The 57,303-nt window shown below is 46.5% G+C and carries 57 protein-coding genes and 1 riboswitch (1 of these 58 only partly in view); of the genes, 32 read left to right on the top strand and 25 right to left on the bottom strand.

Going from position 1 to position 57,303, the window contains the following annotated elements; genetic code table 11:
• Positions 1-214 carry the 5' portion of a hypothetical protein gene (locus RSC70_RS16590; RefSeq protein ID WP_332543026.1) on the bottom strand. Its footprint begins 77 nt before the window's first position, so only the first 214 of its 291 coding nucleotides appear in the window; the start codon lies at positions 212-214; its stop codon lies beyond the left edge, outside the window.
• Positions 215-486: 272 nt separating this feature from the next.
• On the opposite strand from RSC70_RS16590, the gene RSC70_RS16585 reads away from it, so the two are divergent.
• The 4 genes from RSC70_RS16585 (at position 487) to RSC70_RS16570 (ending at position 4,133) form a co-directional block, all read left to right on the top strand.
• Positions 487-1,479, top strand: a complete 993-nt coding sequence (locus RSC70_RS16585; RefSeq protein WP_332543025.1) for an MBL fold metallo-hydrolase — start codon at positions 487-489, stop codon at positions 1,477-1,479.
• A 131-nt stretch (positions 1,480-1,610) separates the two neighbouring features.
• Positions 1,611-2,561, top strand: a complete 951-nt coding sequence (rluB, locus tag RSC70_RS16580; RefSeq protein ID WP_282814183.1) for a 23S rRNA pseudouridine(2605) synthase RluB — start codon at positions 1,611-1,613, stop codon at positions 2,559-2,561.
• 187 nt (positions 2,562-2,748) lie between these two features.
• A complete protein-coding gene (gene cobS, locus RSC70_RS16575; RefSeq protein ID WP_234619319.1) occupies positions 2,749-3,486 on the top strand; it encodes an adenosylcobinamide-GDP ribazoletransferase in 738 nt (245 codons plus the stop codon).
• 44 nt (positions 3,487-3,530) lie between these two features.
• A complete protein-coding gene (locus RSC70_RS16570) occupies positions 3,531-4,133 on the top strand; it encodes an adenosylcobalamin/alpha-ribazole phosphatase (RefSeq protein WP_234619320.1) in 603 nt (200 codons plus the stop codon).
• Positions 4,134-4,176: 43 nt separating this feature from the next.
• On the opposite strand, the gene cobO is transcribed toward RSC70_RS16570, so the two are convergent.
• Both cobO and RSC70_RS16560 read right to left on the bottom strand, forming a co-directional pair.
• Positions 4,177-4,767, bottom strand: a complete 591-nt coding sequence (cobO, locus tag RSC70_RS16565) for a cob(I)yrinic acid a,c-diamide adenosyltransferase (protein WP_130999148.1) — start codon at positions 4,765-4,767, stop codon at positions 4,177-4,179.
• A gap of 69 nt (positions 4,768-4,836) precedes the next feature.
• On the bottom strand, positions 4,837-5,598 hold the full coding sequence (locus RSC70_RS16560; RefSeq protein WP_332543024.1) for a YciK family oxidoreductase: 762 nt from the start codon (positions 5,596-5,598) through the stop codon (positions 4,837-4,839).
• A gap of 291 nt (positions 5,599-5,889) precedes the next feature.
• On the opposite strand from RSC70_RS16560, the gene sohB reads away from it, so the two are divergent.
• A complete protein-coding gene (sohB, locus tag RSC70_RS16555; RefSeq protein WP_332543023.1) occupies positions 5,890-6,936 on the top strand; it encodes a protease SohB in 1,047 nt (348 codons plus the stop codon).
• A gap of 90 nt (positions 6,937-7,026) precedes the next feature.
• On the opposite strand, the gene RSC70_RS16550 is transcribed toward sohB, so the two are convergent.
• Positions 7,027-7,278 carry a YciN family protein gene (locus RSC70_RS16550; protein ID WP_004094879.1) on the bottom strand — a complete coding sequence of 84 codons (252 nt, stop codon included), beginning with the start codon at positions 7,276-7,278 and terminating at the stop codon, positions 7,027-7,029.
• 434 nt (positions 7,279-7,712) lie between these two features.
• On the opposite strand from RSC70_RS16550, the gene topA reads away from it, so the two are divergent.
• Both topA and cysB read left to right on the top strand, forming a co-directional pair.
• On the top strand, positions 7,713-10,310 hold the full coding sequence (gene topA, locus RSC70_RS16545) for a type I DNA topoisomerase (RefSeq protein WP_025796836.1): 2,598 nt from the start codon (positions 7,713-7,715) through the stop codon (positions 10,308-10,310).
• Between the two features lie 431 nt (positions 10,311-10,741).
• Positions 10,742-11,716: an HTH-type transcriptional regulator CysB gene (cysB, locus tag RSC70_RS16540; RefSeq protein ID WP_025796834.1), complete on the top strand. Its 975-nt coding sequence runs from the start codon at positions 10,742-10,744 to the stop codon at positions 11,714-11,716.
• 71 nt (positions 11,717-11,787) lie between these two features.
• On the opposite strand, the gene pagP is transcribed toward cysB, so the two are convergent.
• Entirely contained in the window at positions 11,788-12,393 is a 606-nt protein-coding gene (pagP, locus tag RSC70_RS16535) for a lipid IV(A) palmitoyltransferase PagP (RefSeq protein ID WP_103009767.1), read from the bottom strand.
• Between the two features lie 758 nt (positions 12,394-13,151).
• On the opposite strand from pagP, the gene RSC70_RS16530 reads away from it, so the two are divergent.
• Both RSC70_RS16530 and cspE (RSC70_RS16525) read left to right on the top strand, forming a co-directional pair.
• Positions 13,152-13,268, top strand: coding sequence for a DUF2627 domain-containing protein (locus tag RSC70_RS16530; RefSeq protein ID WP_071842629.1), 117 nt, complete (start codon positions 13,152-13,154; stop codon positions 13,266-13,268).
• A gap of 41 nt (positions 13,269-13,309) precedes the next feature.
• On the top strand, positions 13,310-13,519 hold the full coding sequence (cspE, locus tag RSC70_RS16525; protein WP_004094893.1) for a transcription antiterminator/RNA stability regulator CspE: 210 nt from the start codon (positions 13,310-13,312) through the stop codon (positions 13,517-13,519).
• Between the two features lie 68 nt (positions 13,520-13,587).
• Here the strand turns inward: cspE (RSC70_RS16525) and pgeF are convergent, their stop codons facing one another.
• Complete coding sequence (pgeF, locus tag RSC70_RS16520; protein WP_332543022.1) at positions 13,588-14,295, bottom strand: peptidoglycan editing factor PgeF; 708 nt, start codon at positions 14,293-14,295, stop codon at positions 13,588-13,590.
• 172 nt (positions 14,296-14,467) lie between these two features.
• Between pgeF and rlmA the strand changes: the two genes are divergently transcribed.
• On the top strand, positions 14,468-15,280 hold the full coding sequence (gene rlmA, locus RSC70_RS16515) for a 23S rRNA (guanine(745)-N(1))-methyltransferase (protein WP_304184410.1): 813 nt from the start codon (positions 14,468-14,470) through the stop codon (positions 15,278-15,280).
• A gap of 64 nt (positions 15,281-15,344) precedes the next feature.
• Here rlmA and mntP read toward each other — a convergent pair whose 3' ends face one another.
• From mntP to manX, 5 genes are all read right to left on the bottom strand, one after another.
• A complete protein-coding gene (gene mntP / locus RSC70_RS16510) occupies positions 15,345-15,917 on the bottom strand; it encodes a manganese efflux pump MntP (RefSeq protein WP_282807120.1) in 573 nt (190 codons plus the stop codon).
• 7 nt (positions 15,918-15,924) lie between these two features.
• Positions 15,925-16,141, bottom strand: a riboswitch (yybP-ykoY riboswitch).
• A gap of 180 nt (positions 16,142-16,321) precedes the next feature.
• The gene (locus RSC70_RS16505) at positions 16,322-16,780 is read right to left on the bottom strand and encodes a DUF986 family protein (RefSeq protein ID WP_332543021.1); all 459 of its coding nucleotides are present in this window, start codon (positions 16,778-16,780) and stop codon (positions 16,322-16,324) included.
• Between the two features lie 63 nt (positions 16,781-16,843).
• A complete protein-coding gene (locus tag RSC70_RS16500; RefSeq protein WP_025796822.1) occupies positions 16,844-17,707 on the bottom strand; it encodes a PTS mannose transporter subunit IID in 864 nt (287 codons plus the stop codon).
• Positions 17,708-17,722: 15 nt separating this feature from the next.
• Positions 17,723-18,520, bottom strand: a complete 798-nt coding sequence (locus tag RSC70_RS16495; RefSeq protein WP_008813635.1) for a PTS mannose/fructose/sorbose transporter subunit IIC — start codon at positions 18,518-18,520, stop codon at positions 17,723-17,725.
• 65 nt (positions 18,521-18,585) lie between these two features.
• The gene (gene manX / locus RSC70_RS16490; RefSeq protein WP_025796819.1) at positions 18,586-19,545 is read right to left on the bottom strand and encodes a PTS mannose transporter subunit IIAB; all 960 of its coding nucleotides are present in this window, start codon (positions 19,543-19,545) and stop codon (positions 18,586-18,588) included.
• A gap of 692 nt (positions 19,546-20,237) precedes the next feature.
• Here manX and RSC70_RS16485 point away from each other — a divergent pair.
• On the top strand, positions 20,238-21,797 hold the full coding sequence (locus RSC70_RS16485; RefSeq protein ID WP_063587039.1) for a TerC family protein: 1,560 nt from the start codon (positions 20,238-20,240) through the stop codon (positions 21,795-21,797).
• A gap of 75 nt (positions 21,798-21,872) precedes the next feature.
• Here RSC70_RS16485 and RSC70_RS16480 read toward each other — a convergent pair whose 3' ends face one another.
• The 6 genes from RSC70_RS16480 to celB all read right to left on the bottom strand — a co-directional run bounded on the left by RSC70_RS16480 (position 21,873) and on the right by celB (position 28,156).
• Positions 21,873-23,441 carry an EAL domain-containing protein gene (locus RSC70_RS16480; protein WP_332543020.1) on the bottom strand — a complete coding sequence of 523 codons (1,569 nt, stop codon included), beginning with the start codon at positions 23,439-23,441 and terminating at the stop codon, positions 21,873-21,875.
• A gap of 332 nt (positions 23,442-23,773) precedes the next feature.
• Positions 23,774-24,085: a PTS lactose/cellobiose transporter subunit IIA gene (locus tag RSC70_RS16475; protein WP_025796815.1), complete on the bottom strand. Its 312-nt coding sequence runs from the start codon at positions 24,083-24,085 to the stop codon at positions 23,774-23,776.
• 2 nt (positions 24,086-24,087) lie between these two features.
• Entirely contained in the window at positions 24,088-24,399 is a 312-nt protein-coding gene (locus tag RSC70_RS16470; protein WP_332543019.1) for a PTS sugar transporter subunit IIB, read from the bottom strand.
• Between the two features lies 1 nt (position 24,400).
• Positions 24,401-25,882, bottom strand: a complete 1,482-nt coding sequence (locus RSC70_RS16465) for a leucyl aminopeptidase family protein (protein ID WP_332543018.1) — start codon at positions 25,880-25,882, stop codon at positions 24,401-24,403.
• Positions 25,875-26,840, bottom strand: a complete 966-nt coding sequence (locus tag RSC70_RS16460; protein WP_332543017.1) for a N(4)-(beta-N-acetylglucosaminyl)-L-asparaginase — start codon at positions 26,838-26,840, stop codon at positions 25,875-25,877. The genes RSC70_RS16465 and RSC70_RS16460 overlap by 8 nt, the downstream gene beginning before the upstream one ends.
• Positions 26,841-26,875: 35 nt before the next feature.
• Complete coding sequence (gene celB / locus RSC70_RS16455) at positions 26,876-28,156, bottom strand: PTS cellobiose transporter subunit IIC (RefSeq protein WP_040044860.1); 1,281 nt, start codon at positions 28,154-28,156, stop codon at positions 26,876-26,878.
• Positions 28,157-28,324: 168 nt separating this feature from the next.
• Between celB and RSC70_RS16450 the strand changes: the two genes are divergently transcribed.
• On the top strand, positions 28,325-29,197 hold the full coding sequence (locus tag RSC70_RS16450; protein ID WP_332543016.1) for a hypothetical protein: 873 nt from the start codon (positions 28,325-28,327) through the stop codon (positions 29,195-29,197).
• A 123-nt stretch (positions 29,198-29,320) separates the two neighbouring features.
• Here the strand turns inward: RSC70_RS16450 and sdaA are convergent, their stop codons facing one another.
• The 3 genes from sdaA to pabB form a co-directional block, all read right to left on the bottom strand.
• The gene (gene sdaA, locus RSC70_RS16445) at positions 29,321-30,685 is read right to left on the bottom strand and encodes an L-serine ammonia-lyase (RefSeq protein ID WP_332543015.1); all 1,365 of its coding nucleotides are present in this window, start codon (positions 30,683-30,685) and stop codon (positions 29,321-29,323) included.
• A gap of 659 nt (positions 30,686-31,344) precedes the next feature.
• Positions 31,345-31,917 carry a CoA pyrophosphatase gene (locus RSC70_RS16440; RefSeq protein ID WP_282814193.1) on the bottom strand — a complete coding sequence of 191 codons (573 nt, stop codon included), beginning with the start codon at positions 31,915-31,917 and terminating at the stop codon, positions 31,345-31,347.
• The gene (pabB, locus tag RSC70_RS16435) at positions 31,914-33,308 is read right to left on the bottom strand and encodes an aminodeoxychorismate synthase component 1 (protein WP_332543014.1); all 1,395 of its coding nucleotides are present in this window, start codon (positions 33,306-33,308) and stop codon (positions 31,914-31,916) included. Before pabB ends, RSC70_RS16440 begins: the two co-directional genes overlap by 4 nt.
• A gap of 188 nt (positions 33,309-33,496) precedes the next feature.
• Here pabB and RSC70_RS16430 point away from each other — a divergent pair, with 188 nt between their 5' ends.
• Entirely contained in the window at positions 33,497-33,703 is a 207-nt protein-coding gene (locus tag RSC70_RS16430; protein ID WP_046457022.1) for a YoaH family protein, read from the top strand.
• A 42-nt stretch (positions 33,704-33,745) separates the two neighbouring features.
• On the opposite strand, the gene purT is transcribed toward RSC70_RS16430, so the two are convergent.
• Positions 33,746-34,924, bottom strand: coding sequence for a formate-dependent phosphoribosylglycinamide formyltransferase (gene purT / locus RSC70_RS16425; protein WP_332543013.1), 1,179 nt, complete (start codon positions 34,922-34,924; stop codon positions 33,746-33,748).
• 433 nt (positions 34,925-35,357) lie between these two features.
• On the opposite strand from purT, the gene cfa reads away from it, so the two are divergent.
• From cfa to RSC70_RS16380, 9 genes are all read left to right on the top strand, one after another.
• Entirely contained in the window at positions 35,358-36,509 is a 1,152-nt protein-coding gene (cfa, locus tag RSC70_RS16420; RefSeq protein WP_332543012.1) for a cyclopropane fatty acyl phospholipid synthase, read from the top strand.
• A 565-nt stretch (positions 36,510-37,074) separates the two neighbouring features.
• Positions 37,075-37,284, top strand: coding sequence for a transcription antiterminator/RNA stability regulator CspE (cspE, locus tag RSC70_RS16415; protein WP_004094959.1), 210 nt, complete (start codon positions 37,075-37,077; stop codon positions 37,282-37,284).
• 82 nt (positions 37,285-37,366) lie between these two features.
• Positions 37,367-37,876, top strand: coding sequence for a GNAT family N-acetyltransferase (locus RSC70_RS16410; protein WP_332543011.1), 510 nt, complete (start codon positions 37,367-37,369; stop codon positions 37,874-37,876).
• A 98-nt stretch (positions 37,877-37,974) separates the two neighbouring features.
• Positions 37,975-38,280, top strand: a complete 306-nt coding sequence (locus tag RSC70_RS16405; RefSeq protein ID WP_025796792.1) for a YebG family protein — start codon at positions 37,975-37,977, stop codon at positions 38,278-38,280.
• A 39-nt stretch (positions 38,281-38,319) separates the two neighbouring features.
• Positions 38,320-38,628: a N(4)-acetylcytidine aminohydrolase gene (gene yqfB / locus RSC70_RS16400; protein WP_040044868.1), complete on the top strand. Its 309-nt coding sequence runs from the start codon at positions 38,320-38,322 to the stop codon at positions 38,626-38,628.
• Between the two features lie 102 nt (positions 38,629-38,730).
• Entirely contained in the window at positions 38,731-39,090 is a 360-nt protein-coding gene (yebF, locus tag RSC70_RS16395; RefSeq protein ID WP_040044869.1) for a protein YebF, read from the top strand.
• A gap of 623 nt (positions 39,091-39,713) precedes the next feature.
• Entirely contained in the window at positions 39,714-40,601 is an 888-nt protein-coding gene (locus tag RSC70_RS16390; protein ID WP_332543010.1) for an EAL domain-containing protein, read from the top strand.
• Between the two features lie 79 nt (positions 40,602-40,680).
• On the top strand, positions 40,681-42,729 hold the full coding sequence (locus RSC70_RS16385) for a S9 family peptidase (RefSeq protein ID WP_332543009.1): 2,049 nt from the start codon (positions 40,681-40,683) through the stop codon (positions 42,727-42,729).
• 86 nt (positions 42,730-42,815) lie between these two features.
• Positions 42,816-43,619: an alpha/beta fold hydrolase gene (locus RSC70_RS16380; protein ID WP_115102579.1), complete on the top strand. Its 804-nt coding sequence runs from the start codon at positions 42,816-42,818 to the stop codon at positions 43,617-43,619.
• Positions 43,620-43,693: 74 nt separating this feature from the next.
• On the opposite strand, the gene ompC is transcribed toward RSC70_RS16380, so the two are convergent.
• Positions 43,694-44,806: a porin OmpC gene (ompC, locus tag RSC70_RS16375; RefSeq protein ID WP_332543008.1), complete on the bottom strand. Its 1,113-nt coding sequence runs from the start codon at positions 44,804-44,806 to the stop codon at positions 43,694-43,696.
• Between the two features lie 1,506 nt (positions 44,807-46,312).
• Here ompC and copC point away from each other — a divergent pair.
• Genes copC through RSC70_RS16360 form a run of 3 tightly spaced genes read left to right on the top strand, consistent with a single transcriptional unit; the run spans position 46,313 to position 47,977 of the window.
• Positions 46,313-46,690: a copper homeostasis periplasmic binding protein CopC gene (copC, locus tag RSC70_RS16370; RefSeq protein ID WP_063587052.1), complete on the top strand. Its 378-nt coding sequence runs from the start codon at positions 46,313-46,315 to the stop codon at positions 46,688-46,690.
• An 8-nt stretch (positions 46,691-46,698) separates the two neighbouring features.
• Complete coding sequence (copD, locus tag RSC70_RS16365; RefSeq protein ID WP_304184360.1) at positions 46,699-47,577, top strand: copper homeostasis membrane protein CopD; 879 nt, start codon at positions 46,699-46,701, stop codon at positions 47,575-47,577.
• A gap of 46 nt (positions 47,578-47,623) precedes the next feature.
• A complete protein-coding gene (locus RSC70_RS16360) occupies positions 47,624-47,977 on the top strand; it encodes a YebY family protein (RefSeq protein ID WP_332543007.1) in 354 nt (117 codons plus the stop codon).
• A gap of 107 nt (positions 47,978-48,084) precedes the next feature.
• Here the strand turns inward: RSC70_RS16360 and RSC70_RS16355 are convergent, their stop codons facing one another.
• Complete coding sequence (locus tag RSC70_RS16355) at positions 48,085-48,327, bottom strand: DUF4060 family protein (RefSeq protein WP_008813610.1); 243 nt, start codon at positions 48,325-48,327, stop codon at positions 48,085-48,087.
• 307 nt (positions 48,328-48,634) lie between these two features.
• Between RSC70_RS16355 and pfkB the strand changes: the two genes are divergently transcribed.
• The 3 genes from pfkB (at position 48,635) to RSC70_RS16340 (ending at position 50,977) form a co-directional block, all read left to right on the top strand.
• Positions 48,635-49,591: a 6-phosphofructokinase II gene (gene pfkB / locus RSC70_RS16350; protein WP_332543006.1), complete on the top strand. Its 957-nt coding sequence runs from the start codon at positions 48,635-48,637 to the stop codon at positions 49,589-49,591.
• Between the two features lie 547 nt (positions 49,592-50,138).
• Positions 50,139-50,444, top strand: coding sequence for a type 1 fimbrial protein (locus tag RSC70_RS16345; protein ID WP_040044878.1), 306 nt, complete (start codon positions 50,139-50,141; stop codon positions 50,442-50,444).
• A 188-nt stretch (positions 50,445-50,632) separates the two neighbouring features.
• Positions 50,633-50,977: an RNA helicase gene (locus RSC70_RS16340; RefSeq protein ID WP_025796763.1), complete on the top strand. Its 345-nt coding sequence runs from the start codon at positions 50,633-50,635 to the stop codon at positions 50,975-50,977.
• 266 nt (positions 50,978-51,243) lie between these two features.
• On the opposite strand, the gene RSC70_RS16335 is transcribed toward RSC70_RS16340, so the two are convergent.
• A complete protein-coding gene (locus RSC70_RS16335) occupies positions 51,244-51,639 on the bottom strand; it encodes a YidB family protein (RefSeq protein WP_332543005.1) in 396 nt (131 codons plus the stop codon).
• A 251-nt stretch (positions 51,640-51,890) separates the two neighbouring features.
• On the opposite strand from RSC70_RS16335, the gene osmE reads away from it, so the two are divergent.
• The 4 genes from osmE to RSC70_RS16315 all read left to right on the top strand — a co-directional run bounded on the left by osmE (position 51,891) and on the right by RSC70_RS16315 (position 55,229).
• On the top strand, positions 51,891-52,229 hold the full coding sequence (osmE, locus tag RSC70_RS16330; protein WP_046449249.1) for an osmotically-inducible lipoprotein OsmE: 339 nt from the start codon (positions 51,891-51,893) through the stop codon (positions 52,227-52,229).
• Positions 52,230-52,507: 278 nt separating this feature from the next.
• On the top strand, positions 52,508-53,704 hold the full coding sequence (locus RSC70_RS16325) for an MFS transporter (protein ID WP_282807105.1): 1,197 nt from the start codon (positions 52,508-52,510) through the stop codon (positions 53,702-53,704).
• Between the two features lie 466 nt (positions 53,705-54,170).
• Entirely contained in the window at positions 54,171-54,608 is a 438-nt protein-coding gene (gene lysM / locus RSC70_RS16320; RefSeq protein WP_025801085.1) for a peptidoglycan-binding protein LysM, read from the top strand.
• Positions 54,609-54,761: 153 nt separating this feature from the next.
• On the top strand, positions 54,762-55,229 hold the full coding sequence (locus RSC70_RS16315) for a hypothetical protein (protein ID WP_046449283.1): 468 nt from the start codon (positions 54,762-54,764) through the stop codon (positions 55,227-55,229).
• Between the two features lie 73 nt (positions 55,230-55,302).
• On the opposite strand, the gene RSC70_RS16310 is transcribed toward RSC70_RS16315, so the two are convergent.
• Positions 55,303-56,451, bottom strand: coding sequence for a porin (locus tag RSC70_RS16310; RefSeq protein WP_332543029.1), 1,149 nt, complete (start codon positions 56,449-56,451; stop codon positions 55,303-55,305).
• Positions 56,452-57,303: the final 852 nt, after the last annotated feature.

The following is a 57,303-nucleotide window of genomic DNA, read 5'->3' as shown; positions in this document are numbered from 1 at the left end:
CGACGCTCAGAACCACAAGGTTAAAGAGCACGAATCCTGCCATCAGCATGGCGACCATCATTACCGCCGATACGATAAGCGTCATCTGGCGCATTTTACCGCTGATCCCCATCTGGCGAGACTTCAGCGATAGGTACATTTTCCAATATTGCATTTGGCCCTGTAGAGCGCTGCGCATACGTTGAGTGCGAGTGTGTGACTGATTATTTTTCATATTTAATTAACTCCTGATGACTCGCTAACGGGCCAATTTTGTGATCCACCCGTCGTTTGTTTCTTGAAAATGAGACTAAAGAGAATTCTTTTAAAACCCTAGCACCTTTAGCCTACTTTACGTGGCTGACAAAAGCTGACATCGAGAATAGGCTGTAGTTATTAAGTTATTCTTAACGCGGCACCCATGTGGTGATTTTGTTTAGGTAACTATCAGGAAATATGGTGCTATTTTGACTATATTCAAGTGACGTTGTCACGCATGAGGGCTGAATGAAGAAAAATCCTTATTATGATCCTAATAAAACCCACCACACACCAGAGGGTTTTACCAATCCTGAGCCCAATGAACATCGTCCTGGTGATTTAAAACGTTGGCAAAACGAACGCAAAAAGAATCGACTGCCGCTAAAGCCTGAGCAGGGTTATCGCGGGTTTGTTGAGCGCTGGTGGCAGCAGGTTGATCTGGAACAGCCACAGGATGGCGTATGGTGGCTGGGTCACGCTGCGATGTTGGTGAAAATGGGGAGTAAAAACGTCCTGATTGATCCCGTGCTTTCTCAACGTGCTTCGCCGCTGAACTTCTACGGGCCAGAGCGAAAAACTCCGCCGCCTATCTACGTTGAACACCTGCCTAATATTGACGTGATTTTGATCTCACATAATCATTACGACCATCTTGATAAACAGACTATCGATGCGCTGTTGAAGCGTTTTCCCTCGTTGATTTGCATGGTGCCGCTGGGGCTGAAACGATGGTTTATCCGCTGTGGTGCGATACATGTTCACGAACTGGATTGGTGGGAACAACGTGCGGTTGGCGATGTGCAGATCCATTTTGTGCCCGCACGACACTGGAGTATGAGAACGCCTTGGGATCGCAATCACAGTCTGTGGGGCGGGTGGGTCCTCTCGCATTTAACCGATAGCTTTTATTTCTCTGGCGACAGTGGTTATACGCCACGGCTCAAAGAGATTGGCGAACGATTAGGACCATTTTCGTTGGCTGCGTTGCCGCTGGGCGCCTATGAACCGCGCTGGTTTATGCATTCTCAGCATATGGACCCCGCGGATTCGGTTCGCTTATTTCAGGAACTAGGTTGTCAGCGAGCTTTCGGTATGCATTGGGGCGTATTTGAGTTAGCCGACGAAGCTTTGGATGCTCCTCCTCGTTGTTTACGCGAAGAAATTCAGCGGCAAGGCGTTGATGTGAATCGCTATACCGCCGAGAAGATTGGCGCTTTTATTCCTTTTCCTCGCGGATAAAAAAGCATAGCGTTCGGACATTTTCACGTTTTCGTGTATAATGCCGCGTTAAAATTCAATTAATTGTTTGAATTTCAGAGACATCCACAATACCCCACGACGCCTGTGAAGGCGACATTAGAGGTTGCTCAATGAGCGAAAAGTTACAGAAAGTTCTTGCCAATGCTGGTCATGGTTCACGCCGTGAAATTGAAGCCATGATTAAAGAAGGCCGAGTCAGCGTTGATGGTAAATTAGCAACGCTAGGTGACCGTGTTGAGGTTACTCCGGCTATGAAAATTCGTGTTGATGGACGCGTTGTGTCTATCCGCGAATCAACCGAATCTGTTTGTCGCGTTTTGGCGTATTACAAGCCAGAAGGCGAGCTATGTACCCGTCGCGATCCTGAAGGTCGCCCAACGGTATTTGATCGTTTGCCGAAACTGCGCGGTTCTCGTTGGATCGCCGTAGGCCGTTTGGATATCAACACGTCTGGTTTACTGTTGTTCACCACCGATGGCGAACTGGCAAACCGTTTGATGCACCCAAGCCGTGAAGTTGAGCGTGAATATGCAGTACGTGTATTCGGTCAGGTTGATGATGAAAAAATTCGTCAATTAAGCCGTGGCGTGCAGTTGGAAGATGGCCCTGCATCATTTAAAACCATCAGTTTCCAAGGCGGTGAAGGGATTAACCAGTGGTACAACGTGACCTTAACCGAAGGGCGCAACCGTGAGGTTCGTCGTTTGTGGGAAGCCGTTGGCGTGCAGGTGAGCCGTTTGATCCGTGTGCGTTATGGCGATTTGCCTTTGCCAAAAGGCCTGCCTCGCGGCGGCTGGGCAGAGCTTCCACTTAACGATATCAACTATCTGCGCGAATTGGTTGAGCTGAATGCGGAAACCGTTAGCAAGCTGCCGGTTGAGCGTGAACGTCGTCGTATGAAAGCGAATCAGATCCGCCGTGCGGTTAAACGTCATGGTCAGGGTGGCAGTGCAGCAGCAGCCCCGAACCGTCGTTCTGGTTCAGCCAATAAAGGCACGTCTTCTACGCGTAGCGCAGCGGGTAATAAAGCGGCTACCAGTAAAGGAAACAAGCGCGGCTAATCACAGCGCGTTGTTGCTAAGCAAAACTGCCAAGCAAATATCAAACCGTAGCGTTAATCCGCTGCGGTTTTTTTATATCTGCGATCTGGCGCTAGCGCCAGATGAGCGTCTGGTATTAATATAGAAGGCAATCAGAGAGTTAATTCTCGTGCTCTTGCTTACCGACGACATGGACTGACCCGTAACAATGAAACTATTCCTCGCCACATTGCAGTTTATGACCCGCATTCCCGTACCTGCCCGCTGGACAGATAATCTCGACATGAATGATTACGCCAAAGGCGTGGTCTATTTCCCGTTTGTTGGCCTGATCGTTGGCTTACTGAGCGCGCTGGCGTTTGCCGTGGTATTGCCGGTTTATGGCCCATTATTGGCGGCGATTGCCGCGGTGCTGGCGACCACATTGGTTACGGGCGCATTTCATTTAGACGGTTTAGCCGACACCTGTGATGGGATTTTCTCGGCGCGTCCACGTGAGCGTATTCTCGAAATCATGCGCGATAGTCGTATTGGCTCGAACGGAGCTCTGGCGCTGATTTTTGTGATTTTGGCGCGGGTGGCGATTATCTATCAGCTGACGCAGACCGGACATAACGTTTACACCTTGCTGGTTGCGGCTCCAGCGCTGAGCCGAGCATTGCTGCCTGTTCTGATGTATCAGCAAAAATATGCGCGTGAAAATGGCATGGGAAACTTGTATATCGGAAAAATCGGCGGCCAGCATTACGCGATTGCGCTGATCATTGGTCTATTAATGACGCTAGGGTTTGCCAGCTGGCATGGCGGATTAGCGGCGATCATTACTTATCTGTTTGCGCTGCTATACCGCGGTTTCATCAATAAACGTATTGGCGGGCAAACCGGTGATACCATCGGCGCGGGCAACGAACTATTCGGCCTTATCTTCCTGTTTGCAGTTATTTAAATCGATTGTTGAGAGCACAGGCAATCTGATCCCAAGGAGCACTGATGGAGTTATATTTGGTACGCCACGGTCAGACTCAGGCCAATCTCGACGGTGTGTATTGTGGCAGCAGCGATCTTGCCCTCACGACGCTGGGCGAGCAGCAGGCTGATGCGGTTGCGGCGCAGCTGGCGGGAGTTTCGTTCGACGTGGTGTATACCAGCGGCTTGCAACGCACCCATCAAACCGCGCAGAGAATACTCGGTGCTGATGCTGAATTTGTCCAACTTACCGGATTGGACGAGATGGCATTTGGCGAGTGGGAACTTCGTCACCACAAAGAATTACAGCAACAGGATGCTGAGCACTACGCTGCTTGGTGTGCCGATTGGCAGCGAACCGTTCCGCCGGGTGGGGAGGGGTTTCGTGATTTCTCTGCAAGGGTACGGTTGGCATTGGCTGATATTCAGCAAAAGCATGCGGGACAGCGTGTGTTGATCGTTGCACATCAAGGCGTTATCTCGATTATCTGCACACAGCTTCTCAAACTTGAAGATCGTGCCATGTGGCATTTTCGCATCGAGCAGGGAGCGCATAGCAGAATTGATTACCGCGAGGGATTCAGCGTTATTCACTGTTTAAACAATAGTGGTAAAGCGGTTGTCTAATTAACACGCCGAAGCCAGCAATGGCGGCCTCGGCGTTTAGTCATTACCAATCGATACCTTTCTGTGCTTTGATACCGGCTTCAAACGCGTGTTTCACCGGGCGAACTTCGCTTACGGTATCCGCCAGTTCTTCCAGCTCACGATGACAGCCCCTACCGGTAATAATCACGGATTGATGCGCAGGACGCTGTTTCAACGCCGTCAGCACCTCTTCAAGCTCGATGTAGCCGTAACTCACCATGTAGGTCAGCTCATCCATGACCACGAGATCTAAACTTTCATCTTTCAGCATGCGCTTGCCGTGGTGCCAAACAGCAAGCGCGGCGGCGGTGTCCGTCTCTTTATTCTGTGTTTCCCACGTAAAACCGGTTGCCATCACCTGAAATTCAACGCCGTGCGGCTCAAGCAGATTCCGTTCACCGTTTTCCCACGTGCCTTTGATGAATTGAATCACGCCCGCGCGATGTCCATGACCTACAGCGCGCGCCACGGTGCCAAACGCCGCCGTACTTTTACCTTTACCGTTGCCGGTAAAAATCATCACGATGCCGCGAGTTTCTTGCGCGGCGGCAATACGGGCATCCACTTTTTCTTTAATACGTTGTTGGCGCTGCTGGTGGCGTTCTTCAGACATGCTTTCTCCTAACCTATTAATTTATTGTTATGCGTCGGTATAAACAGCGACACCAACATGATGCGACGTTTATTCTGCGGGGCCCGCTTTTCTCCCCGGCTGAGCATCAAAACTCATTCCCGTTTTCCGGCGGCTGTCTTCACCCATCAAATAGAGATAGAGCGGCATGATATCGGCAGGCGTTTTGAGCTTCTGTGGATCTTCATGTGGAAAAGCTGATGCGCGCATTCCGGTGCGTGTTCCGCCTGGATTAATGCAGTTTACCCGCAAATTGGTGTTCTTATATTCGTCAGCTAAAACCTGCATCATGCCTTCGGTAGCGAATTTGGAAATGGCATAAGAACCCCAGCCCGCACGCCCGGTTTTGCCTACGCTAGAACTGGTAAAAATCAGGGATGCTGAGGGCGCTTTCAGCAGCAAAGGTAGCAGCGCCTGCGATAACAGCAGCGAGGCGTTGACGTTAACCTGCATCACATCACAAAACTCTTGATAGTCTTGTTCCGCTAAAGGATTGATCGTGCCGAGTAAACCGGCGTTGTTTAATACGCCATCGAGATAGGGATAGGCTGACGCTAATTCTGCGCCGAGTTTCTGATAGTCGGCTGGCTTTGCCGTTAAGAGATCGAATTGAACGATGGCCGCAGGCAACAGACCAAGCAGGCGTATTTGTTCCTGCACAGCTTGAAGTTTACTCAGCGTTCTACCGAGAAGAATCAGCTGCGCGCCGTGGCGAGCGTAGGTGAGTGCCGCTTCGCGGCCAATTCCGTCTCCTGCGCCGGTCACAAGAATAATGCGGTTTTGCAAAAGCTCAGGCTGTGGTTGATAGTGCATGCTGTATTTCCTCACGCCGTTTTAGCATCAAGGCTTTGAGGCTGGGTCGGCAAGTTATGACTAAATTGTTTATTTGCTGTAACTCATCGTCGCCGATCTTGACCTATTGCACGGTTGCTGGTCAATGGTATTGTTCCTAGAGCGGACATTATGTGCTGAATTTACAGGGACTTTACGTATCAGCCCCTTGAAAATGACGCGTCCGCCAGTATGTTACATACTGGCGGACGCGTTACAGTGGAATAACGCTAATATAAGTAGTATCAGAAAATCTTAAACAAGGCGGTGAATGTGGAATGGTTATCCTTGTATGGCCTATTTTTGGCGAAGGTGATGACCTTTGTGATCGCAATAGGGGCACTGATTGTATTGTTTGTCAGCCTGCGACATAAAAAGGGAGCGAGCCGCGGAGAGTTACAGCTAACGGACTTAGGCGAGCAGTATCGTGATATGCAGCGCAGCATGCAGGAAGCGCGTATGGACGATAGCGCGTTAAAGGCGTGGTATAAGCAGCAGAAAAAACAGGATAAAGAGAAAGCAAAACAGCGCAAAGCCGAGGTCAAACAGGGTATTGCTGCGAAAGAAAAACCCTGTCTGTATGTTCTCGATTTCAAAGGCAGTATGGACGCCCATGAGGTGAGTTCATTACGCGAAGAAATCAGCGCCGTGCTGGCTGCCGCTAAGCAGGGGGATGAAGTTCTCTTGCGTTTGGAAAGCCCCGGCGGCGTAGTGCATGGCTACGGCTTAGCCGCTTCCCAGCTACAGCGTTTACGTCAGGCGGGCGTGCGATTAACCGTTGCGGTGGATAAAGTCGCCGCCAGCGGTGGCTATATGATGGCTTGTGTCGCTGATCGCATTGTCGCAGCGCCTTTTGCTATTATTGGCTCAATTGGCGTTGTGGCTCAGATCCCTAACTTCAACCGTTGGTTGAAGAAGAATGATATCGACGTGGAACTGCATACTGCCGGAGAGTTCAAGCGCACACTAACGCTGTTGGGTGAGAATACCGAGCAGGGGCGTGAGAAATTCCGCGAAGAGTTGAATGAAACTCATGAGCTGTTCAAAGAGTTTGTCAGCCAGCAGCGTCCGTCACTGGATATTAATTCCGTCGCAACCGGCGAACACTGGTATGGGATCCAAGCGAAAGAGAAATGTTTGGTCGACTCGGTTGGCACCAGCGACGATCTATTAATTACTGAAATGGAAAATCATGACGTGATTGGAGTGCGCTATACCCGTCGCAAACGCATGATGGATCGCTTCACCAATAGCGCGGCGAACAGCGCCGATCGCCTGATGTTACGTTGGTGGCAACGTAGCCAGCGTTACGATATATAAGATAACATTGTTAATATTGAGTAACGTTAATGAAATTAAAATGCCCCTTTAAAGGGGCATTTTTTTAACGATTCAATTCAGAATGATGAATTAATCTTCTAAATGATATTTTTCAGATAATACATGAGCGAGATGTTTAAACATATTAAACACGGCGGTAGTTTTGCGGGTTGGAATTCCGTCTTCGTCGAGGAAAAACTCGCCACGGAATACTAACACGTCGCCTTTTTGCTCGACTTCGGTCGCTTCCATACCCTGCATATAATCTTCGTGCTCTTTAATGATTTGATTTGCTTCCGCCAGCAGAGCTTCACGTTTGATTGGGGTTGTTTCACCGAACATTTTTCGTTCTCCAACAAATGACGTTGTCTATTAATAACACTGCCTAATATAGTACTGCGTACGCTAGGGGTATCGCAAATTATCGCGTTATTTTGATCTAAGTTTTGGCCGATAATTGGTAAAAATCTCCATTCCGTGCTAATTAAGTTGCGTGATGTTCTCAATCCGGTAGAGTGATGGGTTTTCTGACCTTTGGCGGAACGAAAGATTGGCGTTTTGAATAAAAGTTCCGCATGTCATAAGGTTGCGAGTGCGTCGCTTCTGTTTTTGGTGCCGCAAATTGCAGTTGTGTTGAGCAGTTAGAAGCGATTTATCAAAAAATGGCTTGATCTCAGCGCGGTCTGCCGCAATATAAAAAAGAATTTTTCAATCGCTATGATAATGGCGAACAAAGGCTTCTGGAGACAGAAGGATTCATTCAGGTAAAGGTAATTATGGGTAAAGCTCTCGTAATAGTTGAGTCCCCGGCAAAAGCTAAAACGATAAATAAGTATCTGGGTAATGACTACGTGGTTAAGTCCAGCGTCGGTCATATCCGCGATTTGCCGACCAGTGGTTCAGCCAGTAAAAAGGGCGCAGCCTCCGCTGAAGATAAAGCGAAGCCTAAAGTCAAAAAGAATGAGCGTGAAGCGCTGGTTAATCGAATGGGCGTTGATCCTTATCACGGCTGGAAAGCGCAATACGAAATACTGCCAGGTAAAGAAAAGGTTGTTGCCGAGTTAAAAACATTAGCTGAAAAAGCTGACCACATTTATCTCGCAACCGACCTTGACCGCGAAGGGGAAGCCATCGCGTGGCATTTACGTGAGGTGATTGGCGGCGACGAAAGTCGTTATAGCCGCGTGGTGTTTAACGAAATCACTAAGAACGCGATTCAGCAGGCATTTAATAAACCCGGCGAATTAAATATCGACCGCGTTAACGCACAACAGGCGCGCCGTTTTATGGACCGCGTTGTGGGTTACATGGTGTCTCCGCTGCTGTGGAAGAAAATTGCCCGTGGGCTATCTGCCGGTCGTGTTCAGTCGGTTGCTGTACGTTTGGTTGTCGATCGTGAACGTGAGATCAAAGCGTTTGTTCCTGAAGAATATTGGGAATTACGTGCCGATCTGAACGACAAGAATGCAGTGGCTCTGCAAATGCAGGTTACGCATCATAAAGACAAGCCTTTCAAACCGGTAAATGGCGACCAAACGCAGACCGCCGTTAAGGCGCTGGAGAATGCGCATTACACGGTTTTAGATCGTGAAGATAAGCCAACCAGCAGCAAGCCTTCTGCGCCATTTATTACTTCCACGTTGCAGCAGGCGGCAAGCACGCGTCTTGGCTTTGGCGTGAAGAAAACCATGATGATGGCTCAACGTCTGTATGAAGCTGGTCATATCACCTATATGCGTACTGACTCCACTAACCTGAGTCAGGATGCGGTGAGCATGGTGCGTGAGTATATCGGTGAAAACTTCGGCGAGCAGTATATGCCGAAAGAGCCGAATACCTATGCTAGCAAAGACAACTCACAGGAAGCGCATGAAGCGATTCGTCCTTCTGATGTGAACGTGTTGTCTGAACAGTTAAAAGACATGGAAGCAGACGCTCAGAAGCTGTATCAGCTGATCTGGCGCCAGTTTGTTTCTTGCCAAATGACGCCGGCAAAATACGATTCAACCACGATTTCCGTGAAAGCGGGTGATTATACGTTGAAAGCGAAAGGCCGTACTTTACGCTTTGATGGTTGGACTAAAGTTCTGCCTCAGCTGCGTAAAGGTGACGAAGATCGTACATTGCCATTTGTCGAAATTGGTAGTGAACTGACGTTACAGCAGCTCTTACCTAGCCAACACTTCACCAAACCACCGGCTCGATTTAGCGAGGCATCGTTGGTTAAAGAGTTGGAGAAACGGGGTATCGGTCGTCCTTCTACCTATGCGGCAATCATTTCAACCATTCAGGATCGTGGCTATGTGCGTGTGGACAACCGCCGTTTCTACGCTGAAAAAATGGGTGAAATTGTCACTGACCGCTTGGAAGAAAATTTCCGTGAGCTGATGAATTATGACTTCACCGCGCACATGGAAAATGGTCTCGATCAGGTTGCGAACGCCAAAGAAGACTGGAAAAACGTGCTTGATGGTTTCTTCCAGGACTTCAGCAAACAGCTTTCGGTCGCTGAAAAAGATCCAGAAGAAGGCGGTATGCGTCCGAACCAAATGGTTCTGACTAGCATTGCTTGCCCAACCTGTGAACGTCAGATGGGTATTCGTACCGCAAGCACCGGCGTTTTCTTGGGTTGTTCTGGCTATGCGCTACCGCCAAAAGAGCGTTGCAAAACCACGATCAATCTGGTGCCAGAAGCCGAAGTGCTGAATGTGTTGGAAGGCGATGATGCTGAAACCAACGCATTGCGCGCTAAGCGCCGTTGTGCCAAGTGTGGCACGGCGATGGACAGTTACCTGATCGACAATCAGCGCAAGCTGCACGTGTGTGGTAACAACCCAGCTTGTGACGGCTACGAGATCGAAGAGGGTGAGTTCCGCATCAAGGGCTATGATGGCCCGATCGTTGAGTGCGAAAAATGTGGTTCTGAAATGCACCTGAAAATGGGGCGTTTCGGTAAGTACATGGCATGTACCAACGAAGAGTGCAAGAACACCCGTAAGATCCTGCGTAACGGCGACGTAGCGCCACCGAAAGAAGATCCGGTGCCGCTGCCTGAATTGCCGTGTGAGAAGTCAGACGCTTACTTCGTGCTGCGCGATGGTGCTGCGGGTGTGTTCTTGGCGGCCAATACTTTCCCTAAATCGCGTGAAACGCGTGCGCCTCTGGTTGAAGAGTTGGCTCGTTTCAAAGATCGCCTGCCTGAAAAGCTGAGCTATTTGGCTGATGCACCGCAGAAAGATCCTGAAGGTAACAAGACGATGGTGCGTTTCAGTCGTAAGACTAAACAGCAATATGTCTCTTCAGAAAAAGACGGCAAAGCGACAGGTTGGACCGCATTCTTCGTTGACGGAAAATGGGTTGAAACTAAGAAATAATCTAACGCTTTTACGCTAAAAAGTGGTTAAAACCGGTCAGAATTACTGACCGGTTTTTTTATGCAAAAAGCAAAATCAGTGGTATGAAAAACTGTATGTAAAATTGCATAACTATTCATATTTGTATCAAGGCAATTACCGTAATTTTTATCTTAAAGCCTAAATGCGAATGCTATCGAGACTTTGATTAATTCCATAAATAATTCGTTATGATCTTGTTACCAGAGCTATACAGATCGGCTCAAAATGATATAGTGGTTATATAAAAGCAATTTAAATGATTGTTGAGTTATTAACATTGCGGTCAATGTAGGGCAAAACGGGTTTAAATCGGCACAGAAAGCCCAAGGCTTGAGTGTAAGCCTATTGCCAAGGGGTGCTCCTATCCAGACTGCCATCGCGTTAAGTTTCAACCTAGGATGGTATTAGCTATGAAATTGCAGCAGCTTCGTTACATTGTGGAAGTAGTGAACCACAATTTAAATGTGTCATCGACCGCAGAAGGCCTGTACACCTCTCAGCCGGGTATTAGTAAGCAAGTGCGAATGCTCGAGGATGAATTAGGTATCCAGATCTTTTCCCGCAGTGGAAAACATCTGACGCAGGTAACGCCAGCAGGGCAGGAAATTATCCGCATTGCACGTGAAGTTTTATCCAAGGTTGATGCCATTAAAGCTGTTGCAGGAGAACATACCTATCCAGACAAAGGATCGCTGTATGTGGCTACGACGCATACACAGGCGCGTTATGCTTTGCCTCCGGTAATTAAAGGTTTTATCGAGCGTTATCCACGTGTGTCTCTGCATATGCATCAAGGCTCTCCAACTCAGATTGCGGAAGCCGTCTCTAAAGGGAACGCAGATTTTGCTATCGCGACCGAAGCCCTGCATCTTTATGATGATTTGATCATGTTGCCTTGTTACCACTGGAATCGAGCCGTGGTTGTGAAGCCCGATCACCCATTGGCGGGGAAAACCTCAATCACTATTGAAGAGCTGGCGGAATATCCCATTGTTACCTATACCTTCGGTTTTACGGGACGCTCAGAGTTGGATACGGCCTTTAATCGCGCGGGCCTGACACCTAAGATTGTGTTTACTGCAACCGACGCTGATGTGATCAAAACCTACGTGCGTTTGGGGTTAGGAGTAGGGGTTATCGCGAATATGGCGGTCGATCCTGTTCAGGACCCCGATTTGGTCACGGTGGATACCAGCGATATCTTTACCTTTAGCACAACAAAAATCGGTTTCCGCCGCAGTACGTTCCTGCGTAGCTACATGTATGATTTCATCCAACGTTTTGCACCACATTTGACACGAGACGTTGTTGATACTGCGGTTGCATTGCGTTCAAATGAAGAAATTGAGGCAATGTTTAAAGATATAAAACTGCCGATTAAATAAGAATATTTTCTAACGAAAAAGGAGCCGCATGGCTCCTTTTTTTATAAGCTTAATCTGTCTAAGGTTATTAATTAAAATTTCCAACGCATCCATGTAAATAAGACATTTCCGTTATTATAGGTCCCTGGAATATACGTTGTTTGAATAGATAAACGATTGTATTCAATCGAAACTAAAGGCAATACAAGTGGAATAGGGATGTACGAATAATCATCGCGAGCCGTGACGCTAGCCGTATATCCTGCGCCAAAGCGCCAGCCATCGCGGTCTCCAGGTATCCACATCCATTCAAAACCATAGCCGATAATAGGCTCAATTTTATTGTGAGAGTCTTTAAACGCCATGGCATACAATGAATGCCAGTTGTCGTTTTCATCGTAACGATAGACGCCAAAACCCGCGCCCCAAGGGCGTTCGTTGTACCTGTCAGTTTTTTCTTTGTCATACATGGCGCGGTTGTGCCAAGTGTTTAGCGGTACATATAATTCGTAATTGTCGGCATCCCAAGTTTGCTTGACTTGATCGGTAAACGAGCCCCAAAAACTGCTTTCTTGCTGCGTTTTTGCGTGTGACTCAGGTGATTCGTTGGTTGTTATTGGTGTTTGCGCAAAAACAACGGCAGGCGCCAATAGCGATAGACAACCAATATACAGGCGACCTGTTTTCACTAGTTTCATTATTATTCTCGGTAATATCTTGTTATTAGTTTGGGAAGTCTTTTAGCAGAGAGGCGCGATCGAAGAATTATATCGAAGCAAGTATTTTATAGTTAGAAATAAATTATATCATAGGATTGTGGGCAAAGTTGAATGAAGTATAAACAACAGGAAAAATACAGATTTTCCTGAATCGGAAATGGGCCAATAGTGGACACAAAAAACTTATCAAATTCGCATTGGTAGCCTAATGGCATTATGGATTTTTGTGCTCAGAAAGCAGTGATACTACATGATGTTAGCCTGAAAGTTTGTTCTTTTAGTGGACTAGAGAAGGAAGGGAAGCGGCGCGTCTCTGGTTTCAATCTATACCGAGGCACCATCGCGTCATAAAATGCGATAGAAATGTAACAATTTTTTAGCAAACTCCCTGCTGTTACTGCAATAAATCCCCGTAGAATCGTATTATGCATCACACATTCAATTTTCGTACTCATTATTAGTTAATTTCATCGTCGGAATAGGTGACTCTCCGTTCAGAATAGCGTAAAAAGGTAGCGACGGAGGAGATGGAGAACGGCATAAATCGGTGCTTAAATAAGCAGTTTCATGCAGCAGATAATTCTGCGAGTGGCAACAGTTTTTGGCACAAATTAGCTTAGTTTTCCGCCGACCGTTTTATTTCTGTGCGACGTGTCGTTCACTGGATAAAAATGGCTTGCCATTGAATACGTAGTGTGTGATAACGCATCTGGGTAAAACGAGGTACAGTTCTGTATATGTGTGGCATTTTCAGTAAAGAAGTTCTGAGTAAAAACCATAGCGTTGACTACCACTTCTCTGCCGATTCTTATCTTAGTGCCTCAAGCAGTAACGACTCTAGTTTGTCTATCTAACGCCCTAGGGCGGTTTAAACAATCCAAAGGAAATACTCAAGATGGCTAAGATCAAAGGTCAAGTAAAGTGGTTCAACGAAGCTAAAGGTTTCGGTTTCATCACCCCGGCTGACGGCAGCAAAGACGTGTTCGTACACTTCTCTGCAATCCAGGGTAACGGTTTCAAAACTCTGGCTGAAGGTCAGCACGTTGAGTTTGAAATCCAAGATGGCCAGAAAGGCCCATCTGCAGTTAACGTAACTGCAATCTAAGACAGCGTCAGCTGTTAAAAACCCGCTTTATGCGGGTTTTTTTATGCCTGAAATTTGAGGTGAGAGAGTTAGGGTAGGATGATTAAGCCGGAATACTGATTACGGCCTTTGATTCCAGGATGCTCAGGCTCTCGTTCGCGCCGATGAGCATTGCGTCGAAAACTGGTATAGCGGAAATAGTTAATTGCTTCAGGCTGAAGTTCTTGGGTGCAAATTGTGCATTCGGATAGATTTTCGACATGAGCGAATCCAAGATCACGAAGTTTGGCCTGTGCAATAGCCACGAGATCCAAATGTCGGAAGCGGGGTGAAATCAATGCTGACTCATAAGTCAGCGCTTGATGAAACCGCTCGACCAACGGCTCATCCACTTCATAGCAGCATGCCCCTGCGCTAGGGCCAATAGCGGCCATCCACTGTGAAATATCATCATCTTGTGAAATACGTTTCGCAACCTGCTCTAAAACGCCGTCTATGAGCCCACGCCAGCCTGCATGAGCCACTGCAATGGCTTTGCCGTCTTGGCGGCTGAAAATCACGGGTAGGCAGTCAGCGGTGAGAATGGTCAGCAGGATGTTTGGCTGGCTTGTATAAAGCGCATCACATTCTCCGCACTCCTGATTAGGTGTAGTTACATCTACCACACGGACACCATGCACCTGTTTTTTCTCAGGCATCGTTTCCCTATAAGGGCTTAAAACAACGGGCATTAAGGCTGTTTTTTGACCGAACCCATAACGAATATTAGGGATGTTGCGCCAACCTAAGATTGTCATACGCTGTCCTATTAGACATTTTTCGAACTTGAGGACTCCAGCTTAGGGATTATTGGTGTGATAGAAAAGGGGATAACGCATTTTGCTGTGACTTGGACATGTTTAGCCGGTTGCATCGCTGACTGGCGTTATTTAGACTGTTGCGCTTTAACGTCTGTATGCGGAAAATCCAATGCCTTATCAGTGTCCTCTTTGCCAGCAACCGCTGGAAAAAAACGATCATCAGTGGCGTTGCGCCAATAATCATCAGTTTGATTGTGCAAAAGAGGGATACGTAAATCTGATGCCTGTTCAGCACAAACACTCCAAGCAGCCGGGAGACAGTACTGAAATGATGCAGGCACGGCGTGCATTTTTGGATCAAAACTACTATCAGCCGCTGCGTGACGCCGTTTGTCATGCGATTAAGGTGCACATGGCGCCTCAAACCCGCTGTATTCTCGATATTGGCTGCGGAGAGGGATATTACACCTCTGAAGTGGCAAAACAGTTTAGTGAGCGGGATATTACGGTTTTCGGACTGGATATTGCCAAGGTGGCTATTCGGTACGCGGCTAAACGCTACCCGACGGTGTCATTCTGTGTTGCTTCAAGCCATCGCTTGCCATACGCCGATGCTTCGATGGATGCCGTGATTCGAATCTATGCACCTTGCAAGGCCGAGGAACTGGCCCGAGTTGTTGCTCCTGAAGGCATTCTTGTTACAGTGTCACCGGCTCCGCGCCATCTTTATCAGCTTAAAGCAGAAGTTTATGACACTGTGCAGCTGCATGCAGAAAATACAGAGACGTTTGAAGGATTTACGCTCATCGATGATCAACAGCTGGCGTATACTATGACGTTGCCAGGAGAACAGGCCGCTAATTTGCTGCAAATGACACCATTTGCTTGGCGGGCAACGCCTGATGTGGCTGAAGCATTGAGAAGCAGCACAGAATTTGAGTGTGAAACCGATTTTGCTATTCGTGTATATCGCCGTGATTAAGCATCTGATTGATATAAAAAAGCCCGCATGATGCGGGCTTTTTTATATTGTCATTGTCGCTGTATTAGAAGAACGGGCCGATATGCTCATGTAAAATTGAGAAGCCTATACCGATAAGTACTAGGCCGCCTAAAATCTCTGCGCGCTTGCCCAACAGCGGGCCAATAAACCGACCAATCATCATGCCCAAGGTCGCCATAATCATGGTGGCTAAACCAATCGCCATCGCGGTATGGAGAATATTGACCTGTAGGAAGGCTAATCCGACGCCGATAGCCATCGCATCTAAGCTGGTTGCAATCGCCGTGGTGACGAGTAGCCAAAAACCATGACGACGCACCGGTTCTGCATTTTCATCATGATTGCCTTTCCAGCCTTCATAAACCATACGGCTGCCGAGCACGAAGAGCAGGGCAAAAGCGACCCAGTGATCCCATTCCATAATGAACTTGCTGGCCAGCAAACCAATTCCCCAACCAATGAGCGGGGTAATCGCTTCTACGGCACCAAAAATAAGACCAGTACGGAATGCTTCACGGAAACGAGGTTTGTGCAGAGCGGCACCTTTGCCAATTGACGCAGCGAAAGCGTCCATGGACATGCCGAAAGCGAGGATAACTGTAGCGGATAAATTCATGAAAAATACTCGGCCGGGTGTTCCATATACACGAAGCCCACCCCCAACCATACGACGGAGCTACGTGTCTATGGTCTCGCCTGTCCGCGCTTAAATGCTGATAATCAGCAAGCGGGCTGCTCGCACCACGTTCCATGCTAGGAACGAGTATGTTGACACGAGCGCGCTCAAAAACTGAATATTAATCAGCAAGAACGCCGGCTACTCCCCAAATTGACGGGAGCGATCATACTCTATTTCTTTAGAGAATAACAACGGCATATTTTGCAGGGGAAATCAATGCTAATGATAATTATTATTAAGTGGACTGTGGCGGAGGAATAATAACGTTTTACGTATTTGTGAGATCCAGTACAAATAGCAGAGTTAATGTACTGAATCTCATTAATGGCGGGATTTATTCGTTATTTCTGCTCAACGAAAAACTTCAATATTAAGTCCAGATCGTCCATTTTAGCGACTTGAATCAGTAACCTACGCTTCTCTAAGTCAATCACCAGATAACCGTCTTCAGACATATTCATATTTTTGATTCGGCTGTATAAAATAAAAACATTACCGTAATAAAAACCAGTTTCTTTAAATAATATTTTTGGCCAGCGAATATAAAAAACATAGATAGCGATAATTGCCAGAGTAAAGAGTAACCAAGTGGTGAAATGAGAACCATTATTAGTTATATTTTGGTAAGCGAGAATGGCTAACAATCCAACAAATATTCCACTGTCGGCTTTATTACGACGTTTTAAATTAACCTGCAATCGTGTCTTTCCCTTGCGCCTTGGCATGATGATTTCATCATAGACGGCGTAAAGAATAAACAGCAGGATAAAAGCCAGCAGTGCGATATCAGTTAACGACATGAATACTCCAAATACAAAATAAAAAAGCCGGATAGGGCGAACCCTATCCGGCTATTCATACGATTACAGACCGAGCAGACCGATCCAGTAGCCGAAGATACCGATGAAGAAGAAGCCAATAATGATCCACAGTGCGTTGACTTTCTTACGCAGTAGCCACATACAGCCGAAGGTCAGCAGCAGTGGGATCAGGCCTGGCATCAACTGGTCCAGAATGGTCTGAACCGTGGTTACCGTGGTGTGACCGGTTTGGTCAGTGATGCGGGATACCACAAGTGGAATGTTGACATGCGTCCACTTGTTAACCAAGGCCCCCATAACAAACAGACCTAGGATCGATGCCCCCTCCGTCAGTTTCTGCAGGAAGCCACCGCCCATATCGCTAACGATATCAACACCTTTCTTATAACCGTAAGCTACGCCGTAGTAACGAACCAGCAGGCGAACCAGGTTAAACAGAACGAAGAACAGGATAGGGCCCAACAGGCTACCGGTCATCGCAATACCTGCACCTAACGCTGCAAATACAGGACGTACGGTACCCCAGAATATTGGGTCACCCACGCCGGCTAACGGCCCCATCAGACCGACTTTGATACCGTTAATGGCACCATCGTCGATCGGAGCGCCGTTTGCACGCTGTTCTTCCATTGCCGCTGTAACACCCAAGATAGGGGCCGCAACGTATGGATGTGTGTTGAAGAATTCTAAATGACGCTTGATTGCTTGCTTGCGTTCATCTGTATTCTCTGGGTACAGGCGACGGATAACCGGCACCATGGAGAAACAGAAACCCAATGCTTGCATACGTTCAAAGTTCCAAGAACCTTGAAACAGGTTAGAGCGCAGGAATACGCCGCGCAGATCGCCTGCGGTGAGTTTCGTTTCAGTTTTTGGAGTTGCAACTGATGATGTTGTATCAACCATTTCTCTCACCCTTTCCTAGTCTAATTCGTTATCAAGGTCGTTATTGCCGGCAGCAACTTGTACAACCTGAGATTTGTTGTATTTAGGACTGAGCTGGATATACAGAATAGCCATCATCAGACCCAGAACACCCAACGCAACCAGGTTGAAGTTAGTGAACGCAGCGGTAACGAAACCTAAATAGAAGAAAGGCATCAGGTAGCCAGCACGCATCATGTTGATAACCATCGCATAACCAACAACGACGATCATGCCACCCGCGATAGCCAGACCAGAGGTCACGACTTCAGGGATTGCATTCAGCATGGTGTGAACAGCATCAGTACCTACAGAGATTGCAACAACAACCGCAGGGATCGCGATACGCATTGCTTGCAGAATTAACGCAGAGCAGTGCAGAACGCTAATCGCACGCAGGTCGCCACGCTCGGCCGCGCCGTCAGCCGCGTGCTGGAAGCCCACGGTGATAGTACGAACGATGATGGTCAGAACCTGACCTGCTGCTGCCAATGGAATGGCCAGTGCGATACCTGCACCAACGCTTTGTCCACCGGCGATAACCAGAATGGTGGAGATGATGGAGGCCAGTGCCGCATCGGGTGCAACAGCCGCACCGATGTTCATCCAACCCAAAGCGATCATTTCCAGAGTACCACCGATAATAATACCGGTTTTCATGTCACCCAGAACGATACCGATCAGGGTACAAGCTACCAGTGGACGGTGAAACTGGAATTCATCAAGGATGGAGCCCATCCCTGCAATACACGCAACAATAAATATCAGTACAATCTGAAGAGTTGTAATCTCCATTGCACTTCTCCTCTAACCAAAGAGCTGAGTTTAAAAACACGAACCGGCAAGTGCGCGATTCAGCGTTAGTTCATTTTATTGATTAATTCCATCATCTTCAGACGACTATCGCTGGAGACCTTACGGACTTCCAATTCAATGCCGCGTGCATCCAGTTTTTTGAATGCTTCGATGTCTTTCTCGTCTACGGATACTGCGTTGGTGATCTGGGTTTTGCCCTGACGGAACGCCATACCACCGATGTTTACAGTCGTGATGTTCACACCGTTTTCAACTAAACGAACCACGTCGGTTGGGTTAGTGAAAAGCAGCATGACACGGTCGCGGCCGTAAGCTGGGTTGTTGTAAACACGGATCATTTTTTCGACGTCAACCACGTGAGCGGTAACGCCTGGAGGAGCAACCTGTTTTAGCAGGGTGGAGCGAACGTGGTCAGCTGCAACTTCATCACTGACAACGATGATGCGGCTCACGTTAGTTTCTTTTGTCCAGCGAGTAGCAACCTGACCATGAATCAAACGGTCATCAATACGTGCTAAACCGATCTTCATATGGTCTTCTGGGCTCATTGGAGCCTGAGGTGCTTTTGGCGCAGCCGGTTTTGGCTGTGGTTTGGCAGCTTCAGGTTCTTTTGCACGCAGAGCTCGGACGCCTTCACGGCCTGTTTCCAGCGCTAATGCAACCAACTCGTCAAAGCTAGGGTCATCGTCGCGAGCCATGAACGTTTCTACCAGCATCGGAACGTTGACGCCGGTAATGACTTCATAGTGCTCTTTGTCCGTGACAATACGGCTTGCCGCGTTGAAAGGACTTCCGCCCCAAGTATCAACCAAGAAGATCACGCCCTTGCTGGTATCCAGATGGGTCAATCTCTCGTTGTACTTTTCAATTAACGTTTCAGCATTTTCACCGGGAACGAAATCGATGTAGGCGACGTTGCTTTGTTCGCCTAGCAGCATTTCTGCGGTTTTGAGCAATTGCTCAGCCGCTGCCCCGTGAGTGCCGATGATAATAGCAATACTCACTCGCTACCTCCTCTCTACTTGCTAGCATGCTTTTACGGTGTGAAATAACTCACTTTCTCAGCATGGAATTAAGTCAAAAAACCGTTTGTAGATACGTCCTTGTGGAGTAACTGCTCGCCAAATAATTCTTGGATCTCACTGATGAATGCTAAGTATCTTAAGTATCAATCAGTTAGCTTCATGAATCGATTCAGGCGAAAAATCCCAAATCTTCTTTAGCGAGATTTATTTTAGTCAGTAAAAAAATAATTTATGTGACGACCATCTGCTATTAGCACATGTAAATTATAAGAAATATTTAGATGCTGGATTTGTGCGCAATATGAGTAACAGAGTATTGACAAAAAATGACAAAATGTGTGCGCTGATGCTCTTTTGGATAGCTTTATTTCTTGTTAGCATAAAGTTTCTTATAACTGTCAGGAGTATTGGGTTTAACCCACCGTATGGACCGTCCCCGACGCCCTTTAATTTCTTCGCTATTCTCTACACTATTCTTTATGCCCGGTGATGTTTTGTTCCGTGGCTTGTCTTTGCTGAATGCATGTTTTCCTCATGTTTTGCGTTTTATTGCAGGTCTTTGGGAATCAAATCTTGGTTTTAGCCAGTTTACAAACGGGCTGAAACGTCGTGTACAGCAAGATCCTGTTGCCGTTCAACAATTCTCTTTTCACATTAACGCGGAATAAAACATGGAATTTTTACTCGATCCGTCAATTTGGGTGGGTTTACTCACGCTGGTGGTTCTCGAAATTGTTCTGGGCATAGATAATCTGGTATTCATTGCGATTTTGGCAGACAAGCTACCGCCGAAGCAGCGAGATAAGGCGCGTATTATTGGCCTTTCTTTGGCGCTGCTGATGCGATTGGGGCTGTTGTCCGTCATCTCTTGGATGGTAACGCTAACCCGTCCGTTATTTAGCGTAGGTGATTTTAGCTTTTCAGGGCGAGATTTAATCTTGCTGGTCGGGGGGCTGTTCCTCCTGTTTAAAGCCACCATGGAGTTACATGAACGGCTGGAAGGGCAGACCCATGAGGTGAACAACCGTGGATATGCCAGTTTCTGGTCGGTGGTGGTGCAGATCGTCATTCTTGACGCGGTGTTCTCGCTTGATGCGGTGATTACGGCCGTGGGCATGGTCGATAGCTTGCCGGTGATGATGTGTGCGGTTGTGATTGCAATGGCGATTATGCTGCTGGCTTCTAAGCCACTTACCAACTTTGTGAACGAACATCCTACCGTCGTGGTGCTATGTTTAAGCTTCCTACTGATGATTGGTTTGAGTTTGTTGGCAGAAGGTTTCGGCTTGCATATTCCGAAAGGTTATCTGTATGCGGCGATCGGTTTCTCAATTCTTATCGAAATGTTTAACCAAATTGCGCGTCGTAACCACATCAAACACGAGCGTCGTCTCCCAATGCGCCAGCGTACTGCCGAGGCCATCATTAGCATGATGGGCGGTAAGAAAGATAAGCAAAATGGGCACCGTAGCGAAGACGTGGTCGCCACCAAAGAAGAAGAGACTTTTGCCGCCGAAGAGCGCTACATGATTAGCGGCGTGCTGACGCTGGCTTCACGATCTTTGCGTACTATCATGACGCCGCGTAATGAAATAACTTGGATAGATTGCCAGCGCACGCCGCAGGAAATTCGCAGCCAGCTCCTGGAAACGCCTCATAGCCTGTTCCCTGTTTGTGATGGTGAATTAGACCAGTTGATTGGTATTGTCCGCGCCAAAGATCTGCTGGTGGCGTTGGACGAAGGGATCTCCGTGGCTGAATATGCCGCGAAAAGCGCGCCGATAGTGGTGCTGGAAAGTTTGGACGTAATTAACGTGCTAGATGTATTGCGTCAGGCAAAAGGGCGTTTAGTCATCGTGAGCGACGAATTCGGTATGGTTCAAGGTTTAGTGACGCCGCTGGACGTATTAGAAGCGATTGCGGGTGAATTCCCAGATGAAGATGAAACGCTTGATGTCATCAAACAGGAAAATGGCTGGTTAGTAAAAGGCGGTACCGATCTTCATACCTTGGAGCAGATGCTGGGCTGGGATGGCTTAGTCAGCGAGTCTTCCTCAGATTGTGCTTCGGTGGCCGGTTTGCTGTTGGCTCATTTCGATCAGATGCCGCAGGCCGGCGAGAAATTAGAGCTGCACGGTCTCCGCTTCCAAGTTATGGAAGTTAAAGACTACCGCATTGAGCTGATTCACATTGAGCGCATTAAAATGCCTGATGAGCACGAAGAGGAATAACAGCCGTTAATAACAATCGTTCCTAGTTACCGTTAATACTTCCCTCCCAAACGGGAGGGAAGTTTAATAACGTAATCAATCATCCTGCTTCGGTTTGGCATATTGCTGAGCCAACCACTGTGGAAACTCTGCAATCGGCATCGGACGTGCAAAGTAAAATCCCTGCATCGCACAAACGCCTAATTGGCGCAGATAATCAGCCTGCTGGCGAGTCTCAACCCCTTCAACGATGAGCTTCAATTTGAGCTCTTTGCCCAACGCAACAATGCTGCCGAGCACTTTGGCATTGATGGCGTCTGTACCAATGGTTGCGCAGAACGTCTTATCAATTTTCAACACGTCGGGGTGCAGGTTTTGCAGGTAACTCAATGAACTATGCCCCGTGCCAAAATCATCCAGCGCGAGAGATGCCCCCATCGCGCGCAGCTGGGCTAGCTGGGTATAATCCGCTGGCTGCAATTCCGAGCGTTCTGTGAGTTCTAGCATAAGCTTTGTTGCGGGATTAAATTGATACCACAGTTTATGCAGATCGCGCGCAAGCTGGCCTTGAGCAAAATGTTCGGCGGCAATATTAATACTGATATAAAAATCAGGCGATTGTGGAAACAGGTGCTTGTTTTGTTCCAGCGTATACAGAAGGTGTCGTGTGAGCGATTGTACTAACCCATGCTGCTCGGCCAGAGGAATAAAGATATCCGGTGAGATCCAACCTTGGCGCTCATCATACCAACGCAGCAGGATCTCCACTCCGTCACATTCGCCACTCTGGCTTTGGATAATCGGCTGGCAATAAAGTTGGAATTGCTTACGCTGGATCGCCGAAGAAATGTGATAGGCCAAATTCATCCGGTTAGCCGAAACCATAAAGACAATAATACCGGCGAGTAAAAAGACCAACAGCGAAAGTGGAATGTGCTGAGGAAGCGAGCGTAGCGCGAGCTGCCAATCAGGATCGGAGAAAACCCCAACGGAATAAGCATATTGACCAGAATTCAGCGCGACGCTGGGTTTATCCGTGATATCTCGCGTTTGGCGAATCATCTCTTGCCCATAAATCAACGTCTGTCCTTCAACGTTGAGTGCCATGTAATTCACATAGGGCTTTTGCGGCTCAAGAATGAAGCTCGACAACATGGCGATATGAAACACGTGAATCATGCCGCTGTGAGGATCAGTGCGAGTTGGCACCCAAAAAAGCAACGTAGGGCTTCCACGTTTAACCAACAATGCGGCTTTAAGCATCAGGTTATGACCGGGCTTAGCAAAGGTGGGGAACATCACTTCGAGCTGATAGTCGCGGTGGCCGAACAGGCTAGAGCAAAAAATAACGTCATTTTTAACCAACAAAATAGCCCGTACGGTCTGTAACTGAACTGACATGTTTAGCAAACGTGGCTGAGCCTGAGGACAACTGCTGTTGACCAGTTCGTTGTGGGTGGTTGAAATTTCATTGGCTGAGTTAAGCAGGCGGTCGATTTGTTGTACGGCAGAGAGGGCGGCCTTATGCTGCGCGGTGTGTACGGTATCTAGCTCTTGGCTGTAGCGTCCACCCATGGAAATAGCAAAAGCAAACAATCCTGCTCCAGCGGCGAGCAGTAAACGGTACAAGCGATACTTTTTAACTGCCACCTTCGAGAAGCGCATCAAGCATCCTTTGACAGGAAAATCCTAGCCAACATACAGTCAATGAATTGTTCACTCTTTGCGTAAGTGTAGCTATTGAAAAGAAAATGTGGATGGATAGTAGCGTAAATATCAATGAGAGGTCGATATTGTAAAGATAATAAAACCGTTACGTGATTAAAAAACGGCTAAATTAGGATTTATCTACGCAGAACTTACTGTTTTCTATACAGACTTAGAGAAAATTCCGAATCGAGAGTGGCGTGTTTTTTTATGAAATACGTCAGTAATATTAATAAATTTTTCAGACACAGGCTTAAACCCCCCTTACTTTTAGTAAGGGGGATGTTCATTTAGTGCGCGAATTGTTGGTGCAGGGCGATAATTTCACGGCCTAATTCCATCAACATAATGGCATTCATTAGATGATCTTGCGCGTGAACCATCACCAAATGCACAGGGATTTTTCCTGTTCCCTCATCCATTTCGATCAGTTTGGTTTGCACGTGATGGGCTGAAGATAATGCCTCTTGTGCCTGCTGCATGTAGATTTCGGCCTGAGCAAAATCTTTTTCTTCACGAGCGCAGCGAATGGCCTGAAAAACTAAGCTACGTGCATAACCTGAGTTTGCAATGAGCTCCATCACTTCATTTTCGAGATCCATGCTTAAGCCTCTTCAATCAATGCTAAGGCCTGATCGAGTACCTTATCGCCTTTCATGGTGCCGTAGGCCATCATATCGATACAGGCGATTTTCTTGCCGTGCTCCTGAGCGATTTTTTCGCATTCAGGCAGCTTATAGCGGATCTGTGGGCCTAATAAGGCGACGTCAAAATCAGCAGCACAGGTCTTGTAATCACGGACTGATTTTGCACAAATTTCAGCGTCGATGCCGCGTACTTTAGCTGACTCCAGCATTTTCTTAACCATCAAACTGGTCGACATACCAAGATCACAAACCAACAGAATTTTTTTCATGTTATTTCTCCAAATCTTCTATCAAATGCTGCATTAAAAGAGGGATAGGGCGTCCAGAGGCGACGCTTCGGCCACCTTCGCGCCACAGCGCGGTTCCACTAATATCGAGGTGCGCCCAAGGGATATCTGCTGGGCAGAAACGGCTCAGGAAATAAGCCGCCGACGTGCTGATGGCGGCGTTGTTAGTCGGGGTATTGCAAACATCGGCAATAGCGCTTTCAACCTGTGGCGCAAAGCGCGGGTCGAGCGGTAGTGGCCACACCTCATCGTGTGCGTGTAGTCCTGCTTGAATGAGGCTGTGACTGAGTTCAGGATCTTGGCTCCATAACCCGCTGAGGTCGTAGCCCAGAGCTTTGACGACGGCACCGGTTAGCGTCGCCATATCGATGATGTACTGCGGCTGCTGATCGTCTAATGTGAGTTTGCTGGCATAAGCAATGGCATCGGCTAAAACCAGTCGTCCCTCTGCGTCGGTGTTGTTAATTTCAACACTAAGCCCCGCATAACTTGTGACAACGTCACCTGGGCGCATAGCTTCTGGCCCTATCATATTTTCAGCTAGTGCCAAGACGCCAATCAGGCGTACTGGCAGCTTCATTTCGGCGGCTGCCAGCAGTAATCCTAAGACGTTGGCGGCACCGCACATGTCATATTTCATGGTGTACATGCCTTCGCCGCCTTTGAGCCACAGCCCACCGGTATCGAAGGTAATTCCCTTACCTACATAGGCGCTGAATGGCCCGTCAGCGCGGCCTTCATAGCGTAGAATCATCAGCCGCGGAGGGTTGGCGGCACCTTTGCCCACCGCATGTAACAGACCCAAACCTTGGCGTTCAATCTGTGCTTCTTCCAAAATTTCACAGCGTAGCGTTCGATGCGGCGCGATGATTTTCTCTATTTCCGTTACCACAAATTCAGGCGTGCATGTATCGCTGGGAACGTCTGCGATACGTCGAGCGGCGATCATGCCTATGGCGGATGCTTCAGCCTGACGGCGTATTTTCTCTACCGCAGCGTGATCTTGTGGCTGACAGCAAAGGGAGATGTGTTTAATCCGAACCGTAGGCTCAGTGCGCGTTTTGAGCCCTAAATCGCTCAGTTGATAATCCAGATTAAACAAGAAGATCAACAGTGAAGAGAGCATGGCACGGTGTGCACTTTTATTGGTATCCCACAGGCTGCAATCAATAATAAGTTCGCTGCATGCCGTTTTACGTAACAGAGGGCGTAGCGCGGCATGGAGCTTATAGGTCGTCGAATCTAACCAATGATCTTCGGGTAATAACGTCACTCGACCAAAGGGGGCACAACCGTAGGCACAATCGGCAACGGAGTTTACCGCGTCTTTTTGCAGAGCCGATAATAGCGAAGCATTGATTTCGGCTTGTGTTAACAGCGCGCTGTCAGCAAATGAAATCAGGTGACTATCCTGATTAGATAACGCGCCATGTGAGGCCGCGTTTATTATCTGAGACTTAATCATATTGAGGTTCTCCGATAGGTGCGCGGATCCGCGCCGCATAGTCATTCATCCATGCATCATCGGCAGGGATATAGTGGGTGCGGTCGGATTGACGCTCGGCGAGGTAAACGGTAGGGGGAAGATCGCGTGTGGCGACAACAAATGAAAATGTTTTGATATTGGTGGAGACACCAAACTCACCCAGTTTGTTCATGCAGACGACTGACAAATCCCCCACGCGACCAAAGCGCGCCATGAGTTTGTCTTCGAGCTCAAATATCACCGAGTCAGCGGCGTCCTGTGGTGTCATTCCGCCTTCCATGCGTCGCACGATCTCGTAGCTGGTACAGCCTTTCATCAAATCTTCGCCAACGCCGGTGGCGGTTGCCGCACCAATTTGGCTATCACAGTAGAATCCGGAACCAATAATAGGGGAATCGCCTAATCTGCCGCGGCGTTTCATGAATAAACCGCTGGTGGACGTTGCCACACTCATCGAACCACGGGTATCCAGACCAATCATGCCGACGGTGTCATGGCCATCGTAGGGGCTAAGTCCCTGATCGATAGTTTCGCGACAGCGCTTGCGATAGTGTTGCATGGCGCGCTCGGTGAGCATGGTTTTTTCGGCAAATCCCTGACTAAGCGCCCATTCACGCGCACCAACGCCAACCAGCAAACTATTGAATCGCTCTCGACTCAGCGCATGGGCCACGCGAATGGGGTTGGCGATATCAACCAAATTACCCACGGCGCCGAACGCTAAGGTATCGCCATCCATGAAAGCGGCGTCTAATTCAACTTCACCGTTTTCGCTGGGCAAACCACCATAGCCTACGGATTTATAAAATGGAAAATCCTCAACGTCGGCAACGGCATTGACCACGGCTTTGGCTGATCGTTCCCCCTTCTCCAGCAGGGTGCTGGCGTGTGTGATGCCTTCTAGCGCCATGCGCCATGTTGCGATCATTCCCCACATGTAAAGCTCCTAATTCTTTGTATAACAGACATAATCTATTGTTTTTCAGCAACGCAATATTGTTTATCCAGAATGCGTAGGAAGGGCAGATACAGCATGGCGCCAATCAGCAGGTTGACGATTTGCATCAGGCTACCGCTGATATGACCGGTGACGATAAACCCGCTGATGACCGGCGGTAGAGTCCAAGGAATAAACACGCCGGTGGTAACGGCAACCATGCCGATTTTCATGGCGATGTATTGAACGGTCACCAGAACCAAGGGAACCAAGTTAAACGGGATCAGCATGATCGGATTCATGATGATAGGCAGGCCAAACAGGATCGGCTCATTGATGTTAAATACCGAGGCACCAGCGCCTAATCGAGCAACCTCACGCATACTTTTGCTGCGGGCAAAGAAGAGCATGGCGATGACCAGCGAGAGCGTCGCCCCCGCGCCACCCATCCAGACCATATCGAAAAACTGCTCGGTAATAATGTGCGGCGGTGTGACACCAGCCTGAATGGCCGCAATGTTGTCGGTTTGGTTTTCCATCCATAGTGGGCGAATAATGCCGTTCACCATTGAACCGGAGTTAATCCCAACCGACCATAGTATGGTGATCGAAAGCACCGTTAGCAGCGCGCCAACATAGGAGGTGCCAAAATGGCGCACCGGTGTAGCAACCACTTGGTAGATGAACTGATGAATGGTTTCGTAATGCGTATGCTCGAAAACGATGCGAATGGCTAACACCAGTACGATCACGACCAGCGCCGGTATTAATGCAGCAAAGGATTCCTGTACCGCCGGTGGTACGCCTTCCGGCATTTTGATAACCAGTTTTTTGCGCTTTAAGAAGCAGAACAGCTCGGTCCATAGCAGTGAACCGATCATGGCAACAAACAGCCCCTTACTGCCGATCCACTCGGTGGGAACCACGGTAATATTGCCGAGCGCCTCTACCTTAATGAAAGGCGTCAGGATCAGAAAAGAAACCAGAGCCAAAATGCCGCAGGATACGCGGTCTTCTTCATAGTGTTCCGCTAGTCGATAGGCGACCAGAAAACTGATGAACAGCGACATGGTTGAGAAGACAGCGTTAAACGGGATTTCAACGATGTTGCTCCATGTTGCGCCAAACATGCCGGTCATAAACTGTTGATAGCTTTGGCTTGGAAATGACGAAATGATCAGTAAAACGGAGCCGACAATGATAAATGGCATGAATGAAACGTAAGCGCCACGTATTGCACACAGATGCCGCTGCTGTGCAGCCTTGGCCGCCAGTGGCATCAGTTTCGCTTCAAGAAATCCTAAAACGTTGCTCATAGAGAACTCCGTAAATTGCTTTTAATGATGAAGTAACGGGATCTTAATGCGGCGATTATGTGTGAATGAGGTGATGATAAAGTTGCGTTAGTTCACAATGTGACGGTTACAACAAACAAGTCTCACATGATTGGATATCATTGATTCGATCGTTCGAGGAGGTCTGAAATGGAAATAAAGCTACACGCTAACGCGACAACAACCCCCAGAGTTCGACGGTATATCCAGCAGTCTGACAAGAGCGATCGGGTGCTCGCACAAGAGCTTGGCATTTCGGTTGCGACGGTGCGTCGCTGGCGTCAGCGGCAAAGCGTTGCCGATCAACATACGGCACCTAAAAATGTGCACAAGGTATTGAGACCAGAACAAAGCATGCTGATCAACTGGCTGAGACAAAAGCTGATGATCCCACTCGATGAGCTGGTTACGTTGGTTAATTCAGGGATGCAGCAAAGTGTTTCTCGTGCGGGTTTAGACCGCTATATGCGGCGTGCAGAATTGGCACATATGAACGTGCTAGAGGCGCGAGAGCTGCGCGGCAAAAAAGCGGTAAAGGCCGGAATGAACGTAGGGAAGCTGCGTTTATTCTATCAGCGTGTGAGTTTGCTGCCTGAAGACGGCGGTGAACATCATATTCTGTGGGCGCAAGAGGAAGTGAGCGGCTGGATAGCCGCACGTGCTTACGCGGGGGCATCTCCAACGTTGGTGGTGCATTGGCTAGAAGCGATGATGAAGATCACGCCGGCTGATATACAATCTGTTGAGACTGAAAATAAGAAGCTATTTGGTAATGAATTGTCGCCCGATCATCCATTACAGCAATGGAGCGCTGAACATGGGTTACCATTGACGCTAAGAGCAAGCGACACCGCTGATATTACGCTACGACTGGAGTGCTTCTTAAGTGAGCTCATTCCTGCCGTCGGGGATATTGGCCTTGATGATTATCTACAGCAGATATGCGAACAGTATAATCACCGCTGGCCACAGAAAAAACTTGGTGGTTTGACGCCGGAGGCATTTTGGCGAGAGTTTGCTTAGTAAGTTTTTGTAGGAATGAAAAAGCCCCAAGCCGTTATCAGTTTGACTGATAGCACGCTTAGGGCTTTAGGCTTATCGACGCAATCTAAATGGCATTAGCCATTGCGCGAGTTTAGCTACGGCTTAATCACACTGAACTTTAATCGCCAAGCCGCCACGCGAAGTTTCACGATATTTCGCGTTCATATCTTTACCGGTTTCGTACATGGTTTCGATGACTTTATCCAACGAAACACGCGGTTCTGAGGTACGTTGCAGCGCCATACGTGAAGAGTTGATGGCTTTCACCGAAGCAATGGCGTTACGTTCAATGCAAGGCACTTGTACCTGACCCGCAACCGGGTCGCAGGTTAAGCCCAAGTTGTGCTCCATGCCAATTTCTGCCGCGATACACACTTGCTCAGGGCTGCCGCCCATCAATTCTGTCAGACCCGCTGCGGCCATCGAACAGGCTACACCGACTTCACCCTGACAACCTACTTCAGCACCGGAGATTGACGCATTCATTTTGTACAGAGCACCCACCGCGCCGGACGCCAAGAAGTAGCGCACGAAAACGTCTGGTGTAACGGGTTCGATAAAGTGGTCATAGTAGGCCAGTACGGCAGGGACAATGCCACATGCACCGTTGGTTGGCGCAGTAACAACACGGCCACCGGCGGCGTTTTCTTCGTTAACCGCTAAGGCAAACATGTTCACCCAGTCGATCACCGTCATCGGATCTTTATCATATTTGTCGGTGGTGACGAGCATACGGCGTAATGCTGATGCACGGCGCGGTACACGCAGTGGACCAGGCAGAAGACCTTCAGTATTTAAACCACGGTCGATACAGGCCTGCATGGTTGCCCAAACGTCGCCAAAATAAGCATAAACTTCATCTTTGGTATGCAGAGCGAGTTCGTTTTGCATAACGAGACCGCTGATAGACAACCCAGTCTCTTTGCAATGATCCAGCAACTCTTGCGCGGAGTGGAACGGGTAAGGCACCGTCACGCCGCCCGCGCTATCTTTACCAAAGTGCTCTTCGTCAACGATGAAGCCGCCGCCGATAGAATAATAAGTTTTGCTATACAGCAATTTTTCGCCTGCAAATGCATGGATTTGCATGCCGTTTTCATGCAGCGATAGGTTATCGCTACGGAAGTTAATCCCGCCTTCGCGTGGGAAATCAACCTCATGCTGGCCATGAGCCAACAGCAGGCGCTGACGTTGCTCTACGTCGCGAATAAAACCCGGAATTGCATCGATATCCACGGTATCAGGCATGTTGCCTGCGAGTCCCATGATGATAGCAATATCAGTGTGATGGCCTTTACCGGTGAGGGAGAGAGAACCATAAACATCGACGGAAATGCGCGTGACAGAAGGTAGCAACCCTTTATCAATCAGATCGTCGACAAACTGTTTGCCGGCTTTCATCGGGCCCACGGTATGTGAACTGGAAGGGCCGATACCGATCTTAAACATGTCGAAAACGCTAATCACGTTGGGACTCCTTAGTAGACATTGCTTTCAGAAACACGTAGCCGCGCTTCGTGAAATACTGTCTTTATATAAAAGTTATTAGACTGCGGAAAACGGATTTGCCACCGTTAGTCCGTGGTGTTTTTTCTGGTGCTGTTTGCTTTAACGTTCAATGCGCTTGCTGCCGTGGAAGCAGTTTCACATTATAAAATTTAATGTAAGAATTCGCATATTGCTCACGCCATGACTAAAGCGCGCCAACAATAGCCGAACTTAACGGGTGACGCACGTTCAATCCTTCAATTTATCTACAACAAACGCAAAAAAATTGATTAACCCTACATCGGGTGAGGTCTGTACGCCGATTTATGCGACAAATAACCTGCACTGGTTCGGCATTTTCCTACCTGTGAAAAGATAATCTGACTGAAATATCTGTCACTACAAACAGGCTAATTCATAGTGGCTTATCTATGATATTGCGACATATGCCAGATAAATCAAGTAATGGGCCACGAATTTACCCGTATTTACCAAGGTTTGTAGGGTTTACTTTAGCGGATAACAGAAAAAAGAGAGTGATAGGGATCGAGGAATCTCTAATCCATGTCGATGAGGGAATAAACTAACCCTATTGTTGAGATATCGGATTAGTTTGTTTGATGATTAGTTAGGGCTGGCTAAACGTGGATCTGCTGAGCCAGTCGGCGAATAATTGCGGCCGTCATACCCCAAACAAAAAAATGCTCATACCAAGACAGGTAGACTCGGTGGCTATATCCGCCGCGGTGTATATCTAGCGGATGATATCGGGAAAGGGCGAGCGCTTCCCGCAGCGGCATTTCGAAAACGGCAGCTACTTCGTCTTCACTGGCGATAGGGGTGATACTGGGAGGCAAAAGTCCAACCACGGGAGTAACCCGAAAGCCAGTGATGCTATCTACCGCCGGTAGCTGTCCGATAATGTGAACGCTCTCGGGAGGTAGCGCGATCTCTTCCTGAGCCTCGCGTAATGCCGTCGCAATCAAAGAGCCGTCGGTTGCATCCGCAGCACCTCCCGGAAAAGCCACCTGCCCAGCATGTTTACGCAGATGGCTTGAACGCTGAGTTAGCAACAGCGTCGGCTCCGGGCGATTAACAATAGGGATCAGAACGGCAGCTTGGCGCAGATTATGACCTTCATTTGTTTGGATGGGAGCCTGCAACTGAAAGCGCGCCACAAACTCGGTGAGTTCAGGAGAAAGCCGCATCATGCTGACACCTCTACGTCGCCAAGGATCGGCAAAATTTTCCCGACTTTGTCGAAGGTTTCTTGGTATTCCGCATCGACTTGACTGTCAGCAACTATGCCACCGCCAGCCCAACAGTGGATCTTGCTATCCTCAGCCAACAGCGTGCGTATGGTGATACTGGTATCCATATTTCCACAGCAGCTTATGTAGCCAATACTGCCGCAGTAGACATTACGTCGCTGAGGCTCTAATTCTTCAATTATATGCATGGCGCGAATTTTTGGCGCTCCGGTGATTGAACCGCCGGGGAAACACGCGCGTAGTAGATCTGTTGCATCGAGATTGTTTGGCAGCGTTGCGGTGATCGTGCTTACCAAATGATGTACCGCGGGGAAGGGCTCCACAACAAAGAGCTCTGGAACGCGCACGCTGCCCGCTTGAGCGACGCGTCCGACGTCATTGCGCATGAGATCGACAATCATCAGGTTTTCTGCCTGATCTTTACGTGAGCTTGCCAGTTTCTTGGCCTGTAACTGGTCGGCTAGAGGGTCGGCTAAGCGTGGCAACGTACCTTTAATGGGGCGCGTTGAGATATTTTTCTGTTCCAGCTGTAAAAAACGCTCGGGCGATACGCTTAAAATGGCGCTTTCAGATAAGCGTACAAACGCTGAAAACGGGGCTTTATTTTGCTCATTCAAGCGTAAAAAAGCCTGCCACTCATCACCTTGGTAGCTCGCGCTGAAGCGTTGGGTCAAGTTAATCTGGTAGCAGTCGCCCGCATGAAGATAATCATGAATGCGGGCAAATCGCTGGCTATATTCTTCCTGGGTTAAATTGGCTTGCCAAGATGACGTTAACTGGAAACGAGAAGGCTGCGGCGTTTTGACCTGAGCGGCCAACCACGCAAGGCGTGATTGAGCGTCGCCATGAACGAATAAGGTTAAGCGTTTTAATTTGTGGTCGGCAACCAATGCCCAATCATAAATTCCCACGGCCATATCCGGCGTTGATAAATCGGCAGCGGCTCGTTCAGGTAGGGTTTCAAAACGTCGGCCAAGATCGTAACCCCAGAGACCGACGGCACCACCGCAAAACGGGGTATCGGCTTGTTCTGACATCGCTGGAAGCAAACGCGATAGCTCCGCTTGAACCAAACGCAGAGGATCTTGCTCGCTAAAACGTATATTGCCGTTTTCGGCGATGGCAGTTTGATGCCCTCGGGTGGTTAAGGTTAGCAACGGTTGGGCGACTAAAATATCAAACCGATTATGGGGATGATTAGCGCCGCCGGAATACAGCAGCATTGCCCAAGGTTGCTGCGCGAGCGGAGCAAAATAATCCAGCATGGCATCCGGTGTATAGTCTAAATCAATACGCGATAGTGCAGCAGGTGAAGAGGTTATGGCAGTCATGGACGAGAGATCACTTTTATAGGTATGCAGATATTTTGGTTCAACGTCGATGTTGATATGACAAAGATAAGACTATCATAAATTACAGGCAAGATTAGCGGATAAATGCCCCTGCATTATCTAGGCTTGTGCGCGGTTTGCAGCTATACTCTTGCCCCCGTATTACCATTCAGCAGCAGGAGTTATTGATGAACAGCGGAATGCCAGCGTTATCACATACAGAACAGCAAGAGGCTGCCGATCGCATTCATAAACTGATGGAGCAAGGGATGAGCAGCGGCGAAGCCATTGCTTTAGTCGCAGCGGAAATCCGTGCTAACCACACTGGCGACCATATCAAAGTCTCATTTGATGATGAAGATGAAAACGAAAACGAAAGTCAAAACGAAGAATAGTCAGTAATGAAGCGGCGCGGAGAGTTTCCGCGCCCTGATGTTTTATCCTTTCACTACCACACAACCGCTGACTTGCTTGGCAAGTGCAATCGCTTTATCAATCGTCTCTTCATACGCTAACGCAACGCCTAAACGGCGGGTGCCGTCGATTTCTGGTTTGCCAAACAATCTTAACTGCGTTTGTGGCTTGAGTGCCTGTTTCACGTTTTCGAAGACAACATCGTTGCTGTGCAAACGTGGCAGGATCACCGCAGAGGCGCTAGGGCCAAATTGGCGAATATTACCGATAGGTAAACCAAGAAACGCACGAACGTGCAGCGCAAACTCTGACAGATCCTGAGAAATCAGCGTTACCATGCCAGTATCGTGTGGGCGTGGAGAGACTTCGCTGAAAATGACATCGTCGCCACAAACAAATAGCTCAACGCCAAATAGTCCATAGCCACCCAAAGCCGTGACGACTTTACCCGCGATCTCCTGAGCTTTCGCGAGTGCGTTGTCGCTCATCGCCCGAGGCTGCCATGATTCGCGGTAGTCGCCGTCTTGTTGACGATGACCAATTGGCGCACAGAAATGTAAACCATCACAGGCATTAATGGTGAGTAAGGTGATCTCAAAATCAAATTTCACCAGACCTTCAACAATCACTTTCCCTTGACCCGAACGGCCACCAGACTGGGCATATTGCCACGCGCTAGCCATTTCATCGGCATGGCGAATCAAACTTTGGCCTTTGCCGGATGAGCTCATCACGGGTTTGATAATGCACGGCAGACCAATTTCTTGCGTAGCTGCGTTGAATTCGTCCTCTGTTTCGGCAAAACGATAAGGAGAGGTGGGCAATTCTAGTGTTTCAGCCGCCAGACGACGGATGCCTTCGCGATTCATGGTGAGCTGGGTCGCTCGGGCACATGGGACGACTTTTTGTCCGTCGTTTTCCAACGCAACCAGCATCGATGTGGCGATAGCTTCAATTTCTGGCACGATAAAATCTGGACGCTCACGCTCGACCAATTCTTTAAGGGCCTCAGCGTCTAGCATGTTTATCACATAGCTACGGTGGGCAACCTGCATGGCGGGCGCATCGGCATAGCGGTCAACGGCTATAACTTCAATACCTAAACGTTGGCATTCGATAGCCACTTCTTTACCTAATTCACCGGACCCTAAAAGCATGACGCGAGTGGCGTGTGGGCGGAGCGCAGTTCCAATCGACAACATAATCATCATCCTATGAGCTTGCAAAAAATCGATTGCAGTATATACGAAAACGTTTGCGTGTCAGTAATTCGATTTAATTCGCACCATGAAAATAACGTTGGGCTGCCAATTTTGCTCAGGTCTGAGGAACACGATAGGTCAGCCAAACTGGGGTGAAATAACATATGTTGCTAATTATTTATTTCGGAGATTAATTATATTTATATATGAGTTTCGGTTGGATGCAGGCAACAGACAAAAAAATACGTTGCTAAGTTCAATCAGCTTATCGCAGGTTGATTAAGTTAATTTTCATTTGTATGATGAATGTATTGTATGATAAATACAGCTATCGGCGAGGGTGAATCCCTGTTTGGTACTGAATTTTGAATAATTAAAACAGCAATAGCCGTGCAGCTGGAGGGTTAGCGCGGTATAGGGGAGAAAGTGAACCATGAGTTCGACGTGTGTTGTTGAGACAGAATTAAAAGAAGACAATTGGTACAGAATTGCAAAGGAAATGCTAAGTCAGGCCGGAATTACAATTAATGGGACTCGGCCACAGGATATTCGCGTCAAAAACCCCGAGTTCTTTCATCGCGTGTTGCAAGAGGGGTCGTTGGGGCTTGGCGAGAGCTATATGGACGGTTGGTGGGAGTGTGATCGTTTAGATATCTTTTTCCAACACATTTTAGCCGCTGAACTTGATGAGCATTTGCCGAAACATTTCAGTGATATTGTACGAATTGCTTCAGCTCGCATTTTTAATTATCAGACCCGGAAACGTGCATGGATCGTGGGGAAAGAGCACTACGATCTGGGTAACGACCTATTTAGCAGAATGCTCGATCCGTATATGCAATACTCTTGCGCTTACTGGAAAGATGCAGAAACGCTGGAGCAGGCTCAGCAGGCAAAATTGCGGATGATCTGTGAAAAACTGCAGTTGAAGCCGGGAATGACCTTACTGGACATTGGCTGCGGCTGGGGAGGATTGTCACAGTTTGCGGCGAAAGAGTACGGTGTGTCGGTGAAAGGGGTGACGATTTCTGCTGAGCAGCAAAAAATGGCGCAAAAACGTTGTGCAGGCTTAGATGTCGAGATTTTGCTACAAGACTACCGAGACTTAAACGAAAAATTTGACCGTATTGCTTCTGTTGGGATGTTTGAGCACGTGGGGCCAAAAAATTACCGTACCTATTTCGAAGTGGCCGCGCGCAATCTAAAACCAGATGGGCTTTTCTTGCTCCACACCATCGGTTCTAATCAGACTGACCTGAACGTCGACCCATGGATCAATAAGTACATCTTCCCGAATGGCTGTTTACCGTCGGTGGCACATATTGCTTCGAACAGTGAAGATTTGTTCGTGCTGGAGGACTGGCATAATTTTGGCGTTGATTATGACCGTACATTGATGGCTTGGTTTGAAGCATTCCAGAAAAGCTGGCCGGAAATTAAAGACAACTATAGCGATCGATTCTATCGGATGTTCACTTATTATCTTAATGCGTGCGCAGGGGCATTTAGAGCAAGAAACATCCAACTCTGGCAAGTCCTTCTAAGCCCTAAAGGCGTGGAAGGTGGAATTCGTGTTCCTCGCTGATAATGAAGGGGGTCCGCAGTGTTGATTGCGGATCCTGTGTTTATTATATATTCGTGTAATAAAAAGATGACAGCGACGCGCTGTTTATTTCAGTCTGTTATTCAAAGCCTTGTTCGTTTGTTTTATCGACATCAAAGTTATATTTGTGATGTACATCGCTATTTTATTTATGAATGTTTTTGCGTATTAATAAAAAATAATGTAAGCACTGTGTGTTTTTTTACTCTGTTGATTATTAACAGTTTATTTTTTAGTTGCTGATTATTGCATAGGCTAATATTTGTCAATATATAGAATTAGAACAGACTGTACGTACAGTATTTATAAACAAGGCTATCAGCCACGAAATATTTGCGCTGAGCATGAAACTATGCGTTAATACTGACGCCTGAAATGCTGATGTAATCATATCGTTTTTGTTTGCTTAATGATTCGGCTTATATTTCTGCCTATTCTTAAATGGGCGTTTAATTAACCGAGCGTTAGGACACGATTCGTCTAGGTTATGTTAGTAAACGGGTCTACCATGCCTAACGGCAAGTAATTTTAAGTAAAGGAAAGTTAAATGAGCAAGAAAACTGGTCACGTTAAATGGTTCAACGAAAGCAAAGGATTTGGCTTCATCACTCCAGCTGATGGTTCCAAAGATGTATTCGTCCATTTCTCTGCCATCAAGAGTGACGGCTTCAAAACTCTGGCTGAAGGCCAGCAGGTAGAATTCGCCATTCAGGACAGCCCACGTGGCCCGTCTGCGGCTGATGTTATTGCGCTGTAATTAAGCTGATACTATCATGCTGACAAAACCCGCCGAGTGCGGGTTTTTTGCATTTTAGCCTCAGAATGGATAGAACCAAGCAATGACTAATGAAAACATAACGTTCCAGTACGCAGAATTGCAGCATCTTACGATGTTGGCCGAAGTGGAACGTCTCGCCGCCGCACAGTTTCCCGCAGACCGACTCCCAGAATCTTTACGCAATGCTACGCTATCTGCTGAGCGCTTATTGCTGGCACATGAGGCGCAAAACCTGTGGGTAGCCATCCGCAATGAGAAACCTATTGGCTTTGTCATGCTCGAGGTTATCGGTGAATTCGCTCATTTAGCTGAGGTGAATGTGCTACCCGCATTCAGCCAGCGCGGAATCGGGCACTATCTGGTTGATCACGCTTTAGTTGCAGCTCGCCAGCGTGGTTTCAGCGGCGTAGGACTGACAACGTTTCTAGATTTACCTTGGAATGCGCCTTTCTATCAGAAAGTCGGCTTTACGCTGGTGGGGGATGAGCAATTTCCTTTCTTAGAACGCGCGTTGCTGGAAGAACGCAGTGCAGGGCTTATTCAGCGAGTGGCGATGTTCTACTATTTCTAAACATTTATGTCTAAACGTCACTTTTAATCGTTGTCAATTTTGCAGAAAGAGATAAAAATAAACATACTGATATTATATACAGTATTTCGGAGTGGTTTATGAGCGTTGAAATTCAGTACGTGGTAGTTCGTGATGGAGTAGAAAAAATGACCTTTGCCAGTAAAAAAGAAGCCGATGCTTACGATAAGATGCTGGATCTGGCAGACAATTTAAGTGAGTGGCTGGCGGATTCATCTGTTGATTTAGAAGACAGCGTTTTGGAATCGCTCAGTTTTTACCTTGCAGAGCATAAAGATCAGCTTTCGTTGCTGCTGCGTGGTAACTCTCTTGAATCGCTAAAAGCAGGCGACGAAGAAAAAAATACGCCTAAAAAGGTAAAAGTTGCGATTGATAACGCCGCCTAGTGTTTTAGTTCACATATTATTTACTTTTCTGGATCTAGAATGAAACGTGAGATAACATTTTACCGTCGTTTTGAAGCTGATATTTTGTCAGGTAAGAAAACCATCACGATCCGTGATAGCAGCGAGTCTCACTTCGAGAAAGGAGAGTTGCTCAGCGTGAGTCGCTATGAAGACGGGGTCTATTTCTGCACGATCGAAGTTGAGAGTGTAACCCCTGTGTTGATGAGTGAACTGACGGAGCTTCATGCGGCGCAAGAGAATATGACACTGGACGAGCTGAAGCAGGTTATCAGCGAGATTTATCCAGGGCTTAATGAACTGTATGTGATTAGTTTCCACATACGTTAGCGCGCTTTGCCGTGTTCAGGCACACAGAGCGTGCGTTCATATCATGGAATAGCCATCGGCTGCGGGGAAGATCTCTGCGCCAAAGCTAAATGAGGATTGAAAATGAACAAAATTACGTTAGGTGTGGCTGGATTAGCGTTGGCGCTTTCGGCGGGTGTTGCTCAAGCTCAGCAAAGTGAGCAGCGGGTGGTTACCATTGCGAACTGTGAGCAAACTACGGCAACCCAGCTTTCTACAATGGTGAAGAACGACTTCTTACAAAATCGAATTCCGCGCTGGGCTGATGATAAGGCGCTGCTGGGCACGAGTACGCCAGTGGTGTGGGTGAATCAGGATCAGGTTACCCAAAAGGGGAATGACTGGGTGCTTAAGCTCACCGTACGCGGTACAAAAGTTGACAAAAACTATACCGTTAACGTTGATTGCAAAGCTGGCAAACTCGAATATTCCCACCCAGAATAAAGCTTATTTTTGTATCATCTAAAACCTCTTTATTAAAGTTAAAGAGGTTTTAAAATTTCTTTTTAGGAAAAACCACAAAGTCCATATGTATTAATCTCAGTTATAAATCTTATTCCTATTAAATTTTCCCGTTATTGCCCTGATAGACATGGATTTAAAATCCAAAGCGCAAAGAAACATTTTTGACTATAAATATGAAGCTAATAAATATCTTGAGCTGAGCATTTGACTTAGTCCGACATCATGGTCTAAAAATTTTGCTTATTAGGGTAAAAGTGCTAACTTGTATGTTTCTCACATCAGAGAATATAATGTAAAATAGTTTTGCGATAAAGCTTATCTTTTTGAAATTTAAGACTTATTGAGATATCTTCTCGTTTTGCTTGGTGTAATTTATCTCTTGATGTCATGGCCGAGAGTGCTATCGAGTATACACATGTTATTTTACGATAGATGTGATGTTTGGTAGCGATAGGCCGCCATTTTAATGTGCAAACTCGGTGGTAGGTTGTAGGAATATTCACTATTTCTTTAGGATTGTAATTTAAGTGTTTTGAGATTAGCGAATTCTAATCTGAATGCAGTTAAATCAAGCATCATTTTATTAATAATTAGATAACAAAATGAATAATAAGCACTATAATATTTTGGGTGTTTTAGACCAGAGTGTTTCTCCTTTGGAATTAGAGATGGCATTGCAAACAGCGTTGCAATCGGCCTTCACTGAGCATGAGTTTTATTTAGACTATCAAGCACAATGCAATATTAATGGCACCTTATTAGGTGCTGAAGCCTTAGTTCGTTGGCGTCATCCTCAGCAGGGGACGCTTTTGCCCTATGAATTCTTAGACTCTTTAGAACGTTTTGGTTTGATGCATGCGTTGAATCTTTGGATTGCTGATAATGTTTGCCAATTGCTGCAACGCGTACATCGGGAAATATCCCCTGACTTAATATTGTCATTCAATTTGCCATTAGCTCAACTTTACACAACTGAATTCACTGAACAGATTGGTAATGTTTTACAGCGCTATAGTATTCCCGCAAATAGGTTAGTCATTGAGTTGCTCGGTGATAATGATTTGTTTAGCGATCCGTTAATCATGTCGGAATTACATAAACTTCGTGCATTAGGTTGTGGGTTGTCAGTTGACCACTTTGGAGATAACTATCAATTACTTTCTTTGATAGCCGATTTGCCGTTAACGCAGATCAAAATTCCCGGCGAGCTTATCCATGCCATGCAAAATCCTGATGCCTGTTTGTTGGTTGAGCATCTCATTTTGATCGCCAATGCGTTGAATATGAACGTGATAGCAGAGCATGTTGAAACAGAAGAGCAGTTTAAAGCGTTGGCAGCGTTAGGCTGTCCAGCGCTGCAAGGCTACTATCTTTTTAGCCCGATGAATGAAAAAAACTTTTTTATCGTATGTAAACAGCTTACCGAGATCCGCAGGTCGTATAATAATGTAGAGAGAGGGGAGTTATCTCCTGTCGACTACAAGCGTTAATTTTTGCCCTTTCGTTAGTTATCTCTGGGGGAGCGCTTCTAAGTTACATGCATCAAATTACAGGCGGTAAGCGTAGACAATGAAGAAAGCACCGATTGCAGCAAAACATCCGCACGTCATGGAAATGCATGGCGATACACGAATCGATAATTACTATTGGCTGCGTGACGATGAACGCAGCAACGAAGCGGTTCTGAGTTATCTTGAAGCTGAGAATGCCTATACTCAGGCGTGCATGCGTGGTGAAGAAGAACTTCGAGAGCAACTGTTTAATGAAATGGTTGAGCGTATTCCTCAAGAAGATGAATCTGTGCCTTATCAACGTAACGGCTACCGATATCAGTCGCGATATAAACCTGAACAGGAATATGCGCTGTATGTTAGACAAAAGGCTGATGCGACAGATAATAGCGACTGGGAATTGCTCGTTGACAGCAATGAGCGCGCTCAGGGACATGATTTCTACGCTTTAGGCGGCATTGAAGTTAGCCCTGATAATCAACTGATGGCTATCGCTGAGGACTTTCTCTCTCGGCGTCAGTATGACATTCGCATTAAACGTCTGAGCGACAACAGCTGGTACGATGAAGTTCTGGAGAATACGGCGGGGCACTTTGAGTGGACTAACGACTCCACCACGCTCTATTACGTACGTAAACATCCTCAAACGCTGCTGCCTTATCAGGTTTATCGCCATCGTTTAGGAACATCGGTTGCTGAAGACCAACTGATCTATGAAGAATCTGACGATACTTTCTACGTTGGCTTAGAGAAGACCATTTCTAACAAATATATTCTGATTCATATTTCGAGCACCACAACCTCTGAAATCTTGATGTTGGATGCTGACGATACCAACGCTAATCCAGAAATATTTTCAGCGCGTCGCCGCGACCATGAATATAGTTTGGATCACTACCGCGATACCTTTTATATCCGGTCTAATAAAGATGGAAAAAATTTTGGTCTTTATCAAGCCACCTCGAGCCAAGAACAGACCTGGCAGGCTATTATTGCCGCGCGCGATGATGTGATGCTTGAAGGCTTTAGCCTGTTTAAAGATTGGCTGGTGGTTGAGGAGCGGGAGCAGGGATTAACAAATCTGCGTCAGATAAATTGGCAAACCGGTGAAGAGAAACATATTCGTTTCGATGATCCAACCTACATGACGTGGCTGTCGTTTAACCCAGAACCGGATACCGAGCTGCTACGCTATGGTTATTCTTCAATGACTACGCCAAGCTCCGTATTCCAAATCAATATGGACACGGGGGAGCGTACGCTGCTTAAGCAGCAAGAGGTCAAAAACTTTGATGCTGGTGCTTATCGCAGCGAGCGGTTATGGGTGGAAGCTCACGACGGTGTGAAGGTGCCGGTTTCCATCGTCTATCGACAGGATCTCTTCCGTGCTGGGCACAACCCTGTATTGGTCTATGGTTATGGTTCCTATGGAAGCAGCATGGATCCTGCTTTCAGCGTTAGCCGCTTAAGCTTGCTTGACCGCGGGTTTGTATTTGCCCTTGCTCATATTCGCGGCGGTGCGGATCTTGGGCAACAGTGGTATGACGATGGCAAATTGCTTCATAAACAAAACACCTTTAGCGATTTTATTAGCGTTACTCAATACCTCGTTGATGAGCAATATGCCGATGCCAAACAGGTGTACGCCATGGGTGGCAGCGCTGGGGGATTGCTGATGGGAGCGATTGTGAATCAGGCTCCTCAGTTGTATCACGGTATCGTGGCTCAGGTACCATTTGTAGACGTCGTGACCACGATGCTTGATGAATCTATTCCGCTGACAACGGGCGAATATGACGAATGGGGCAATCCGAATGATGCTGAGTACTACCACTATATCAAGCAGTACAGCCCTTATGATCAGGTGAAAGCGCAGGATTACCCACATATGTTGGTGACCACTGGGCTACATGATTCTCAGGTGCAATATTGGGAACCCGCAAAATGGGTGGCAAAACTGCGTGAGATGAAAACGGATGACAATCAGCTTCTACTCTACACAGATATGGATGCTGGGCATGGTGGCAAATCAGGGCGCTTCAAAGCCTATGAAGATATTGCGTTAGAATATGCCTTTATTCTGGCATTAGCCGGTATTCATCAGTAGATTTTAAGACCTATGTTTGTGAGCGTAATATTGCTTACGGCATAGGTTTTTTATTTGTATTTTTATTCTATTCGCAAGGATACGCCATGCCTTTTATCCAAGTAAACGACCGTCAAATGCACTATATCGATCGCGGCGAAGGTTTTGCTCTGCTTCTTGGCCATAGCTATATGTTTGACTCCAACATGTGGGCGCCACAAATAGAGGCGCTGAGTCAGCATTTCCGCGTCATAGCGCCAGATTTATGGGGGCATGGAAAGTCAGATCAACTGCCAGAGTCACGACGTTCTCTGAAAGATTTAGCCAGCGATCACTTAGCTCTGATGGATGCACTGGATATCAATGAATTTGCCGTCGTTGGGTTGTCTGTTGGCGGAATGTGGGGCGTAGAGTTAGCCGCGATGGTTCCCGACCGCGTGCGTGCGCTGGTACTGATGGATACCTTTGTTGGATTGGAGCCTGAAGTCACATTCAAGAAATACGACGCCATGCTAAATGCGATTGATGCAGCCGGAAAGGTACCTGCCGTGTTAGTTGAACAAATCGCACCCATGTTTTTCCGCCGTGAACCCGAGCCCCATTTGCTAGAGGCTTTAACTGAGCATCTAAGCAATCTACCCGAATCCGTTTTACGCCAAAGTATTGTGCCGCTTGGCCGCATGATCTTTGGTCGCGGTGATAGCTGTCCGCTGCTGGAAGAGCTCAAGATGCCTGCGTTGGTAATCACCGGTGAGCAAGATGCACCAAGACCACCGTTAGAAGGCTATCTGATGGCCGAAATGTTGAATTGCAAGCAGCTTGTTGTGCCTCAGGCAGGTCATATTTGCACGCTTGAACAGCCCGAGTGGGTCAATGAAGCCTTGCTGAATTTTCTCATGTCGATTAAATGAAATGTTTGCAAATAAGAAAGGGGCCATAAAGGCCCCTTTTTGCATTCACATGGCAAAATTCGTTAATTAACGAATTAGAACTGGTAAACAACACCCAGTGCTACGATGTCATCAGTGTTGATGCCAGCGTTGTTAGTGAAGCGGTTGTCATCCAGCAGGTTGATTTTGTAATCAACGTAGGTAGACATGTTTTTGTTGAAGTAGTAAGTCGCACCAACATCAACATATTTCATCAGATCTTGGTCGCCATAGCCGTTACCGAGGTCTTTACCTTTTGACTGCAGGTAAGCAACGGATGGACGCAGACCGAAGTCGAACTGGTACTGTGCTACGATTTCAATGTTCTGGGATTTGTTAGCAAAGCCGTAAACTGCATCTGGGCCGCTTGCAGAGAAATCACCGAAACGGTTAGCGTTATAAGCCTGAGTATACATAGCGGCTAAATAAACGTTGTTAGCGTCATATTTCAGACCACCGGTGTAGATGTCTGCTTTATCGCCGTGACCATACTGCATACGGTTCTGTTCGTTGGTACGGTCAGATGAAGAGTATGCTGCTGCTGCGCTAACGCCCCAGCCCAGATCGTAGGACAGAGACATACCGTAGCCGTCACCGTTTTGGCCCTGAACTGAACGGCCATTGTTGGATTCTTCTGGGCTATCGTTTTTGCCTTGATACTGCAGAGCAAAGTTCAGGCCGTCAACCAGACCGAAGAAGTCGGTGTTACGGTAGGTCAGCATGCCGTTACCACGTTGGAACAGGAAGTTGTCCGCGCCGTAGGTATCGCCACCGAACTCTGGCAGCACGTCAGTCCAAGAACCAACATCATAGATCACACCGTAGTTACGGCCATAATCCAAAGAACCGAACTCAGCAAATTTCAAACCAGCGAAGCCAACACGGGTAAAGTTGTTGTTATCCTGGCTTTCTGCATGGTTCAGGTTTGCTTGATATTCCCACTGGCCATAGCCGGTCAGCTGGTCGTTAATCTGAGTTTCACCTTTGAAGCCGAAACGAACGTAAGACTGATCGCCGTCTGAACCGTTGTCGTCTGAGAAGTAGTGCAGGCCATCTAATTTACCGAACAGATCCAGCTTGTTGCCGTCTTTGTTGTAGATTTCTGCAGCGTTTGCTGCGCCTGCAACTAAAAGTGCAGGGATGATTACTGCCAGCAGATTACGTTTCACTATGATATTCCTTCTTAGTTTTTTGACCGGCCAAGGTCAGTTATATGTGCCACTGCTTATTTATGTTTTTTTACACTCGCTATGTGAACTTAAGTGCGTTCCATCAGTCAAAGTTCACGGTACAAGCATAGCTTAATAATATGTTTAATGCGCTATAAATAAAAAGTGCCTATGCGACGTTTATTTATTTTTTATGGTAATTAAATGTATTGAAATGTAAATGACGCAAAGATAAATATACAAAGCGTAGGTAGTGCTCCCCATTTTCTCTCGAAAAAAGATACCCTTAAGTGATAATTCATCGTTCGAATATTCTTGCCTGATTTATAAGAAATCGCTCACCACACAAATTGCAAATTACAATGACGAATATGATGTATAATTAAATCTCATCATTGTTACTGCATTTTTTTACTGTGTCTTAAGATTCTTTTTACACCGAACCTTTATTTAAGGTTCGGTTTTTTTATCTTTAAGTTTAATAAAGCCCTTTATTATCAATAACTTGTGAGTTTTTGTTGTGGGCGGGATGTCCATTTTCTCTATTATGGGAAAAGTCTGAAGATAGACTATAATAAGAAATTACTTGTCAAATAATGCCTTTCATAAATAGATTTTTAGCTATTTGTGCCATTTCGCCATATATCTCTCGCCGTAATTTGGCTATGTTCATTTCTCCCGCTGGACAAAATCATTCTTTGGCCATTCATGCTTAAAATAATAAACAGCACATATAATCAAGAATTGGTAAATTTTGAGCAGTGTGGTATTTAAATATGACACGGCATGGCGACCACTTTGGGTGAAAATAATCGAGAGGAAAAATATGACTGATATGTCGATATCGAGAACGCTTACTGGTTGCTCAACGTTCTATTCGAGTATCTAAGACACAAATAACGAAGGGGATAAAGATCGAAGCACTGTAGCGATATTATTGTCGAACTGCTGATTTTCCCGACTCGTGTTTTCTATGCTGATGGCATAATTTAGGCAATAAAAAACCCGCCGATGGCGGGTTTAAGATACGAGATACGTTTACTGATTAATCACCATCTGGATGTGCGCGTTTTGCTCTCTTTTCCGCGCGTTTCTCTGCAGGGCTCTTCAACGGTTTTTTCTTCGCATTCTTTTTGCTATCCATTCCCTTACTCATTTTGGCCTCTCTTAACCGTAGTTAGGTTGGTATGCCTGTTAACTAAAGCTCTCTACGCCCAAACTTGCAAGCGACATTTTGTATAGATAGTTCAACATAATGATTTATATGATTTTATTAATCGATGACGACGAATAGGAAAAGTATGTCAGTAAGTCGTTTATCGCATAGTAGAAAAACGTAAATATCCGGTTGTGATTTTGTTGCTGACTTCATGGCAATACGTGAGAGGAAAATGTAAGATAAAAATCAATATGCTAGCGTATTTGGTCACTTTGCCTGAAAGCCCAAATCTGATTGCGAACGTCACCAATGCGCTTACCTGCGACTTATAAAAGGAATGCGACTCTATGAAAATGCTTAAAACGGCTCAATTTCATCTATCTGGTATCGGTGCCGCGCTGCTGCTGGCAGTTTCGCCGCAGGTATTTGCTCATGCGCATCTCACCGATCAAACTCCGGCGGCCAAAAGCCAAGTGAGTGCGCCTTCTGAGCTGACGTTCGTTTTTAGTGAAGGTATTGAAACGGGGTTTAGCAAAGTGACGGTTGTAGGGCCAGAAAATCAACCCATCGCAACAGGCAAGTTATCCGTCGCGGGAAATGATAAAACCCATGTTTCCGTTCCTTTCACCCAGCCCTTAAATAAAGGCGAATACGCGGTGAGCTGGAACGTTGTTTCCGTCGATGGACATAAAACCAAGGGTCAGTATACCTTCTCTGTTAAATAAGGCTGACTATGAGTATCACGGCTCTCTATGTTTTGTGCCGTTGGGTTCATTTTGCCAGTGCGTTACAAATTTTTGGCTTGGCTCTTTTTGTCGGGTGGATCGCTCCACCCGCATTTCGGCGTAGCTTAGAAACACAAACCCTAATGTTATTAGGTGCGAGTTTAGCGCTTTGCGCTTTTAGCTCTTGGCTTATGGTGGCGTTACAAGCAGGCCAGATGGGCGATGGCTGGCAAGACTTTTTCAGCCCGGAAATTTGGCTTGCTGTAATGCAAACAACATTTGGCGAAGCGTGGCGGTTACAGCTGATATTTTCCTCCTTGCTGCTGATAACGCCTTTATTCGCACCAAATATTCGCCGTTTTTTATTCATATTTATTTCTGCTCTATTGCTGATAACCTTGGCTCACACAGGCCATGCATCGGCGGAGCAGGGCATCAGCGGTATTGCACACCGGGTTAATAATGGTATTCACCTGCTGAGCGGTGGTTTTTGGTTTGGTGGTTTGTTACCGTTCTGGCTTTGTGTACGACAGCTCTCGAGCACCGACAAAGCCTTTGCGATGCAGGCGGTTATTCGTTATTCACGTTGGGGACATCTTGCGGTGGCTCTGGTAATAGTCACGGGAATAGGCAATGCGGCGTGGATTCTAGGTCGCTGGCCGCTGGCGTTCGACTCTATCTATCAGCGTGGGTTGTGGTCGAAGATCCTATTGGTGGCGATGATGATCGCGATTGCGCTTTATAACCGCTACTACGTGGTGCGGAGCATGGGGCAAAACCGGCAACGGGCATTAACGCTACTGGCGGGTAATGCCATTGTTGAATGGATATTGGCCCTATTGGTACTGCTTGCGGTGAGTTTTTTCGCAACTCAGCCACCTATTTAGAATAAGATAACGACAGTTTATGATTGGACGATAGTGGAACTTCGTGATGAAAAAAAGTGTATTACTGACAGGATTATTGACGCTGGCTGGCGGTTTTTTATCTGCGGATGCATTAGCGGCACGTACCGTGGAGACGGTAAGTAAAGCGCAATTTGGTAGCCAGTGGGCCTTCGTAAAAGAAGAAGTGCAGCTACAGTGTACGAAAAATCAGGCATTGTTTATCATCAATGCAAGCACGCTGGCGCAGTATCCTTTAGATGAGAAGGCAAATAGCTTGGTGAAAACCAAGAAGATGGCTGCATTACCGTTAGAGACGATTTTGCTGGACGATCCGAATCGTCCGGGGCAAAAGATGAGCGTAACGCCTTTTATTAAACACGCGCGTCAGCTTTGTCAGTAGTCAGCACGGATATTGCTTGTATAGGTAACGATAAGAGGCGGCGTAAAGCCGCTTCTTTGTTTTGGTCTGAGTAAGGTGGCACTTGCCAGAGTACCACCGGAAGTGATTTATGCAGCGGCTGGCATACCGCATAGTTTGGTTAAACTTCGAGCGCCAACCATAACGGTGGCAACGTAGGATTGACGGCGGGTCACAACTTCCACCGCGATGAGTTTATCTCGATATTTAATATGGTAAGTAGAAGGCCATCCTTGACGGGCAAGGCCATAGGCTTTGGCATGCTGATCGATCGCTGCATGCGCAACAACGAGGTGAGAGAAGTTTGTATCGCCTTTAATGATTCGCTTCATACAGGCTCCGTAATACATAAATCCGTCAAAATATGTGTCTGTCAGCATGAAGCTGACCTATTTGTTATAGCACCAATATCAATAACATTGCAGTATGACTTTTTTGTGACACGATCAAGATCGGCTTATCTTATTTTAATTGCCTATAAAATAATCATATCGTTCAGGGCTGTCCGCAAGTAGCCGAAGAACAGTGTATCGAATGATCGTTTAGCTCGGCTGGAAAGATCCTTTAATGAACTAAAACAATGAATACATGGGGTGAAGTGGTAGCCTGAGAAAAACATTCATATAACGAGGAGATGTTATGACACCGATATTTACGCTGACGCTAGCTCCTTCGCTTGATAGCTCCACCACAACGGCCAAAATCTATCCTGATGGTAAATTACGTTGCTCAGCGCCGGTTTATGAACCCGGTGGCGGCGGAATCAATGTGGCTCGTGCGATAGCCCACCTTGGTGGAGAGGCAAATGCCATCTTTCCCGCAGGCGGTCCAACTGGGCAGCATTTAGCCGAATTGCTTGAGCAAGAACAAGTGGCTATTCAAACGGTGACAACACAGGCATGGACTCGACAAAACATGCATGTGCACACAGAGATAACCGGAGAGCAGTACCGCTTCGTTATGCCTGGAGCGAAATTGACGCCACAGGAATTTGACCGTTTACGTGAGCGCGTACGGGGTATTCCTGAGGGATCCATTTTGGTTATCAGCGGAAGTCTGCCTGAAGGCGTCACCACTGAAGAGCTTCAGATACTCTTGCGTCAGGCACAAAATAAACATATCCAATGCGTTCTTGATAGTTCTGGTCGTGCGTTGATGGCGGGTTTAGACGTAGGCAATCTACTGCTGGTGAAACCGAATCAAAAAGAGTTGTCTGAGCTCACTGGTAAAGATCTACTGGCAGAACCTAGCGCCGTGCTTGAAGCGGCACAGTCTATTGTCGCGACTGGAAAATCAAAATACGTAGTGGTTTCGCTAGGTGCTCAGGGAGCGCTGGCGGTTGGGCAGCATCATTGGGTTCAGGTTGTTCCACCGCCGGTAAAAATGAAAAGCACCGTTGGTGCAGGTGACAGCATGGTAGGGGCGATGGTGCTTAAATTGGCACAGCAGGCTGATTTACTGGATATTGTTAGATATGGCGTTGCTGCGGGGAGTGCCGCAACCCTAAATAAAGGAACTCGCCTTTGCCAGCAGAATGACGTGAATGCGCTCTATGACTATCTCTGCCAGCAACAAACTCCGCTTAACGATTTATAAATTGTGCCTCGAATCACTACCCATCCAAACGATGGGTAGAACCGTTAGTCCATCACTGTTTTATACAAAATCAATAATGCACCCATTGCGCCTTCGAACGTTGATCTCATCACAAAGCCGGACATGAACAAGAACAACCCACAACCAACGACCATCCAAAAATAAAATTGCTTAATCATGACTTCTATTTCCTTACTTTCAGGCATGATCCTAACATATTCATATGATGAATGCTCAATGGGTTAGATATTGCTTTTCTAATTCGGATTTTTAGAACGGCAATGGCTAGCTTCTGAACTCAGTTCAGAGTTTCTGATGGATGCTGCGATTGATGAGTAAAATGCCGCTATTTGTTGGTTTTGTTAGGGTAATTAAACAGTTGCGTATAATTTCTAAAAAATATTTTTATTTTATTGCAACTATTTTACGGTAATTGACATTTCAAACTATTAAAATAGTGGCATGTGGAATATTCAGCTGATGTAAATCAAGTTTATCTTTCTCTTTAATTTGTATTCTTAAGGTGAATAATAAATGGAGGTTACATATGCTTAGGAATAGAGCATGGGTAGGCGGGATAGCATTGTTGCTTGCCCTGCATGCGCCAGTATACGCCGCTAACAAGGGCACAATTCGTTTCGTAGGTTCGATCGTAGAGTCAACCTGTGACATTACACCCAACGGCAAAGGTTTCCATTCATCATGCTACAGAGATGGGGATTACCTAGAACGTGCCCACAGCGTGTTAAAAAGCGGTGATAAGGTGAGTTTGCCCACTAATGTGGCTGATGTTCATTTGAAGCCCATCGATGGTCACCCCAATCTGGGGCATTTAGTGATTAACTATCACTAAGGGCTCCTTTGCTGAGTGTTTCCATGGTTTAGCTTTTGTATGGAAACACTCAAACTCTTCCTTTAAGACTTTTCTCCTTGAGGCTTTTTATCAAAGCCGGGATAGTGCGTGATATCGATCACACTAACGGCAACACGCGAGCTATTCATGCAGAGTATGATCTCAGCCAACAGAAGGGGAATTAACCAATGAGAACCATATTGACTGCCGCGATTTTATTCGCATTGGCTGGATGCAGTAGTCCTGAATCAATTACAGCAAATAAGCATCAGGTCATGGATCTAAAAATAAGCCGAGCTGCGGGTATCTATTCTCAGTGCCTAAATAAAAAATGGTCTGATATTAATCCGGCTACACGTTATTATAACAATAATAACACGCATACTATTGCGAGCTATTTAGATGGGCAAGGCGAAATGGCATCGGCAAAAATTCAAACAATAAGCGACAATCAGTCCGATGTGGAAATCTATCTAACATCGCGCGGCAACAGCCAGCAAGCCCTGCTGGAAGCGGCTAAAGCCTGCGTTTGACGCCTCTTGATTACGTCTTACCCTAGAACATGTCGTTCAATCGCGTTATAGATAAGCAAAAGAATAAAGATGGTGAGAGTTAATAGCAGTATTTTAATTACTACTCGCTTTCTCTTCGGCCATACTAAAAAAACGATAAGACCTGTAATGGCTAAAGTTACTGGGTAAAAGTAAAATAGGCTGAACCATATAATAACGATGTAGTCGTGAAGCATTATTTTCTTCTCGATTACCTTGCCGTATAAGCGGCAAGGTAATGTTATTCTTTAGCTAAAGAATTTACCTTTCAACATATCTAATCCTGCACTGACTAATGATCCTCCTTGTGGAATTTCACCGTTAGGTGAAAGGCCATCAACCAGTTTAGGTAAATAGGTTGCCAATAGTTGTGATGCACTATCGGTGTTAATACCTAGAGAGCTTGCAAGCGAGGTGATGGATTCAACGCTAAACACATTCTCGACTTGTTGGCCGGAAATGGGTTGGTTGCTGCCATTACTAATCCATGACTCAACGATACTGCCGAGCCCTTGGCTTTGAAATTTCTCAACTAACGCGCTGATACCGCCTTGCTGTTCGACCCAAGCTAAGATGGCTTTAATGTGATCGGCGTTTCCACCTTGGCCACCTAAAATACCGCCTAGGTTATCTAATAATCCCATGATGTGACTCCAAATTCGGTAAATGGTAAGGAAACTTAATACTTCGTTGGGACAGTATACCGTGCATGGCATTGAAGCCAATGGCTAAAGTATGGCTAAGAATCGCTGATTAGGACGATATTTAACCGATAAAATGACTTTCGGATCAATCTTAAAAAGCGGGCGAACTTAAGGAAAAAAAGCGATGGGTTTGAATAATGGTCATTCTTCTCCTAGGCTTATAGAACACAATAGCTACAAGGAAAGAGAAAATGAAATATACAAAATCAGCTGTTATGGGGATCGCCGCACTGACAACGGCTTTGGCTTTATCTGCCTGTAGTACTTACGACCGTGCGGCAAGTTATGTTACCGAACCTGTAGTTAAAGACGTTAAAGTTGGCATGACCAAGCAACAGGTTGTTGATATTGCCGGCCAGCCGGCAACCAGTATTACTATGGTTAATGCTCGCGGTACCTGTAGTACCTACCTGATTAGTGGAACAGATAAAAAACCACAAAACTATTTTGTGAGTTTTGATGATACCGGAAAGGTTCTTAATAAGGGCTATCAGTCTTGCTCTGAATATGACACCAATCCTCAAAAATAAATCTCGATGATGTTAATAAATTCGCGTTTGTCAGGCGGCCTCTTAGGGCCGCTTTATTTTGTATTTTTTTGCATATTAGTTACTTGGTTGTTTTCTGTGCTCCAGATCATGGTTTAATTGACATAAATTTCAAATCTCACTAAGCTCCACTTCAACACTGATAGCCAATCTGTGCGTAAGCGTTCACGTCATCCAACGCATTTAATCCTGTTTGTTATTTACGCGGGGGAGAAGGCGTTTCTTTTTAGCTTCTCCTTGCTTTTGGAGTTAGCACTTGTATGTCTCAATCTCATTTTATTAGTACCCCCAAAGCAAATCATGCGCTGTTTCCTTTGACGTCAGCCGTTTTTCTTACTTATCTCACGGTAGGATTACCTTTACCGGTTATTCCCTTATATGTGCATAACCAATTAGGCATGAGTAATACCATGGTGGGGATCGCTGTGGGAATGCAGTTTCTTGCAACGGTACTTACTCGCGGCTATGCGGGACGGTTAGCCGATCAACAGGGCGCTAAGCGCTCCACGCTTCAAGGCATGTTGGCTTGCTCGTTGGCGGGCGTCGCTTATCTATTGGCTGCGTTGTTGCCGGTTGATGCCATGACTAAATTTGTCATTCTTTTGGTTGGACGATTGGTATTAGGTTTCGGCGAAAGCCAGCTTTTAACAGGAAACTTGACCTGGGGTTTAGGTCTATTAGGACCATCCCGCTCAGGTAAAGTCATGTCATGGACGGGCATGGCCATTTATGGTGCTCTTGCAGCAGGTGCGCCACTTGGTTTGCTGCTGAATCAATATTGGGGATTTGCTGCATTAGGCATTTCTACTCTGATTTTACCGCTTGTCGCTATTTTGATTAATTTCAAAGTAAAGCCCGTTGCACCTCATGCTGGGCAGCGTATCCCTATGTGGCGAATGCTGGGTAAAATTTGGCAACCAGGTGTGGCTCTGGCGCTGCAAGGTGTCGGTTTTGCCGTTATTGGCACGTTCATTTCGCTATTATTTAGCTCTCACGGTTGGGCACATGCGGGATTGGCACTCACCAGCTTCGGGCTCTCTTTTGTACTAATGCGAGTATTGTTTGGCCAGTTGCCAGACCGAATGGGGGGAATGAAGGTCGCTATTGCATCGCTGGTGGTTGAAACCATCGGGCTGGTTCTAATTTATTTAGCCAGCACCTCCATTTTTGCTCTTATCGGTGCCGCTTTAACGGGAGCCGGGTGCTCATTAATGTTCCCCGCCTTGGGTGTTGAAGTCGTAAAAAGAGTACCGGTTCATGTACGAGGCACTGCAATGGGCGGGTATGCTGCTTTTCAGGATGTTTCCTACGCTATCGCTGGGCCATTAACGGGTATTTTGGCAACCACGCTGGGCTATTCATCGGTATTTGCCGTTGGCGCAGCATGCTCTGCGCTAGGTATTATCGTCATTCTGCTTTTCTTGCGACCAGCTGCGTCGCAGACCGTTGAGTCTTAGGTGATAAAAAATCAAGGCCTCGAATGAGGCCTTGATTCTAGAGATAAATTGAGTTTGGAATAGAGCCACCAGTAGGTGTTATCCCGTCCCGCCATTTGGGTGGGTTTCCGCCGGGTAAGCCATCGAGGTGGCCGACATTGTGCTTGAAGCAACAACCAACACTAATGAAATCAACTTCTTCATTTGACTCCTTCATGACCTGCGGTTTAAGTACCATAACGCGATGCTTTAATGTGAAGCGTGATCGGGTTCACCCTCTGAGCAAATGGTTTGAATTCAGTTATTAATTCATTGTTATTAAGCATAATTATTCGCTTTACAGTTTTGGCACGTGATAATGACAAATCTAATGGTGGCTGAAAACGGACTATCTTAGATATTCTGCTAAGCTTAATAGGATTAAATTTATCAATGATATCAATTGTGCTCGCCAATTTGGGTTGGGCATAGGTTATTGGAGGTCTAAATGGGTTTGCTAAGTTTCGTTAAAGATGCGGGAGAAAAGCTTTGGGATGCGGTGAGTGGAAACCGTGATGATAAACTCAAAGAGCATATCAATAAGCTTGGTTTACCAGGAGCAGATAAGGTCGACGTTAAAGTTGCTGATGATGGTACTGCCACGGTGTCAGGCGAGGGAGTTAGTCAGGAACTGAAAGAGAAGATCTTGGTTGCGATTGGTAACGTCGCAGGCATTAGCAAAGTAGACGATCAGCTCGCGGCTGCGCAATCTGGTGTTGAGAGCCATTTTTATACGGTTAAAGCAGGTGATACACTGAGTGCGATAGCCAAAGCACAGTATGGCAACGCCAATGACTACATGCGCATTTTTGAAGCCAATAAGCCGATGCTGTCGCATCCAGATAAAATCTATCCAGGGCAGATGCTCATTATTCCACAAAAATAATTGGGTTGTCGGTTAGTATTGCGTTTATAAGCCGCTTATGCGGCTTTTTTTACGCCACATGTTATCCATGAAATGCCATTTTATCTCTCGTCGATATGCGTTATCTCGTTGTCTTGCTATTATCGAACAACAAAAAATAACGAGGTCTATCGGATGAAAAAGATTCTTACCCTATGTTTGAGTTCGCTATTATTGGCGGGGTGTGCAAGCAGCGAGGGGCAATCGCCATTTAAGAGCTATTTCTCCTGCGATATCCCTGCGGCAAGCCACTATCCTATAATCGAGTCTACGTCAGATCTGCTAGTGAACATGCGCAAGTTGGGTGTCGATGCGGAACGTAAAAATGTCGTGGCGGCACAGTGGGCACAGCAAACTACAGATGCCAGTGAGAAAGCGAAAATTGAATCCTGCAGCAGTGAAATACGTCAAGCATCCATAGATATCGTACAGCCTCAGGTTAGCCGAGTCCAAAGCGTGACGACAGATTCTGCCCAGTTAGCTGCGCTTAATGATCTACATACAAAATGGCTGGCTTATATGAATTCAATTACGTTGAAAGGGACTGATGCCTCTTTAGCGAAGGCGTTTAATAACGCGGCAAATAATCTTGATAAGATGTGAGATTAGATTAGGGTTTTGTTTAAAAAAGCACCTAAATAGGATTTAGGTGCTTGAGTAATTAAATTGATTTAACTTAGAAGTCGTAACGCAGGCGAACTAGATTCAGGTCACTTTTATTGTCTGTGGTATTTGTGAATACATGTTCGACGTCGATCTGGAAGCCATAATCAAACTTGGTGGAAATACCCAGCGTCTGATGGTTGCTCTGATAATCACGACCAGTGTTAAATTTCAGGCGGTCACCAGCATAATAAGGTGTAATATTTTTCACCAGATATTGGCTGATAGGGAAAGTATAACCCGCATAATATTCAACGCCGTAGCCATTTCCAGCAAAGTAATCATGACGGTTTTTAACACCGGTCATTAAGAAATTACGATACCAACCGGCAGATGCTGCCAGAGTCCAATTGTCAGGTTTCCAGCTTAAACCAGAACCCAGTAATTGTTGGCCATTATCGTTTTTGCCACTATCCGCACCGTTATTTTGCTTGATGCTTTGTTGGATATAGCTGTACGCGGTACCCCAGGTTAGCTCATCGGTGATGTGGTAATCCACACCCAATGCGCCGCCGCCTTTACGTTGATAACGCAGTGGGTTGCCATTATTTACGCCAGCAGGGTGGGAGTCATCATGTAAAACACCGCCCACATACAGATCAACGGGGCCAAAGGTATTTTTATATTGGACCAGATTGTAGCTGCGGTATGAGCCATCATAGTTGCCGTTATAACCGTTACCTGGAGCCTGAGCCTGCATATCGAAGTCCCAGATATCCGTTTTCGCGCCAACAACGGTGTAGTAGATACTATTTTGCTTACCGTAGGTTAGAGTACCCCACGTTGCACTTTTCAAACCTCCGAACAGCATGCGGCGATCGGTGTTTGCTGCGCCATCTGCATAGTGATTATTCCAGTTAAACAGCGCTGGGACATTCACACCTAATTCGTAGTAACCAATCAGGCTAACATCATCGAACAGGTAATAATCAGCAGAGAAACGAAAACGCGTTCCGCCGTCATAACCGTTGCGTTTATAAGAGCCTTTATCGCTGTTGCCCATTTCATCAATGAACTGTGGACGAATACTACCCCCAACCTGAAACTTCAAGCGGCTAAGTGGATCGCCAGCCTGCGGATCTTGCTCTAATAGCGTGATTTCTGCGAGCGAGGAGAAAGAAGCACAACCCAATGCCACTGCTAATACAATTTTTTTCGCCACATGATGTTTAATCATTTTTTATCCCTGACGTATCAACGAATGTTTAATTTACACTCGCAATTGTTTTATAAGTAAAATAATAGAAATACATAAAGTCTGATATATCGCAGCCACTAAATGCGATGTGCATTCAACTATATAGCGCAATAAATTGCAACAATAGTCACGTGTTTAAACTAAATAATTGGAACTGAAGTTTTAATTTAGGTGAAAATTAATGCAACTTTCAAGCCCCTACATTAATTTCGCTCAATCCTAATACAATAAGGGCAATAATCCAACTAGATTAGTTTTTGTAGATGAATGGAAGTTTAGCGAAAACTCGAAAATAATAACGCAGATGAATCAATATTTGCCTGCAGTGCAGTTTGGTTATTGTCACGCTGCGTAATGATCATTCATCGGGATATATGAAGAGCAGAGGATGTGCTTTTAGATTGGATTTAAAACATCCGATTATATTTGTTAATTCTAATTTTTATATTCAATCTATGTGGAAGTATAGGTGGTGTTGAAATTGACATATATTAAGAGCTGCGATAATAAACGATACTCCTGTGTAAAAATCATCTCAGGAAATATGTCTTTTTTGTTTATATATGCTTTTGTTGTTGTCAATTTTTTCAGTGAAAGTCGCACCTGTCACCAATACATTTTAGCAAGCAAAACTTATATATTGCTCTAAATGCCTACTGTACATGCATATTCAAAACAGCTGGATTTACACCTCTTACTCTATATAAAAAGAGACCTGATACGATTCCTGTATCAGGTCTAGGGTAATGGCTCTTGGGAGAGAGCCGTGCGCTAAAAGTTGGCATTAATGCAGGCTTGGATTGCCTTGCTATTTAA

Origin of the sequence: Hafnia sp. (assembly GCF_036648275.1) — a bacterium.
In the GTDB taxonomy this organism is placed as follows: domain Bacteria; phylum Pseudomonadota; class Gammaproteobacteria; order Enterobacterales; family Enterobacteriaceae; genus Hafnia; species Hafnia alvei.
The sequence above is the reverse complement of the archived record's forward strand: the minus strand, read 5'-3'. Positions and strand labels throughout refer to the sequence as shown.

Excerpts from the sequence above, each read along its gene's own strand:
- RSC70_RS16345 (WP_040044878.1), top strand. The coding sequence starts at position 50,139 with ATGCTTAGGAATAGAGCATGGGTAGGCGGGATAGCATTGTTGCTTGCC.
- RSC70_RS16390 (WP_332543010.1), top strand. The coding sequence starts at position 39,714 with ATGAATAATAAGCACTATAATATTTTGGGTGTTTTAGACCAGAGTGTT.
- lysM (WP_025801085.1), top strand. The coding sequence starts at position 54,171 with ATGGGTTTGCTAAGTTTCGTTAAAGATGCGGGAGAAAAGCTTTGGGAT.
- RSC70_RS16495 (WP_008813635.1), bottom strand. The coding sequence starts at position 18,520 with ATGGAGATTACAACTCTTCAGATTGTACTGATATTTATTGTTGCGTGT.
- pagP (WP_103009767.1), bottom strand. The coding sequence starts at position 12,393 with ATGAAACTAGTGAAAACAGGTCGCCTGTATATTGGTTGTCTATCGCTA.
- cspE (WP_004094893.1), top strand. The coding sequence starts at position 13,310 with ATGGCTAAGATCAAAGGTCAAGTAAAGTGGTTCAACGAAGCTAAAGGT.
- mntP (WP_282807120.1), bottom strand. The coding sequence starts at position 15,917 with ATGAATTTATCCGCTACAGTTATCCTCGCTTTCGGCATGTCCATGGAC.
- copC (WP_063587052.1), top strand. The coding sequence starts at position 46,313 with ATGAAAATGCTTAAAACGGCTCAATTTCATCTATCTGGTATCGGTGCC.
- RSC70_RS16530 (WP_071842629.1), top strand. The coding sequence starts at position 13,152 with ATGTGTGGCATTTTCAGTAAAGAAGTTCTGAGTAAAAACCATAGCGTT.
- rluB (WP_282814183.1), top strand. The coding sequence starts at position 1,611 with ATGAGCGAAAAGTTACAGAAAGTTCTTGCCAATGCTGGTCATGGTTCA.
- topA (WP_025796836.1), top strand. The coding sequence starts at position 7,713 with ATGGGTAAAGCTCTCGTAATAGTTGAGTCCCCGGCAAAAGCTAAAACG.
- yebF (WP_040044869.1), top strand. The coding sequence starts at position 38,731 with ATGAACAAAATTACGTTAGGTGTGGCTGGATTAGCGTTGGCGCTTTCG.
- celB (WP_040044860.1), bottom strand. The coding sequence starts at position 28,156 with ATGAGCAACGTTTTAGGATTTCTTGAAGCGAAACTGATGCCACTGGCG.
- RSC70_RS16485 (WP_063587039.1), top strand. The coding sequence starts at position 20,238 with ATGGAATTTTTACTCGATCCGTCAATTTGGGTGGGTTTACTCACGCTG.
- cfa (WP_332543012.1), top strand. The coding sequence starts at position 35,358 with ATGAGTTCGACGTGTGTTGTTGAGACAGAATTAAAAGAAGACAATTGG.
- RSC70_RS16470 (WP_332543019.1), bottom strand. The coding sequence starts at position 24,399 with ATGAAAAAAATTCTGTTGGTTTGTGATCTTGGTATGTCGACCAGTTTG.
- RSC70_RS16560 (WP_332543024.1), bottom strand. The coding sequence starts at position 5,598 with ATGCACTATCAACCACAGCCTGAGCTTTTGCAAAACCGCATTATTCTT.
- RSC70_RS16355 (WP_008813610.1), bottom strand. The coding sequence starts at position 48,327 with ATGAAGCGAATCATTAAAGGCGATACAAACTTCTCTCACCTCGTTGTT.
- RSC70_RS16410 (WP_332543011.1), top strand. The coding sequence starts at position 37,367 with ATGACTAATGAAAACATAACGTTCCAGTACGCAGAATTGCAGCATCTT.
- RSC70_RS16380 (WP_115102579.1), top strand. The coding sequence starts at position 42,816 with ATGCCTTTTATCCAAGTAAACGACCGTCAAATGCACTATATCGATCGC.
- RSC70_RS16480 (WP_332543020.1), bottom strand. The coding sequence starts at position 23,441 with ATGCGCTTCTCGAAGGTGGCAGTTAAAAAGTATCGCTTGTACCGTTTA.
- RSC70_RS16325 (WP_282807105.1), top strand. The coding sequence starts at position 52,508 with ATGTCTCAATCTCATTTTATTAGTACCCCCAAAGCAAATCATGCGCTG.
- purT (WP_332543013.1), bottom strand. The coding sequence starts at position 34,924 with ATGTTGTCGATTGGAACTGCGCTCCGCCCACACGCCACTCGCGTCATG.
- RSC70_RS16500 (WP_025796822.1), bottom strand. The coding sequence starts at position 17,707 with ATGGTTGATACAACATCATCAGTTGCAACTCCAAAAACTGAAACGAAA.
- RSC70_RS16505 (WP_332543021.1), bottom strand. The coding sequence starts at position 16,780 with ATGTCGTTAACTGATATCGCACTGCTGGCTTTTATCCTGCTGTTTATT.
- RSC70_RS16315 (WP_046449283.1), top strand. The coding sequence starts at position 54,762 with ATGAAAAAGATTCTTACCCTATGTTTGAGTTCGCTATTATTGGCGGGG.
- rlmA (WP_304184410.1), top strand. The coding sequence starts at position 14,468 with ATGCCTTATCAGTGTCCTCTTTGCCAGCAACCGCTGGAAAAAAACGAT.
- RSC70_RS16405 (WP_025796792.1), top strand. The coding sequence starts at position 37,975 with ATGAGCGTTGAAATTCAGTACGTGGTAGTTCGTGATGGAGTAGAAAAA.
- pfkB (WP_332543006.1), top strand. The coding sequence starts at position 48,635 with ATGACACCGATATTTACGCTGACGCTAGCTCCTTCGCTTGATAGCTCC.
- RSC70_RS16340 (WP_025796763.1), top strand. The coding sequence starts at position 50,633 with ATGAGAACCATATTGACTGCCGCGATTTTATTCGCATTGGCTGGATGC.
- RSC70_RS16360 (WP_332543007.1), top strand. The coding sequence starts at position 47,624 with ATGAAAAAAAGTGTATTACTGACAGGATTATTGACGCTGGCTGGCGGT.
- RSC70_RS16475 (WP_025796815.1), bottom strand. The coding sequence starts at position 24,085 with ATGGATCTCGAAAATGAAGTGATGGAGCTCATTGCAAACTCAGGTTAT.
- RSC70_RS16440 (WP_282814193.1), bottom strand. The coding sequence starts at position 31,917 with ATGATGCGGCTTTCTCCTGAACTCACCGAGTTTGTGGCGCGCTTTCAG.
- osmE (WP_046449249.1), top strand. The coding sequence starts at position 51,891 with ATGAAATATACAAAATCAGCTGTTATGGGGATCGCCGCACTGACAACG.
- RSC70_RS16460 (WP_332543017.1), bottom strand. The coding sequence starts at position 26,840 with ATGTGGGGAATGATCGCAACATGGCGCATGGCGCTAGAAGGCATCACA.
- pabB (WP_332543014.1), bottom strand. The coding sequence starts at position 33,308 with ATGACTGCCATAACCTCTTCACCTGCTGCACTATCGCGTATTGATTTA.
- cobO (WP_130999148.1), bottom strand. The coding sequence starts at position 4,767 with ATGTCTGAAGAACGCCACCAGCAGCGCCAACAACGTATTAAAGAAAAA.
- cobS (WP_234619319.1), top strand. The coding sequence starts at position 2,749 with ATGAAACTATTCCTCGCCACATTGCAGTTTATGACCCGCATTCCCGTA.
- cspE (WP_004094959.1), top strand. The coding sequence starts at position 37,075 with ATGAGCAAGAAAACTGGTCACGTTAAATGGTTCAACGAAAGCAAAGGA.
- cysB (WP_025796834.1), top strand. The coding sequence starts at position 10,742 with ATGAAATTGCAGCAGCTTCGTTACATTGTGGAAGTAGTGAACCACAAT.
- pgeF (WP_332543022.1), bottom strand. The coding sequence starts at position 14,295 with ATGACAATCTTAGGTTGGCGCAACATCCCTAATATTCGTTATGGGTTC.
- copD (WP_304184360.1), top strand. The coding sequence starts at position 46,699 with ATGAGTATCACGGCTCTCTATGTTTTGTGCCGTTGGGTTCATTTTGCC.
- RSC70_RS16430 (WP_046457022.1), top strand. The coding sequence starts at position 33,497 with ATGAACAGCGGAATGCCAGCGTTATCACATACAGAACAGCAAGAGGCT.
- RSC70_RS16570 (WP_234619320.1), top strand. The coding sequence starts at position 3,531 with ATGGAGTTATATTTGGTACGCCACGGTCAGACTCAGGCCAATCTCGAC.
- RSC70_RS16450 (WP_332543016.1), top strand. The coding sequence starts at position 28,325 with ATGGAAATAAAGCTACACGCTAACGCGACAACAACCCCCAGAGTTCGA.
- RSC70_RS16335 (WP_332543005.1), bottom strand. The coding sequence starts at position 51,639 with ATGGGATTATTAGATAACCTAGGCGGTATTTTAGGTGGCCAAGGTGGA.
- yqfB (WP_040044868.1), top strand. The coding sequence starts at position 38,320 with ATGAAACGTGAGATAACATTTTACCGTCGTTTTGAAGCTGATATTTTG.
- RSC70_RS16465 (WP_332543018.1), bottom strand. The coding sequence starts at position 25,882 with ATGATTAAGTCTCAGATAATAAACGCGGCCTCACATGGCGCGTTATCT.
- RSC70_RS16550 (WP_004094879.1), bottom strand. The coding sequence starts at position 7,278 with ATGTTCGGTGAAACAACCCCAATCAAACGTGAAGCTCTGCTGGCGGAA.
- RSC70_RS16385 (WP_332543009.1), top strand. The coding sequence starts at position 40,681 with ATGAAGAAAGCACCGATTGCAGCAAAACATCCGCACGTCATGGAAATG.
- RSC70_RS16585 (WP_332543025.1), top strand. The coding sequence starts at position 487 with ATGAAGAAAAATCCTTATTATGATCCTAATAAAACCCACCACACACCA.